Below are 56,444 nucleotides of genomic sequence, written 5' to 3'. Positions count from 1 at the left end.
GCCCCGGGGCCCATCATGTCGAGCGACAGCTTGCGCCCGTCGGCAGCGAGGATCGAGAATTCGAGCTGGCCTTCGAGGATGGCATAAAGCGATTCGCCCAATATGCCCTGTTCGAACAGGACTTCACCTTCGGTCAGCGTGATCTCTGCCGCCTGGGCCGAGAGCATTCGCTTCAGCTCATCCGAGGCGGCGGAAAGAAAACCGCTGTCGGGCAGGGAGTGGAGGGACATGGCCGGGGGCTCCTGAACCGGGGAGACGACCGACCGCAGGGGCCGGATTTCGGCGGCAGGCTAGCAAAACGCGCCACGGGAGCAAGCCCGCAGCGCCCTTGGTGCCTCAAAGATCGCGGTTGCCGGGGTCGATCAGGTATTTTTGCAACGTCATCACCTGCCACCACAGATAGAGAAACAGCAGGATCGGGAAGCCGAATGTTTCGATCTTGACCCAGAGGTCGGTGGACATGGTCCGCCAGACCGCTTCGTTCGCGACCGCCAGCGCGGCGAAACCGAAGCAGAGCCGGCGGGTCAGGATCATCCAGCCGGTTTCCTGCATCGGCATCATCTCGTGCAGCACATAGGCGAGATAAGAGCGGCCCTGCAAAAGCCCGACGCCGAGGATCGCGGCGAACAACCCATAGACGATGGTGGTCTTCATCTTGAAGAATCGTTCGTCGTTGAACCAGGCTGTCAGCGCGCCGAAGAAGATCACCACGAAGGCGGTGAAGATCTGCAGCCGGCTGAGCTGGCCGGTCAGCTTCCACAGAAAGCCGATCGAGATCAGAAGGACCGGCACGAAAAGGACGGTGGCGATGATGAAGCCGGAGTATTCGGTGCCGCCGATGAGAAAGCTGTGCTCTTTCAGCTTCATGTAAAGCAGAAAGAAGATCACCGTCGGCCCCAGTTCGAGCCCCTGGCGCAGGATCGGGTTCACGTGCTTTTTCTGGTCGCTCATCTGTCTCGCTGCCTTTCGCATCTCAGCCGCCCATTTCCACTATCACCGCGCCGAGTGCGATCAAAGCCATCAGCGCGATACGGCGGGGGCCGACGGTTTCCTTCAGCACCAACCAGCCGATCAACGCGGCGAAGACGGTCGATGTTTCGCGCAGTACAGCCGCTTCGCCCACTTTGTCGAGCCGCGTGGCCATCATGATCGAACCGAAGCTGAAGAAGGCCACGATCCCGCCGGTAACCCCGCGCAGCGCCAGCGGCGCCAGACTGGGGCGGTCGATCATGGTTCTATAGCGCAGGGCGGCGATGATCGGCATCACGATGCCGTCAAAGGTGAAGAACCAGGCCAGAAAGGTAAAGGGATCGGCGGTGGAGCGGATGCCATAGGCATCATAGGTGGTATAGAGCGCGACAAAGAGCCCGGTCGCCACCGCCAGCCCCAGCGCCGGCACCAATGTGTCTCGCGCGGTTTGCAGGAAGATCAGGTTATAGACCGCCAGGCCGAAAATCCCCGCCAGCAGCACCGCCACGCCAAGCCATTGGACCGGGTTGAAATGCTCGCCGAAGAAGAGACCGGCACCGATCACCGCGAACAGCGGCCCGGTGCCGCGCACCACCGGATAGACCACCGTATAGGCGCCCTTGGTATAGGCCAGCGCCTGCAGCAACTTGTAAGCGACATGGATCGCCCAGGCGGTGGCGAAGATCGGCCACATATGCGGCTCGGGCCAGGGCACCACGAACAGCGCGAAGGGCGCGGCCATGAGGAAATAGGCGATGTCGATGGCCCCCCGGCTGAGCCAGGGATCGTGACGCCCTTTCTGCAGCGCGCCGAAGACGGCATGAAGGAAGGCCGCCAGAATGGCGAGGAAGAGAGCGGCGGTATGGCCGGCTTCGGTGCCTTCGAGAGAGAGAAGATAGTCGCTCAAGTCTTTGGCTCCCAGGTGACCGTCAGCCGCAGATCGCGGAGCCAGTCAGCCAGGCCGTCCTTGGGTGTGCTTGTCAGGCCTTCGGTCAGCCGGCCTAGGGGCATGCCCTCACCGACAGTCGTCAGATGCGCGGCGAACCGGCCTTGCGGATGCGGCAGGCTTTGGACCAGCGCGCTCAGCGCTGTCTTGCTGGGCGCGTCCAATGCCGGTTGGGACAATGCTCCGATGAAGGCCGTTGCCCGTGTCTTGAGGGTCTCGACCTGCGCCTCGGGGGCCTGTCCCGGGATCAGCATCATCTGGCCCATCGGCACCAGCGCCAGCGTTTCGAACAGCCCGTAGCTATAAATTTCCAGTCGCGCCTCCGACAGGGTTGCGCTGTCTCTGCTGGTCTGCAGCGCAGCGAGACTGCCGAGATCGAGCCCGGCGATCTGCGCGCTCAGGGTGATCCGGTTGCCGTTACGGAAGTCGAGCGCTAGTTGATCGAGCACCAGCGGCTCCCCGGGGCTCCAATGATAGCGCAGGTCGCCTGAGACCGATTGCAACGCCCGTGCCTGTTCCCGATAGAGATAGTTCAGTACCGGTTGATCCGGGATTGTCGCCATAGCGCGCGCGCCTTCGAAGCTCAGGTCCAGGGCTTCCGGTGGCTGCCCCTCGACGGTCCGCTCCAGCCCGGTCCCGCTCCAGGACAGCCGCTCTATCTCCATCCGTTGATAGGTTCCGATCTGGAAGGAGATATCGCTCAGGCGGCAACGGCCCTGCGTGTCCAGCTCCGGTCCGGTGTAATGCAACTCGTCAACGGGCAGTGCCGCAGCAAGCGCTCGCCAGTTCTCGGTGCAATCGGGCAGGTTCACCTGGGCCAAGGCGCCTCTGGCCAGCAGCGCCAGGGATAGGGCGATGAAAAGGGATTTCACGCCGACATCTCCGATGCCGTTCGATCCCTGCCTTCGAGGAGGAGACCCGCATGCCGGGGCGTCGCCATTAGGTTACCGCCTCTGCCGGGGTGGGCAAGTGGTGCGCCCATCCTCATTCAAGCCCGGTCAGGGCGGCGGCGAACTCCTCAGGGTCGAAGGGGGCAAGATCGTCGATCTGTTCCCCCACCCCGATGGCATGGATCGGCAGGCCGAATTTGTCCGCCAACGCCACCAGAACGCCGCCCTTGGCAGTGCCGTCGAGCTTGGTCATCACCAGGCCCGAGACATCCGAGATCTTCTTGAAGATCTCCACCTGGCTCAGCGCGTTCTGGCCGGTGGTAGCGTCGAGTACCAGAAGGGTGTTGTGCGGCGCGGTTTCGTCCTTTTTGCGGATGACGCGGACGATCTTGGCCAGCTCCTCCATCAGATCGGCGCGGTTTTGCAACCGCCCGGCGGTGTCGATCATCAAAAGATCGGCGCCGTCTTCCTGTGCCCGCGTCATGGCATCGAAGGCGAGCGAGGCCGGATCCGAGCCCTCGGGCGCGGTCAGAACCGGCACCCCGGCGCGATCACCCCAGACCTGGAGCTGTTCGACGGCCGCCGCGCGGAAGGTATCGCCGGCGGCGATCACCACCTTCTTGCCGGCGGCCTTGAACTGGCTGGCAAGCTTGCCGATGGTGGTGGTCTTGCCAGAGCCGTTGACACCCACCACCAGCACCACCTGCGGCCGCTTGGCGTAGATCGGCAGCGGCCGGGCGACGGGCTCCATGATGCGGGTGATCTCGGCGGCCAGAAGCGTCTTGATCTCTTCGGTCGAGACCTTCTTGCCGTAGCGGCCTTCTGCCAGATTGGCGGTGATCCTGAGCGCGGTGTCGACACCCATGTCCGAGGCGATCAACAGCTCTTCGAGCTGTTCCAGCATGTCGTCGTCGAGCACCCGGCGGGTGACTGTGCCGCGCTTCGGCGTGCCGCGGCCCAGCAGCCGGCCGAGAAAACCCGGCGTACCGGCGTCTTCTCCGGGCACGACCGAGGGAATTTCCGCCGGCAGTTCGGCCGGAGGGATTTCGGGCGGGGCCGCCGGGCTGTCGTCGGGTTCGGCTTCGGGGGCGGGCTCTTCCAGCGGTGCCGGTGCCGGCGGGGTCTCCTCCGCCGGGGCGAGCGGTTCTTCCGCTGGGGCGGGGTCGGGTTGCGGCTCCGGTTCGGGGGCCGGGGCGGGCGCAGGCTGCTCTTCGGGCTGGTCTGCGACCAGCTCCTCCTCGCCGCCATCCTCGATGATGGCGTCCAGCCCCTGTTCGAGCTTGGAGGAGGATTTGAACAGCCGGTCCTTGAGTTTCGAGAAAAACGCCATCGTGGTCTCCGCGCAGTGTTCCCTTCACCTAATGCGGATTGGCCGGGGTTGCAAAGGGGGGCGGGCGCCGCTGGAGAGGAACATGGCCAGAAACCCGGCCAGAAACCCGGCATGGGCGCGCCCGTGGGGCGGGGAGATCGGGGCAGGGCTGTTCGGGGCGCAGCAGGAACGCCCATGTGACCAGGGGCAGATCGGAGATCAGGAAGGCCAGGGGCGCGCGGTGGGCGCATCTTTGGGCTGTCCGGTGAGAGGCTTTGCCAGGCGGAGTATGAGGGCGCCGATATCCAGGCTCCCGATCAGGGGGAGCAGCGGCGGCTGGACGGGATCGGATGGAGGGACTGGGAAGGGGCGCGGCATGGCTCTGGAGAGCCGCGGCGAAAGCCGGGGCGCCGGCGCGGGGGCTCTCTCGGGCTGACAAGGTCCCCCGGGTGCCGGAGGTCGGATGCAGGTGCCTGCGGCGGTTCGGTGGCGGGGCGTGGTCAAGCCGCAGGACGGATCGGGGGCAGCTCTGCGGTAATCGAAGGTTTGGCCCGCGACGGCGGGCACCTGCAATACCGCCCATTTGACAGTCTCGCGCCGGCGTCGGAGATTGGCGCCCGAGGCTGGATCGGAGAGCCCTTGCATGTTGCGTTTCTATATCGCCACCCTGAGCCCCGTCGGGCTGATCGCCCTGGCTTGTGTTTCGGGCGGTCCCTGGCCGGCGCTGGCGCTTGTCTACATGACGGTCTTCGTGGCGCTGGCCGATCGGTTCGGACCCGAGGCATTGCCGGAAATCGACGGCGCTGAGCGTGCGGCGAATGCCCTGTCGGTGTTGCTGGGGCTGGCGAATTTCGCGCTGTTGCCGCTGGGCGTCTGGGCGATCGCGATGGCGCCCTGGCTGGACGGATGGGGGCGCGGCATGACCGGTCTGGCGCTGGGGATGTTCCTGGGGCAGGTGTCGCATCCCAATGCGCACGAACTGATCCACCGCGGCAACCGTTGGCTGCGCCGGCTGGGGGTGGCTGTCTATACCTCGATACTCTTCGGTCATCACGCCTCGGCCCATCCCAAGGTGCACCATGTCCATGTGGCCACGTCGCGCGATCCCAATTCCGCGCGCCCAGGGGAAGGGTTCTATCGGTTCTGGCCGCGCGCCTGGCTGGGCTCCTTCGTGACCGGGTTCCGGGCCGAGACCGCTGCGCGCCGGCGGGCTGGACGCGGAGGGCTGCATCCCTATGCGGTCTATGTCGGTGGTGCGGTGCTGGGGCTGGCCCTGGCCTGGGGGCTGGCGGGGGTGTGGGGGCTCTGGGTCTATGGGGCGCTTTGTGCCTATGCGCAGATGCAACTGTTGCTGGCCGATTATGTGCAGCACTACGGGTTGAGGCGGCGGATCGGGCCCGAGGGCAAGGCGGAACCGGCAGGGCCGGGGCATTCCTGGAATGCGGCAGAATGGTATTCCTCGGCGCTGATGCTGAACGCGCCGCGCCATTCCGACCACCACCAGAACCCCGGGCGGGCCTATCCGGGGCTGCGGCTCGATCCCGCGATCATGCCGGTGCTGCCCTATTCCATGCCGGTGATGGCGGCGATCGCGCTGGTGCCGCCGCTGTGGCGGCGGGTGATGGCGCCTCGTGTCCGGGCCTGGGCCGACCGCAAGCCGGCGTCGGGACAGCGTTGATCGGGCGTTGGCAAGCCGGTCCGCGATCTGCCAAAGTCGCCCCATGCGGTTGTCCTGTCTGATTCCCCTTTTTCTGGTCGCGGCGCCGGTGGTCGCGCAGGAAGGTCTCTCGGCCGAGGCCTTCGACGCCTATACCCGTGGCAAGACGTTGTTCTATGGCCAGGGGGGGCAGGCCTATGGGGTCGAACGCTATCTGGAGGGGCGCAGGGTGATCTGGTCCTTCCTCGACGGCGAGTGCCGGCATGGCCGTTGGTATGAAGAGGCGGGACAGATCTGTTTCGTCTATGAGGATCACAGCGATCCGCAATGCTGGACCTTTTCGCAGGGAGCGACCGGGCTGATCGCGCGGTTTGAGAGCGACCCGCAGGCGACCGAGCTGTATGAGGCCGAGGATATCGGGCAGGAGATGATCTGCCTCGGCCCCAAGGTCGGGGTTTGAGGGGGCGCTGCCCCCGACGGCCTGCGGCCTGCCCCCGGGATATTTTCAGCCAGAAAAAGACGCGACGCTGCGGTCTTTCAGAACAGAGAGCCCTGTTCGGGTGGGCGCTTGGGCCGGGCGGCCTTGCGCGGGGCACTTGGCGGTGTCTCGGGGGCGCCGGCCTGGGGCGTTGCCAGGATGCGGCCGTCGCGGAACTCGATCTCGAGCGCGGCGGCCTGGCCGGCGTCCCTGGCGCTGGTCACCACCTGATCGCCGGCGCGCACCACCGCATAGCCGCGGTCGAGCGTGGCCTTGTAGGACAGGGTTTCGCGCAGCCGGTCGGTGGCCTCCAATTGGCGGCGCAGCCGGTCGAGCCGCTGGAGCTGGGCGGCATCGAGCCGTTGTGACAGTCTTGCGATCCGTTCCTGCCCCTGGGCGATGTCGCGCCGGATCGGGGTGAGACTGAGACGCAGCGTGGCCAGCCGGTCGCGTCGGCGCATCACCAGCGCGCGCAGTGCCGAGGGGCGCAGGCCTCCGCTGATCTCGGACAGGGCGACACGGCGGCGTTGCACCCCATGGGTCAGCGCCAGGGGCAGCCGGTCCGCGAGCCAGTCGAATCGCTGGCGCGGGGCGTCGAGCAGCGCGTCGCCGCGTGGCAGCGCGCGGGACAGATCGCCCAGCCGCTGGCGGCGCAGGGCCAGCCCGGCAGTCGTGGCGCGGGAGAGCCGTGCGCCCATGCCGTCGGCCCAGGCCATCAGCTCAAGCCGCACCGGCACCGCGAGCTCGGCGGCTGCCGTCGGGGTTGGCGCCCGCATGTCGGCGACATAGTCGATCAGCGTGGTGTCGGTCTCGTGCCCCACGGCCGAGATCAGCGGGATGTCCGAGGCGGCTGCGGCGCGAGCGACGATTTCCTCGTTGAAGCCCCAGAGATCCTCGACCGAGCCGCCGCCGCGGGCGACGATGATCAGATCGGGGCGTGGCAGGGCGCCGCCGGGGGTGAGGCGGTTGAATCCGGCGATGGCGCGGGCGACCTCGGGGGCGCAATTGGCGCCCTGGACCGCCACCGGCCAGATCAGCACCTTGCGCGGGAAGCGGTCGCGGAGCCGGTGCAGGATGTCGCGGATCACCGCGCCCGAGGGCGAGGTCACGACACCGACGATGCGCGGCAGATAGGGCAGGGGTTTCTTGCGCTCGGGCGCGAACAGCCCCTCGGCGGCGAGCTGTTTCTTGCGTTTTTCCAAGAGTGCCATCAGCGCACCCTGGCCCGCGATCGCAACGTCATCGACATTGAGATTGTATTTCGACTGGCCTCCGAAGGCGGTGAGACGGCCGGTGACGACGACCTCCATGCCTTCTTCGGGGATCACCGAGAGCGCTGCCGCCTGTCCCTTCCAGGTGGTGCAGGCCAGCACGTTTCGATCGTCCTTGATGTCGAAATAGAGATGCCCCGAGCGGGCGCGGAACACGCGGCCGACCTCGCCTTTCACCCGGACCCGACCGAAGGCGCCTTCGAGCGTGCGCTTGATCTCCCCCGAGATCTCGGAAACGCTGAATTCCGGCAGGTTCTGGCCGGGCTGCGGATCGTCGATAAGGTCGGACATTGAGATCACCTTGTTCCTTGTTCTGGCGCGCCGCCCAGAATAGAACGCGCCGCAGGCAAGGCCAAGCAGATCGGAGAAAGCGCCATGAACATCCTTATCCTCGGCGGCGGCGGGCGTGAACATGCGCTGGCCTGGGCTGTGCTGCAGAACCCAAAATGCGATCGGCTGATCGTGGCGCCGGGCAATGCGGGGATCGCCAGGATCGCCGATTGCGCCAGCCTGGATGTCGAAAACGGTGCCGATGTGGTGGAATTCGTCGAGGGCAATGCCATCGACTTCGTGATCGTGGGGCCCGAGGCGCCGTTGGCCGCAGGCGTGGCCGACCGTTTGCGTGATGCCGGTGTCGCGGTTTTCGGCCCCAGCCAGGCAGCGGCGCGGCTCGAGGCTTCGAAGGGCTTCACCAAGGAAATCTGCGATGCCGCGGGCGCTCCGACCGCAGGCTATGCCCGCTTTGCCGAGGCCGAGCCGGCCAAGGCCTATATCCGTGCCCAAGGCGCCCCCATCGTGGTCAAGGCCGACGGTCTGGCTGCCGGCAAGGGGGTGATCGTGGCGATGGATGTCGACACCGCGCTGGCCGCGATCGACGACATGTTCGGCGGCGAATTCGGCGCCGCCGGCGCCGAGGTGGTGATCGAGGAGTTCATGGAGGGCGAAGAGGCATCGTTCTTCGTGCTCTGTGACGGGGAAACCGTGCTGCCGATCGGCACCGCGCAGGATCACAAGCGTGTGGGCGAGGGCGATACCGGCCCTAATACCGGTGGGATGGGCGCCTATTCTCCCGCCCCGGTGATGACCGAAGAGGTGACGCAGAAGGCGCTGGAGCAGATCGTGCGCCCGACCATGGCCGAGATGGTCAAGCGTGGTACACCCTATCAGGGGGTGCTTTATGTCGGGTTGATGATCAAGGATGGTCAGCCGCGGCTGGTGGAATACAATGTCCGTTTCGGCGATCCGGAATGTCAGGTGCTGATGATGCGGCTGGGCGCCCAGGCGATGGATCTGATGCATGCGGCCGCCGAGGGGCGGCTGAGTGATATGCGAGTCAACTGGGCCGAGGATCACGCGATGACGGTGGTTCTGGCGGCGAAGGGCTATCCCGGTGCCTATCAGAAGGGGACAGAGATTCGCGGGCTCGACGGGTTGCCGGAAACCAGCGAGGAAATCTGTTTCCATGCTGGGACGGTGGAGAAGGACGGCAGGATCCTCGCCAATGGCGGCCGGGTGCTGAATGTCACGGCACGCGGTGCGACGCTGCAGCAGGCGCGGGACCGAGCCTATGCCATGGCCGGGGCGATCGACTGGCCCGAAGGTTTCTATCGCCGGGATATCGGCTGGCGGGCGCTGGGAGAGAGTTGAGCGCATCGGGGGCGCTGCCCCCCGGCCTGCGGCCGTCCCCCGGGATATTTGGAACCAGGTCGAAGGGGCCCCGGTTCTGAGCATGCGGGGCGGGGCGCCGGTGGCGTGGTGATTGCACGCGCGGCGCCGCCCGGCTAGCGTGAGGGGGCAAGAGGGAGCGCAGATGACCGCGTTGACCGAAGAGGTTCTGGACAGGCTCTTTGCTGGTCGTGAGCTGGCCGAGCTGGCCTTTACTCACGCACCGGTCGGCCTTGTGGTGACCGAGAACCGGGTGATCCGTGACTGCAATCTCGCCTTTGCGGCGATGTTCGGTCATGGTCGTGACGATCTGCGCGACAGTACCTTCGCCATCCTCTATCCCAGCGAGGAGGAATTCGTGAATATCCGCAATCGTGGGGTGCGCGATCTGCAGGAATGCGGCCGCTATTGGGACGAGCGGGTGATGATGCGCAAGGGCGGAGAGCTGTTCTGGTGCCGGGTGCGCGGATATACCTTCACGCCGGAGGCGCCGCTTGGCCGCGCGGTCTGGAGTTTTGCGGATCTCTCGGACACTCGGCCCTATCAGCCGCTGACCCGGCGCGAGCGCGAGGTCTTTGCGCTGCTGGGCGAGGGTAAGACCAGCAAGGAGATCGCCCGCACGCTGGAGCTGAGCTATCGCACGGTCGAGGTGCATCGGGCCCGGTTGTTGAAGAAATTCGGGGTCAGCAATACCGCCGGCCTGTTCCAGTCGCTGGGCGATATCGGCGGCGATCATGTGGTGGGGGGCTGAGATGGATGCCTATCGTCTGCTGCCGGGCGATCCCCGGTTGGCCGAGGCGCTGCGGCTGATCCGCGACAGTTTTGCCTTCATGGACGGGCGGGTCGACCCGCCAAGTTCGATGCATCGGCTGACGCTGGAGGAGATGGAGCGGCAGGCAGCCAGTGCGGAAATCTGGGCGCTGGGCGATCCGGTTACGGCCTGCGTGGTGCTGACGCCGAAACCCGATTGCCTCTATCTCGGCAAGCTGGCGGTGAACGGGCGGCTGCGTCGGGCCGGCCTTGCGCGCCGTCTGGTCGATCTGGCGCTGGCCCGGGCCCGGGTGCTGGGCCTGCCGCAGGTGGAATTGCAGGTCAGGGTGGAGTTGATCGAGAACCAGGCGGCTTTCGCGCGCATGGGCTTTACTGAGACCGGCCGCACCGCGCATGCAGGCTATGACCGGCCGACCTCGATCACGATGCGGCGCCCGGTCTAGCGGCGTTCCGGCTTCGTTTGGAAACGGGGGGCCGCGCCGATCTGCGCGGCCGGGGGGATCAGATCTGCTTTTCGGGCATCTGCACGATCAGCCCGTCCAGCGCCTCTGTCACCTTGAGCTGGCAGGTCAGACGAGAGCGCGCCGGATCGGGGGCATAGGCGAAATCCAGCATGTCCTCTTCCATGTCGTCTTTCGGCGGCAGCTTGTCGATCCAGGCGGGATCCACATAGACATGACAGGTCGAACAGGCGCAAGCACCGCCGCAATCGGCCTCGATCCCGGGGATATTGTTGTCGCGGGCGCCTTCCATGACGGTCAGCCCAAGGGGCACGTCGACCACATGTTCGGTTCCGTTATGCTCGATATAGGTGATCTTGGGCATGGAGGGTGGCTCCTTCTGGCTTTCCGATACAGTCATTAGACAAGGCGGGGCGGGGTTTCCAGCCCCATCGACGCCAGAAGGCTTGACGGAACAAGGCTCGGGGGTGACCTGCCGGCAGACGGGGGCGCGGACGGCTTTGCTGTGCTGGGGTTCTGCGCTAGAGTGGCGACAAGGTCCTCTGAGGCGAGAGTATGAGATCATTATCCCTGTTTCTGAGTGTGCTTGCACTCAGCGTCGTTGCGGCCTGTGCGCCGGAGGCCAACAGCCCGGACGTGAGCCGGCGCAGCGACGAGGCGCCTGTGGGCGCCGTCCCGGGCAGTTGCTGGGGCAAATACGTCAGCCCGGCGGTGATCGAGACGGTGACCGAACAGATCGTTGCGCGCCCTGCCAAGATCGACAAGGACGGCACTGTCCTGCGTCCGGCAGTCTATAAGACGGCGACCACCCAGAAGATCGTGCGTGAACGGGCGGAGATGTGGTTCGAGCGCCCCTGCGACGAGGTGATGACAGAAGATTTTGTCTCCAGCCTGCAACGCGCCTTGGCGGCGCGGCACCTGTATCGCGGCCCGGTGACGGGGCGGATGGATACGCGCACCGAGGCGGCGATCCGCCGTTATCAAAAGCCGCAGGGGCTTGATACCGGCATTCTGTCGCTGGTCTCGGCGCGCAAGCTGGGGCTGGTGGCGATCGACCTGAAGAAGGGGTGAGGCCGCGATCTGCCCCGGCCTGGGGTCAGCGGTTGAACAATACCGATTGCGCCTTGGTATCCCCGGCGATCTCACCGCGCTTTTCTGCCTCCAGCGCCCGGCCGCGCTGGACGCCTGGGCGGTCGCCGACGGTCTCGAGCCAGCGCGCCAGATGCGGCTTGTCCTCCAGGGTTTGCTCCTGACGTTCCCACAGATGCGCCCAGGGCCAGATCGCCATGTCTGCGATCGAGAAGAAGTCTCCGGCCACATAGACATTTCGCGCCAGTTGCCGGTCGAGCACGCCATAGAGCCGGGCGACCTCGGCGCGATAACGGTCCTTGGCATAGGGGAGGTCCTGCGGCGGTTGCATCGCCGGGGCGTAATGCAGGAAGTGATGCGCCTGGCCGGCCATGGGGCCGAGGCCGCCGATCTGCCACATCAGCCATTGGTCGACCGCGATGCGTTCGCGTTCGGTGGTGCCATAGAAGCCTGCAGTCTTGCGGGCGAGATATTGCAGGATGGCGCCGGATTCGAAGATTGACACGGGCGCATTATCCGGCCCCTCGGGGTCGATGATCGCCGGCATCCGGTTGTTCGGCGATATCTTCAGGAATTCGGGGGCGAATTGATCCCCGGCGGTGATATCGACCAGATGAAGATCGTAGGGCAGGCCCATCTCCTCTAGCGCGATGGAGATTTTCCAGCCATTCGGCGTGGGCCAGTAGTAAAGCGCGATCGGGTTCGTCATCTCATCCTCCCCTGTGAAGGGGATCATGAGGCTTTCTGCACGAAGGGCAAGGGCAGCGACAGACTGGGCGGCGCGATCAGCCGGGACCAGCGTCTTGTCGGTCGCGCCGGCAGGCCGCGGCTGAGCAGGCTGAGCGGCAGGGTCTCGGGGCGGCGCAGCAGCTCCTTGTAGAATTGCAGCACACCCGGGCGCATGTAGCTGGACCAATGGCAGATGCGATGTTCCGGGGCGCCGATGGCGGCACCGAGACGGTCGAGATGGGCCAACGTGCCCGGGCAGTCGAGCTGCAGGGTCACGGCATTGGGGGCGGCGATCCCATGGCCGAGGGCGCGGTCGCCCTGCCGGGGCGGGGCGATCAGCCGTTCGAAGAGGAAATCGAAAGGATCGTTTTCGCGGCTGCTGATGTTGAGAAATTCGGCCGCGCGGCCGGCCTCGGTCCGCAGCGCCGCCTCGGTCCGAGACCGATAGCAGGCCCCGGTGAGAGAGATCACCCGGCCGATGGCGCCGGCGGGCAGATGGTGCAGGGCCTCGAGCGCGACCTCGGTGCCGAGAGAATGGGCGACCACATGGACCGGACGGTCGGGGCGGGTTTCGCGCAGGGTGGTGACCACCTGCGCCAGGGCGCGACCGGCTTGGCCGGCGCGACGTTGCGCAGCGCGTAGCCCGCCGCGCGCCTGCCAGCCGAAGGCAACCGCCAGCCCTTCGTCCTTTAGCCCGGTGCCGAATCCCAGTTGCCGCGGCCAGGAGGGTGAGCGCCAGGGCAGTTCCTCGGGGTGCAGCGACAGGATATGCCGGTGCGGGCAGTGCATCGGGTGGCCGGGAAGATATTTGAACCCGTGGATCATCACGATGGCGGGGCCGTCGCCGGTGTCCGCCCGTCTGAGTGCCGGCTCCGTCGCTGCGGAGCTGCCGTGCAGCAGCGGAGTTTCCCCGATCGCGTTGATCCTGACAATCGCCATGGCCCTGAGCCTCGTGCCCGTTTCGCTATCTGGCCTATGACTCGGCGCCGTGACATCGGGGTGACGGATCGGTTACAGCTTCGTGAAGGGCCTGGCGCTTGACGCAGGGGGGGCTTGGGCGTATGAGCCGAAACACATCATCGAACCGTGGCGATTTGTTACCGGATTGCGGGCCACGTTAAACACTCCGCTAAAAGGTCAGGATGAAAGACCCCTTTCGCTTGGCCGCGATCGGGGTTTTTTTGTGCCTCCGGGAACACGGGGGCCGGGAGATAGGGACATGAGCAAGACTTTGAAAGCACGTACCACCGCAGTGCATGGCGGGACGCGCCGCAGCCAGTATGGTGAAATGAGCGAGGCGATCTTTCTGACCCAGGGCTTTGTCTATGAGACGGCCGAGGCGGCGGAAGCGCGGTTCATCGAGGCGGGAGAGGATGAGTTCATCTATGCCCGTTACGGCAACCCCACGGTGCGCATGTTCGAGGATCGCATCGCCCAGATCGAGGGGGCGGAAGACGCTTTCGCCTGTGCCTCGGGTATGGCGGCGGTGTCGGGCGCGCTGACGGCGCTGCTGAAGGCGGGCGATCATGTGGTCTCGGCCCGGGCGCTGTTCGGTTCCTGCATCTATGTGCTCGAGGAAGTGCTGGGCCGCTACGGCGTCGAGGTCACCTTTGTCGACGGCACCGATCTGGATCAGTGGCGGGCCGCCATCCGCCCAGAGACCAAGCTGGTGTTCTTTGAAACCGTGTCGAACCCGACGCTTGAGGTCACCGATCTGAAGGCGGTGGCCGATCTGGCCCATGCCGCCGGCGCGCTGGTGGTGGTCGACAATGTCTTTGCCACTCCGGTCTTCTCCGAGGCGGTGGCGCAGGGCGCCGATCTGGTGGTCTATTCGGCGACCAAGCATATCGACGGGCAGGGCCGTACCCTGGGCGGGGTGATCCTGGGCTCGAAAGAGCTGATCCGGGGCAAGATCGAAGCCTATATGAAACATACCGGTGCGGCGATGAGCCCGTTCACCGCCTGGGTGCTGCTGAAGGGGCTGGAGACGCTGGACCTGCGGGTGCGCGCCCAGGCCGCCAACGCCGCGGCAGTGGCCGAGGCGATCGAGGGTCATGCTGCCCTGGCTCGCGTTCTGTATCCGGGGTTGAAAAGCCATCCGCAGCACGATCTGGCGCTGGCGCAGATGGGCGGATCCGGCGGTACCATGGTGGCGATCGACCTCAAGGGGGGGAAAGAGGCGGCCTTCCGCTTTCTGAATGCACTGCAGGTGGCGCTGATCTCGAACAACCTGGGCGATGCCAAGACCATTGTCACCCATCCCGCCACCACCACCCACCAGCGGCTGAGCGACGAGCAGAAGGCCACGCTGGGGATCACCCCGGGGCTGATCCGCATCTCTCTCGGCATCGAGGATGGCGAGGATCTGGTTGCCGATATCCTGCAGGCGCTCGACGCGGCGCTTTGATCCCGCTCGGGGCGCGGTGACATCCGGCTATACCTTCGGGGCGCAGGGCGTTAGGGTTTGATTTCCGCGCCCGCGCCCCTAGGTTTAGGGGACGGGTTGTGATGATCGACTGCGAAGGAAACGGCTATGAACGTACATATGTCCAAGCTCGACCATGCCCCTGATCGCGACGAGGCTACTGCCGCGCTGGAGCTTTTGCGGGCCTGGGCAACAACCGCGACGCCGACCGAGGTGGCCGAGCTTGATCCGGCCATCGCGCGCTTGTTGCCGGACCATGCGCTGACGAATTATCCTGATCTGTCGAGGGTTTATCCGGAAGACTTCACCGTCGATGACAGTTATAAGGCGACGCTGCCCGATCTGCAGAACGGACCGTCCAGCCTGATCCGGGGCGCCAGGCAGCAAATCCAGCATGTGGGGATTTCCAACTTCCGCCTGCCGATCCGCTTTCATACCCGCGACAATGGCGATCTGATGCTGGAGACCAGCGTGACCGGCACCGTCAGCCTTGAGGCGGACAAGAAGGGCATCAACATGTCCCGGATCATGCGCTCCTTCTACAGTCATGCGGAACGGACCTTCAGCTTCGAGGTGATCGAGGCAGCGCTTGACGATTACAAATCCGATCTGGACAGTTTCGACGCCCGTATCCAGATGCGGTTTTCCTTTCCGATGCGGGTGGAAAGCCTGCGCTCGGGATTGGCGGGGTATCAGTATTACGACATCGCGCTGGAACTGGTCGAACGGGCAGGGGTGCGCAAGAAGATCATGCACCTCGATTACGTCTATTCCTCGACCTGTCCCTGTTCGCTGGAACTGAGCGAACATGCTCGCTCGCAGCGGGGGCAATTGGCAACGCCGCATTCGCAACGCTCGGTCGCGCGGGTGTCGGTGGAGCTGGATTGCGATGCCGATTGCCTGTGGTTCGAGGATCTGATCGAGGCCTGCCGCCGGGCAGTGCCGACCGAGACACAAGTGATGGTCAAACGCGAGGACGAGCAGGCCTTTGCCGAGCTGAATGCCGCCAATCCGATTTTCGTTGAAGATGCGGTGCGGCTGTTCTGTGCCGAATTGCAGGCAGATCCCCGGATCGGGGATTTCCGTGTGATAGCAAGCCATCAGGAAAGCCTGCACAGCCACGATGCTGTCAGCCTGCTGGTCGAGGGGGAGACTTTCGCCGCAGAAAGCCTCGACCCCAAGCTGTTTTCGACCCTGATTCACGCCGGCTAAGGCGGGGTGCGGTGTGCTGCTGCACCACCGTCGATCAATTTTGCCGCACTGCAGCATTTTTTGCTGTGCCTCTTGGGAGAATCCGCTATGGTCGGCCTGACCACGCCCATGCCGCCGGTAGGGGTGCCGACCCGGAGGTCATCGTGATGTTGTCCGCCTTTGATTGTGCCAATGAGATGTCTCGCCTTTGGTGGCGGGTTGCAGTGCTTGCCGAAGATGCGCAATGCGTCGTCGGGTTGCGCCTGCTGGGACTGTCCGGCATCTGGTCGGTGCCGCCGGAGGAATCCCACGACATGATCCTGGAAAAGGCGCCTGCATTCACCGCAGGCCTGTTGGCCGGCGTGTTGACTGCCTGCGAGGGGCATGGCCCCGACCGGGTGATGTTGGCGGTGGTCGGGCCGATCTCAGCGCGCGCGCGGGAGAACCGCGAACGGCTGGTGCGGCGGGGACCGATGGTGCTGGGCATCGCGGTCTTCACTCCAAAGGACGATCTGCAATCCCATAACGGAGCGACAGCACAATGACTTCGAAACCCATTCCGCTTCAGGTTCACGCGGCCGCCTGCCGGATGGCGGGCTATGCGATCAGTACCCAGTTGAAACTGATGCAAAGCATGACCCGTTCGGCCCTGCAAATTCCCGAGATTCAGGCCCGGATGTTCGAATCCGTCGCTGCCATGACTCCGGACATGCCCGAGCTTCCGGTCAGTGCCTTCGGCTTCGTTGCCAGGTTCCCCGTCGCAACACGCGAGGCCGAACCGGTGATGGAGGTTCCGGCAAAACTGGCGCCGCGCGCGGCTGCCAAGCCCGCGCCCAAGGTAACGCCCAAGGTTGAGGCAGCGGAGGTGGTGGCGACCGCTGCCGAGGCCCCGGCGCCGGCGGTAACCGCACCAGCCCCCGCAGCAGCCAAGCCCGCGCCCGCGAAAACTGCATCGGCAAACCCCGCCCCGGCCAAGGCAGCTGAAGCGGTTGCGGCCAAACCGGCCACTGAGGCAGCCAGTGAACCGGCCAGTGAACCGCCAGCGGTCAAGCCCGCCGACGTGGCGGCGTCGGCCAAGCCGGTGCCGCGCCGGGCCCCGGCGGCAAAGCCTGCCGCGCGGACCACGCGAGCCCGGGCCGCGGCATCGAAACCGGCAGCACCGAAGGCTGCGGCAACCAAGCCTGCTGAGGCCAAGCCGGCAGCACCGGCCCGGCGTCCGCGCGCCCGCACGCCGGCGAAACCTCCGGTGATGCCCGGCGAGACCGACGAGTAATTCGGCTGGGGGGCGCCTCCCGCTTTGCCGTGGGACGGGCGGCACTTGACACTTCTGTCCACTGCCGCCAACGCTGCGCCTCATGTTTGACCTGCGCCCCGTTGGATATGTCATAGGCCTGTTGGTGACCATTCTGGGCGCCACGATGAGCCTTCCGATGATCGCCGATTTCGCCGAAGGGCGTGGCGAATGGCACGTGTTTTTTCAAAGCGCGCTGTTGACCGTTCTGGCCGGTGGCGCGCTTGCGCTGAGTTGCATGAACGGCGTCGGCGAGGGGCTGACGATCCAACAGACCTTTCTGCTGGCAACCGGCGTCTGGGTGGCGCTGCCGCTCTTCGGGGCGATCCCCTTCATGCTGGGAGAGACCGAGCTGCGCTTTGTCGATGCGTTTTTCGAGGCGATGTCCGGAATGACGACTACCGGCTCGACGGTGATCACCGGGCTCGAAAGTCTGCCCAAGGGGATTTTGCTGTGGCGGGCGATCCTGCAATGGCTGGGCGGCATCGGGATCATCGTGGTGGCGATGGTCTTCCTGCCGGAACTGAAGGTCGGCGGCATGCAGATCTTCCAGTCCGAAGCCTTTGACACCATGGGCAAGATCCTGCCGCGAGCCACCGCAATCGCCGGCCAGATTTCGACCATCTACATCGGGCTGACGGTGGTCTGCATGCTGGCCTATCTGGGGCTGGGCATGTCCTTCTTCGATGCGCTTTCACATGCGCTGACGACCTGTTCCACCGGTGGTTTCGCCAATTACGACAGCTCTTTCGCGCAGTTTTCCGGGCCAGCGGAATATGTCGCCTCACTGTTCATGATTCTCGCTGCGCTGCCCTTCGTGCGCTACGTTCAACTGCTGAACGGCGATGCCAAGCCGCTGTTCCGCGATAGTCAGGTCTGGACCTTCCTTGCTACCATCGGCGTGTTGGTGCTGATCACCACCTTGGTGCTGACCTCGATCTTCCCGCACCATTGGGAACAGGCCTTTCGCGAGGCGCTTTTCAATATCACCTCGATCATCTCGGGCACCGGATACGCCAGCGTCGATTACATGACCTGGGGCAGTTTCCTGGTGATGCTGTTCTTCTTCATCGGGCTGATCGGGGGCTGCGCCGGCTCGACCGCCTGTTCGGTCAAGATCTTCCGGTATCAGATCCTGTTTTCCTCCATCGCGGTGCAGATCCGCCGCATTCGCCAGCCGCACGGAATGTTCGCCCCGCGCTTTCAGGGCCGGCTGGTGAGCGCGGATGTGCTGAATTCGGTGATTTCCTTCTTCATGTTCTTCGTGGTCTCGCTGGGGGTGTTCGCCTGGGGGCTGGCGATGACGGGGCTCGACATGACCACTTCGATCTCGGGGGCGGCGACGGCGCTGGCCAATATCGGGCCGGGCCTTGGCGACAAGATCGGGCCGGCGGGAAATTTCGCCGGGCTGAACGATCCGGCCAAGTGGATTTTGTCTATTGCCATGCTGGTGGGCCGGCTTGAGCTGATGGTGGTCTATACCGTTCTGACGCTGCGGTTCTGGCGGGCCTGAGCCTGGGGCTGTGTCCCCGGGTGCCCTGTCTGAAACCGGGGGGCCGAGCCCCCATGATACCGTGCGCCTCAGCGTTCGGGCGGGGGGGCTTCCAATGAAAAAGCCCCGGCGCAGGGCCGGGGCTTGGGGTTTCACTGTCCAAAGTGAGGGGGCGGTTTACAGCCCCAGTTTTGTCAGAACGATATCGTTCACCGCCTTCGGGTTGGCCTTGCCGCCGGTGGCCTTCATCACCTGGCCGACGAACCAGCCGGCCAGCTTCGGGTTGGCTTTCGCCTTTTCCACCTGCGCCGGGTTGGCGGCGATCACTTCATCCACCGCGGCCTCGATGGCGCCGGTGTCGGTGACCTGCTTCATGCCGCGTGCCTCGACGATCTCGGCCGGATCACCACCTTCGGTATAGACGATCTCGAACAGATCCTTGGCGATCTTGCCCGAGATGTCGCCCTTGGTGATCAGGTCGACGATGCCGCCCAATTGCGCCGGGCTGACCGGGCTGGTGGCCAGATCGTGATCGTCCTTCTTCAACCGACCGAACAGCTCGTTGATGACCCAGTTTGCGGCGATCTTGCCATCACGGCCCTCGGCCACGGCTTCGAAATAGGCGGCGGTCTCGACCTCGGCGGTCAGCACCGAGGCGTCGTAATCGGTCAGGCCGAAATCGGCCATGTAACGGGCCTTGCGCGCATCGGGCAGTTCGGGAAGCGTCGCCTTGATGTCGTCGACCCAGGCTTGTTCGATTTCCAGCGGCAGCAGATCGGGATCGGGGAAGTAGCGGTAATCATGCGCCTCTTCCTTCGACCGCATCGAGCGGGTCTCGTTCTTGTCCGGATCGTAGAGCCGGGTTTCCTGATCGACCTCGCCACCCTCTTCGAGGATCTTGATCTGGCGCCGGGCCTCGTATTCGATCGCCGCCTGGATGAACCGCATGGAGTTCATGTTCTTGATCTCGCAGCGGGTGCCGAGGTGGCTGAAATCCTGGGTCTCCTGATACCGTTCATAATCGCCGGGCCGGCAGATCGAAACGTTGACGTCGGCGCGCAGGTTGCCGTTCTGCATGTTGCCGTCGCAGGTGCCGAGATAGCGCAGGATCTGACGCAGCTTGCCGACATAGGCCGCAGCTTCCTCCGGCCCGCGGATATCGGGGCGGCTGACGATTTCCATCAGCGCCACGCCGGTACGGTTGAGGTCGACGAAGGACATGTTCGGATCCATGTCGTGGATCGACTTGCCAGCGTCCTGTTCCAGGTGAATGCGTTCGATCCGGACCTTGCGCGCCACGCCGGGCGACATCTCGACGATGACTTCGCCTTCGCCGACGATGGGGTGATAGAGCTGGCTGATCTGATAGCCCTGCGGCAGGTCGGGATAGAAATAATTCTTGCGGTCAAACGCGCTCATCAGGTTGATGTCGGCCTTCAGGCCCAGCCCGGTGCGCACCGCCTGTTCGACACAGAATTCATTGATCACCGGCAGCATGCCGGGCATCGCCGCGTCGACGAAGGAAACGTTCGAGTTCGGCTCTGCCCCGAATTCGGTGGACGCGCCGGAGAAGAGTTTCGACCTGGAGCTGACCTGGGCGTGGATTTCCATCCCGATCACCAGTTCCCAATCGTATTTCGCCCCGGCGATCACCTTGGGCTTGGGGGCTTCGAATGTCAGATCCAGCATGGGCCTCGTCTCCGCAGAATACCGGTCTGCGTTCTAGGGCAGAGCGCGGGGCGGAGCAAGGGGCAGAGGCCCCCGATCAGGCGCTGCGGGCGACCACCGGGCCCTCGGGGGTGAAGGTGATGCGTAACCCGTGGTCAAGATCGTCGCGAAATTGGTCGGCGATGGCACGCAGCCCGTCGGCGCGGCCGCGCGCGGCAAAGCGACGGGTCGAGCTGACGTGGGCGTTGTTGTCAAAGCCTTCGGCGGCATGGGCCCAGATCAGCGGATGCAATTCGGTCAGGTGGTCGCGGATCAGCCAGGAGGCGCAGCCGGCAATCCGGTCACGGGTAGCGGCGGCGCCCGGCTGGCGCCGCAAGGTGATCGCGCAATAGGCGGCCAGCATGTTGATCATTGCCTGATCAGGGTGCCGCGCGACGATATCCTTCAGCCCATCGATAAAGAATTCGACATCCACCTGGGCCAGGGCCTGGGGGTCCTGCACCACGGCGTCGAAACAGACCCAGGCATAGCCGCCGGCGCCCCATGTGGGGTGTGTCCGGGCGGCGGTACGGCGGGCCTCAAGCTCCAGCTCGGCATAGGAGCCGGCGCGGCTGGGCAGCAGATGCAGCCCCAGGGCGCGGAAGGGCCGGGCGTTGCCGGGGGCGAGGTCGATCAGCGCGGCATAGGCATCGGCGATATCTCCGGTTCGGCCGTGGCGGGCGGCCAGCAGGGCGCAGCGCGCCGCGGCCAGCGCCGGGCTGGTCCGGGACTCTTCGGTGAACGGGTCCAGCAGATGCGCCGCGCGATCGAAATGGGCGGCGCAGCGGTGCCGGCTGAGCTTTGGCAATGCCTGCGGGTCACCGGCGCCGCGCCAGGCCCAGCCGAGGTCGATATGCGCCTGCGCCAGCACCAGGTTGATATAGGGATCGTGGCGATGGTCCTGCCGCATCGCTTCCAGCGCCATGATGCCGTCCAGTAGGGCGCGATCTGTCTTGCAACGTCCACGACCATCGGCCAGCGCCTCTTCTGCGGCCAGCACCACATCCGAGCGCGCGCCATAGGACAGGTGATCCGTCAGCGGCGTGCCGCCGGGGGTCAGCGCCCGGCTGGTGTCGGCGGCGGCAAGCGCGCGGGAAAGGTCGGCCCAGCGGTCCTGACGGGCCAGGAACAGACCCTGGGCCCGGGCCTCGCGCGCGGCCTCGTCCTCGGGGGAGACGTCGCAGACCGGGACGTCAAGCAGCGCCTCGGGAACGGGCGCGGCCGGTGACGGGGGCGATGGGTGGAGGCGGGCCATGGTCTGGCTGAGCAGCTTGGACGGTAGCGCGCCAAGGACGCGGCGGGGGGTACTGAACATCTTCGATCCGGGCAGCAAGTCTTCGGAATAGATGTGAACCTGATGTCTCATTGGGGCGCAAATGGGGCAAGGCTGAGGTCTTTCCGGCCAGCATTTGCGGTATTTGGACGGCATTGTTGACGGGGTGGGGCCGACATCGCTGAAAACCCGGGGGCCCGGGTGGATTGTTTACGCTTGTGCCGGGGCGACGGCGGATAACCGCCGGTTAAAAAACGGTAAAGTGGTGCCGCTCCACCCGCAGATCGCGCGCGATGAGCCCTTGCTCAAGCCCACGGTGGTGGGGCAGCGACTCATGCGGGAGTTGGAGGTAGCGGCCCGATCGGAGCATCAGCCGCACCCGGACCGAGAAATCCCAGCGGGTGTCCATGCGGATATGGTCGATCTCGGACAGGGGAACCTCGCGCCGATGTCTGCCGCTCCACCAGCGGAAGGTGGTGGCGTCGATCTCCAGCCCGGCATCGGGGTTTCGGATCAGATCCGAAAGCGCCGGCAGGGTGGGCAGTGCCAGCAGGGCCAGCAGCCACCAGAGCGCATCGAGAAACAGATAGGCGGCGATCAGCACCAGATAGATCGCCGCCAGCAGGATGATCAGCCGGGCTGAGCGCGCCTGTTGCTGAAAGCGGAAGCGGGCTTCAGAGCCTGTTGCCTCAGCGCCCGCCGGAGACATCGAGCGTCGTTCCGGTGACATAGGACGCGCGGTCTGACAGCAGATAGAGGATCGCCTCGGCCACCTCTTCGGCCGATCCGGTGCGGCCCATGGGGACCCCTCCTATCAGCCGTTCGGGCCGTTCGGGATCGCCGGCCTTGGCGTGAATGCCGGTGTCGATCAGCCCCGGGCGAACCGCGTTGACGCGGATGTCGTCGCGCGCCACCTCTTCGGCCAGCCCCTTGGTGAAGATGTCGATGGCGGCCTTGGAGGCAGCGTAATCGACGAAGGTGTTGGCCGACCCCAGCCGCGCTGCGGCGGAGGAGACATTGACGATCACGCCGCCGTCGCCCTGAGCCTGCATCCTCAGCACCGCCTGTTTCGCCACCAGGAAGGGGGCGATCACGTTGATGTCGAAGGTACGGCGCAGCCGGGCATGGTCCATCTCCACCACCTGGGCGATGGGTTCGTTGATGCCGGCATTGTTCACCAAGGCGTCAAGCTGGCCGAAGTCGCGGTCCAGCCGGGCGAACATCGTCTCGATCGCCTCGGGGTCCGACAGATCGGCCTGCAGGATCAGCGCCCGCGCCCCGGTGGCGCGGACGTTGGCGGCCACCGCCTCGACCCCCTCGCGGTCGGCGCGGTAGTTCAGCGCCAGATCATAACCGCGCTCTGCCGCCAGCCGGGCAGTGGCGGCACCGATACCGGCGCTGGCGCCGGTGATCAGCAGGGTCGGGCGCGACATGGCTCAGGCCCCGCGGATGCGGCTGATCATCTCCGAGGTATCGCGGGAGAGATCGGGGGTGGTGGCGATCCGGTCCAGCTCCACCGCGATCTTGGCCTGACGCGCGGGGTCATAGCGTTTCCAGGTCTGGAAGGCGGTGCACATCCGCGCCGTGGTCTGCGGGTTCAGCGGGTCGAGCCGGATCAGCCAGTCGGCTAGCAGCTGATAGCCGGCGCCAGTCGCATCGTGGAAGCCCGCGTGATTGGCCGAAAGCGCACCGAAGACGGCGCGGAAGCGGTTGGGGTTCCTCCAGTTGAAATCGGGATGTTCGGTCAGTGCCTGCGCCACCGATACCGCGCGCTCCGGCGCGGCCTCTGCGATCTGCAGCATGAACCACTTGTCGATCACCAGCCGATCATCCTTCCATTTGTCATAGAAGGCGGCAAGCTCGGCCCCGCCTTGACCGGCCTGCAGCAGGCAGGAGAGCGCGGTGAGCGTCAGGGTCATGTTGTCGGCCGCCGCGTAGAGCGCCGATGCACGGGCACCGCCGTCGCGCCGGGTGATCAGCCGCAGCAGGGCACCGGCCAGCGCCCGTTTGCCGGATTGTTCGGCGTCGGGCTGATAGGGATCGGTGACCTGATTGGCCTCGTAAAGTTCCTCCAGCAGTGGCCCCAGCGCTTGGGCTTGGGCGTCGCGCAGATGCTCCACCGCCTGCCAGATCGCCATCGGATCGGGGGTGACGCCGCGATCGGCCAGCAGCCCCGCCAGCTCCGCCTGACCGGGCAGGCCGAGCATCAGGGCGCGATAGGCCGGATCGAGCGTCTCGTCGCGCATCAGCGCGCGCAGACCGTCGAGGTAATCGGCATCCGGATCGGTGGTGCCGGTCGCCATCTTCAGCAGCGTGTCCTGTGCCAGGGCGCGGCCGGCCTCCCACCGGTTGAAGGGATCGGTGTCATGCGCCAGCAGGAAGGCGCGTTCGCTATTGGTGCTTTCCCGTTCGAGGATCACCGGGGCGGAGAAGCCGCGCAGGATCGAGGGGACGGGGCGCGCCGGCAGCCCGTCGAAGCTGAAACTCTGCTTGGCTTCGGTCATCTCCAGCACGGTGGTTTCCAAGAGCTCGTCGCCATTGGGGCCGATCAACCCGACGGCGATCGGCAGCACCTGCGGCAGCTTCTCGGGCTGGCCGGGGGTGGGCAGGGTGGTTTGTTCGAAGCTGAGCGTATAGGTGCCATCGGCCCAATCTTCGGTCACCTTGACGCGCGGGGTGCCCGATTGCGAATACCAGCGCTTGAACTGGGTCAGGTCGCGCCCGGTGACGTCTTCGAAGACCTTCAGCCAATCCTCGATGGTGCAGGCCTGGCCGTCATGGCGCGCGAAATACAGATCCAGCGCCTCGGCATAGGCGGCATCTCCCACCAGGCGCTTGAGCATGCCGATCACCTCGGCGCCCTTCTCATAGACGGTGGCGGTGTAGAAGTTGTTGATCTCCTGAAAGCTTTCCGGGCGCACCGGGTGCGACAGCGGGCCGTTGTCCTCAGGGAACTGGCGGGTCCGCAGGTCGATCACGTCATGGATGCGCTTGACCGGGGCAGAGCGCATGTCGGCGGTGAACTGGCTGTCGCGGAAGACTGTCAGCCCCTCTTTCAGGCAGAGCTGGAACCAGTCGCGGCAGGTGATCCTGTCACCGGTCCAGTTGTGGAAATACTCATGCGCGATGATCGCCTCGATCCGTTCGAAATTCATGTCGGTCGAGGTGTCGGGAGAGGCCAGCACGCAGGAGGAGTTGAAGATGTTCAGCCCCTTGTTCTCCATCGCGCCCATGTTGAAATCGTCCACCGCCACGATGTTGAAGACCTTGAGGTCATATTCGCGGCCATAGCTGTCCTCGTCCCATTTCATCGACTTCTTCAGCGCCTCCATGCCGAAGGCGGTCTTATGTTCGTCGCCGGGCCGGACCCAGAGCTTCAGCGCCACCTCCTGGCCGGAGATGGTGGGAAAGCTGTCTTCGGTCGCCACCAGATCGCCCGCGACCAATGCGAAGAGATACGAGGGCTTGGGCCAGGGATCGTGCCATTCGGCCCAACCTTCGCCCTGTCCGGTGGGGTTGCCGTTCGACAGCAGCACCGGCAGATCGCCGTTGATCCGCACGGTAAAGACCGACATCACGTCAGGTCGGTCGGGGTAATAGGTGATCTTGCGGAACCCCTCGGCCTCGCATTGGGTGCAATACATGCCATTCGACATATAAAGCCCTTCGAGCGCTGTGTTGCCTGCCGGGTCGATCTCGACCTCGGCCTCCCAGATAAAGGGCGCATCGGGGGCGGCGGCGGTCAGCCCCTCCGGGGTGATCTCGGGGGTGATATCCTTGCCGTCGATGGTGGCCCGGATCAGCTTCAGCTTTTCGCCAAAAAGGAAGAATGTCCGATCCTCGGCCTCGGGATTGGGGCTGAACGCGATGCGAGAGGTCACCCGGGTGGCATTCGGAGCCAGATCGAAAGTCAGGTGCACCGAGTCGACCACATAGCCGAAGGGTTTGTAATCCTTGAGATAAACGGTTTCCGGGGCGGCGTCGCGCATGGCATTCCCTCTTGCTTGCTTGTGGCAGACGTTAGGCCGTGGCCCGGTCTGCCGCAAGTCACCCGATGGTCGTGAAAAGCCCGCCCGGGTTTTCCCGGTTCGGTTTGAAACTGCTTTTCGGGAAACCGGTCAAATCGCCTGACCAGATTTGTTGCCGATAGGAAACTTCTGCCCTAGACAGTGAACAACCCCCCGTTTCAGTAGGAGACACGACGAATGGTGGAGAGAGTGGAGCGCAGCGGGCTGCAGGTGGCGGAGCAACTGGCCGCTTTCATCGAGGCGCAGGCGCTGCCCGAGACTGGGGTGGAGCCCGTCGCCTTCTGGGACGGTCTGGCGCGGATGGTGACGGAGCTCGGCCCGAAGAACCGGGAATTTCTGGCGATTCGCGAGGGGATCCAGGGCAAGATCGACGCCTGGCACATGGCCCGGCGCGGCCAGCCGCATGATGCCGCGGCCTATGAGGCCTTTCTGCACGAGATCGGCTATCTGCTGCCCGAAGGAGAGGATTTTGCCATCGACACCAAAGGTGTCGATCCCGAGATCGCCACGATCCCCGGGCCGCAATTGGTGGTGCCGATCACCAATGCGCGCTTTGCACTGAACGCGGCGAATGCGCGCTGGGGCTCGCTCTATGATGCGCTCTATGGCACTGACGCGTTGGGCGATCTGCCGGCGGGCGGCGGTTACGACAGTGCACGCGGCGCGCGGGTGATCGCATGGGCCAAGGCGCATCTGGATAAGGCACTGCCGCTGAAGGGCGGAAGCTGGGCGGATGTGACCGGTCTCGACCAGGATCAGGCCGGGGTGCTCCTGTCGACCGATGCGGAAGAGCTGCGGCTTGCCAAACCTGCACAATATTCCGGGCGGTCGGCGGATCGGACTGAATATCTGTTCTCCTGCAACGGGTTGCACATCCGGGTCGTGATCGACCCCGAGACGCCGGTGGGCCGTGACGATCCGGCGGGGATCAGCGACGTGATCCTGGAGGCAGCGGTTTCCACCATCATGGATTGCGAGGACAGTGTCGCTGCGGTGGATGCCGAGGACAAGGTGCTGGCCTATTCCAACTGGCTGGGCCTGATGAGGGGGGATCTGAAGGAAAGCGTCACCAAGGGCGGCAAGACCTTTGACCGGGTGCTGGCGCAGGACGTGGAATTCGTGGCGCCCAACGGCATGCCCATCGTGCTCAAGGGCCGGTCGCTGATGCTGGTGCGCAACGTTGGCCATCTGATGACCAACCCGGCCATTCTGGACGCCGAGGGCGGCGAGATCCCGGAAGGGTTTCTGGACGCGCTTTGCACCGTGATGATCGCCATGCACGATCTGCAAAAGCCTTCGGGCAATTCGGTGCATGGGTCGGTCTATATCGTGAAACCGAAGATGCACGGTCCGGCGGAAGTTGCCTTCGCGGTCGAGATATTCGATATGGTCGAGGATATTCTCGGCCTGCCGCGCAATACGGTGAAGCTGGGCATCATGGACGAGGAACGCCGCACCAGCGTCAACCTCAAGGCCTGCATCCGGGCGGCGAAATCGCGGGTGGCTTTCATCAACACCGGTTTCCTGGACCGCACGGGGGACGAAATCCATACCTCGATGGAGGCCGGCCCGATGCTGCCCAAGGGCGAGATGAAATCAACCCCCTGGATCGCCTCTTACGAGGATCGCAATGTCGATATCGGCCTGGCTTGCGGGTTGCAGGGCAAGGCGCAGATCGGCAAGGGCATGTGGGCGATGCCCGACAAGATGGCCGACATGCTGGCGGCCAAGATCGGCCACCCGCAGGCGGGTGCCAATTGCGCCTGGGTGCCGTCGCCCACGGCCGCCACGCTGCACGCGACGCATTATCACCAGGTCGATGTCTTCGCCCGCCAGGATGAGATCGCCCGGGGTGGCCCGCGCGGCACGCTTGCCGATTTGTTGACCATCCCGGTGATGGAGGGCCGCAACCTGAGTGATGAAGAGATCACCCGCGAGATCGAGAACAACGCGCAGGGTATCCTGGGCTATGTGGTGCGCTGGGTCGATCAGGGGGTGGGCTGCTCCAAGGTGCCCGATATCCATGATGTCGGGTTGATGGAGGATCGCGCCACCTGTCGGATCTCCAGCCAGGCGCTGGCCAATTGGCTCTATCACGGGGTGATCGACGAGGATCAGGTGATGGCGGCGATGCGCAAGATGGCCGCCGTGGTTGACCGGCAGAATGCAGGCGATCCGGCCTATACGCCGATGGCGCCGGGCTGCGATGGCATCGCCTTCCAGGCCGCCTGCGATCTGGTCTTCAAGGGGCGGGTGCAGCCTTCGGGCTATACCGAGCCGGTGCTGCACCGCCGACGGCTGGAACTGAAGAAGGCGCGCGGCTGACAGGTCGCCCCCCTCGCGGCCCGCGCGTCACAGCGCCGGGCGGGCCGCGCTGCTGCCGTACCAGCCGCCCACCGCGCGTTCGAAGGCCATGGCGGCCTGGAACACGGTGGCGTCGCGATAGGTGGGGCCGACGATCTGCATCCCCGTCGGCACACCGCTTGCACCAAAGCCGGTGGGCACCTGCAACACCGGGCAGCGGCTGAGCATGTTGAAGGGCGTGGTCAGAACCCAGCCCAGTTCCGGGCGCACCGGGGTGCCGTCGATCTCAAGCCCGCTCTGGTCGTAATCGGCCGGCACCGCGGGTACGGCGGTGGTGGGGCAGATCAGCACGTTGTAATCTTCCAGCAGGGGCCCGAGCCGGGCATAGGCGGCATTGGCGATCTCCAGCGCCTCGACGAATTGCGCCACGGTGCTGTCGTGCGATTGGGTCGCGAAATCGCGGCAATAGGCGGTCATCTGATCGCCATGTTCGGCCAACAGCCCGGCGAGCGATCCACCCAGAACATGCGACAGGTGCGCCCAGCAGGCGCGCTGAACCTCATCGCCCCAGCCGATGTCGATCTCATCGACCGTGGCGCCCAGATCGCGGAATACCTGGGCGGCAGCGCGGGTGTTGGCCTGAACCTCCTCTGTCACCGTATAGCTGCCCAGATCCATCGACAGCGCGATGCGCCAGCCCTTGAGGTCGGGATACTCCGCTGGCAGCACCAGCTTGGGATAAAGCGTGGCGATATCGCGGGGGGTGGGGCCGCACATCACGTTCTGCAGCAGGATCGTGTCCGACACGCTGCGCGCCAGCGGGCCGGTATGGCAGTAGAAATCCAGATTGAAGGGGGCGTCGTCGGGATTGCGCCCATAGGGCGGCTTGTAGCCCACCAGCCCGCAGCAGGACGACGGGATGCGGATCGACCCGCCGATATCCGACCCGGTGGCGAGTGTGGTCATCCCCGCCGCCAGGGCCGCGGCCGATCCGCCGGATGATCCGCCGGGGGTATAGGCGGGGTTCCAGGGGTTGCGGGTGACGCCCCAGAGCCGACTCCAGGTCACCGCGCCGCAGGAGAATTCCGGTGTGGCGGTGCGGGCGTGGATGATGCCCCCTTCGGCCAGAATGCGTTCGTTGTTGACCGATGTCTCCTCGGGCACGAAGTCCTGGGTGATGAGGGAGCCATAGGTGGTTCGCTTTCCGGCGATGTGGCTTTCATCCTTGGCCGCCACCGTCAGCCCGTCGAGCGCGCCCTTCGGGGCGCCTCTGGACCAGCGGTCGGCTGCGGCGTGAGCGGCCCTGCGCGCCTCGTCGAAATAGCAATCGGTAAAGGCATTGACCGGATCGCGCATTGCCTCGGCCCGGGCGATCTGGGCGTCGAGCAGTTCCAGCGGTGACAGGCTCTTGTCGGCGAAACGCCTCAAGGCCTCGGTTGCGGTCATGTAGATCAGATCATCGCTCATCGTCAGGGCCTTGCGCGGAGGAGGGCGGGCGGTGAGGTGGATGGGATGAACAGGCGCCAGGTGCGGTGGTCATGGTGCTCCCTCCCCGCATGCGGGGGAGGGAGGGGGTGAGGCCTGTCAGATCGGGCTTACCCCTGGTTGTCACTTCTGCAGGTCGGTCCAGATCCGGGTGTAGAGCTTTTGCACCTCGGGCGGGCAGGTCGGCAGGAAGCGGCCGGCCGATTTCAGCTCTTCGGGGATGACGATCTCACGCGCGGTCTTCATGTCTTCCGGCATGAACTCCTCCGATCCCTTGATGCCATTGGCATAGCGGGCGAATTTCGAGATCAGCGCGGCATTTTCCGGCTCCATGATGAAGTTCATGAACTTCTTGCCGGCTTCGGGGTTCTTGGCGTCCTTCAGCAGCGCGACCGAGTCCATCCAGACCACATAGCCCTCTTTCGGATAGCCATAGTGGACCGCCGGGTTCTCAAGCCGCATGCGGAAGGTCGAGCCGTTCCAGTTCACCCCGGCCCAGAGATCTTCCTTGGCGAATTTCTCGATATTGCCGTAATCCATGCTGAGCCAGCTTTTCTTGGCTTCCATCAACCCGGCGTGGACCTTCTTGAGGATCTCCTTGTCGCTGGTGCAGGGCTGGCCGCCGTAATACATTATCGCCAAGCCCATCACGTCGCCCATTTCGGGCACCACGTTGATCTTGCCCTTCAGTTCCTCCGGCGGGTCGAGGAAGATGGCCGAGGTGTCGATATCGCCGTCGTAGTATTTGGTGTTCACCGCCACGCCGGTGGTGCCCCATTGCCATGGCACGGTGTAATGGCGGCCCGGATCCCAATCGACGTTGACCCACATCGGATCCATGTTCTTGAAGTTCTCCATCTGATCTGGGCGGGATTCGGCCAGCAGGCCCTCCTTGATCCAGATCGGCACATAGCCGGCCGAAGGCACCACAAGATCATAACCATGGCCGCCGGCCTTGACCTTGGCGAGCGCGGTGTCATTGCTGTCGAAATCAGTAACGATGACCTTGATGCCGGTCTCTTTCTCGAATTTCTCCAGCAGTTCGGGGTTGGTGTAATTGCCCCAGTTATAGAGGTTCAGCTCTTCCGCCGAAGCGGCGGCAGCTGCCATCGCCAGGACAGAGGCTGCGGCAAACAGACGTTTCATGGGTTCAGGTCTCCTTGTTGGGTTCAGTCGGTAGAGCCGGATTCTTGGATGTCCGGTAAGGTATTAAGGCATTTTATCAGCGCCGTTCGCGGCTGATCCAGAAGAACAGCGATACCAGGATCGCCCCGGCGGCGAGGATCACGGTCGAGATCGCATTGACCTCGGGGGTCACCACCCGGCGAAGCTGGCCCAGCATATAGGTCGGGATGGTGTCCTGGCCGGCGGATTTGACGAATTCGGTGATCACCACGTCATCCATCGAGATCACGAAGGCCAGCATCATGCCGGCGATGATGCCCGGCCAGATCTGCGGCAGGGTGACCCGCAGGAAGACCTTCATCGGCGGTGCGTAGAGATCGCGGGCCGCCGTTTCCAGCGTGTTGTCCATGGTCTCCAATCGGGCACGGATCGGCAGATAGGCGAAGGGGATGCAAAAGGCGGTATGGGCGGCGATCAGATAGATCATGCTGGTATAGCCGGTGGCGACCTTGATCCAGGCGAAGACGATCAGCAGCGCCACTGCGGTGACGATCTCGGGCACCATCAGCGGTTGGTTGATCAGCGCATAGATCATCGTCTTGCCGGGAAAGCGGCGGGTCCGTGTGGTGGCCAGCGCTGCCATGGTCGCGGCGACCGTGGCGATGCCGGCGGCGGTCAGCGCCAGGTAAAGCGAGCGGATCGCGGCGTCGATCACCTCACCGTTCTGCGCGGCCTGCACATACCAGCGCAGCGAGAACCCTTCCCAGACCGCCAGCGACGTGCCGGAGTTGAAGGAATAGGCTACTAGGATCAGGATCGGCGCATAGAGCGTGGCGACGGTGAACAGCGCCACGATCGAAAACCCGGGCAGGCTGCGTACGGAATATCCGCGTGCGGGGTGGCGGGGAGGGACGGTGTCAGACATCGGTTTTCTCCTCGCGCGAGGTGAGGCGCACGTAATAGACCAGTGCCACCATCACGATCGCCATAAGGGTGAAGGACAGGGCGGCGCCCAGCGGCCAATTGCGCCCGGCGCCGAACTGCAGCTCGATCAGGTTGCCGAACATCAGGTTCTTGCCGCCCCCCAGCACCCGCGGCGTGACATAGGCGCCGAGACAGGGGATGAAGACCAGGATCGACCCGGCGATGATGCCGGGTTTGATCATCGGCAGGATAATCCGGCGAAAGGCGGTCCAGCGGCTGGCGTAAAGGTCATGCGCTGCCTCGACCAACCGGAAGTCCAGCTTTTCGACGGCGGCATAGACCGGCAGCACCATCAGCGGCAGATAAACATAGGTCATGCCGAAGCCGATGGCGAAATCGGTGAACATCATCTGGATCGGCTCGTCGATGATATGCAGGAAGATCAGTACGTTGTTGATCACGCCTTCGGCGCGGATCAGCTCCTGAATGGCGATGGTGCGCACCAGAAGGTTGGTCCAGAACGGCACCGTGACCAGGAACAGCCACAGTTCGCGCTGGCCCTTTGGGCGGGTGGCGACGAACCAGGCGGTGGGCAGGCCGAAGATCAGTGTCAGCAGGGTGGTGATCAGCGACAGTTTGACCGACCGCCAGAAGATCGACAGATGGGCATCGGCCCAGATCAGCGTATCGTCGAAGATATCGCGCTGCATCAGCACGTTGGTCCAGCCCTCGGTGGAGAATTTCCAGATGACGTTGCCGTAGTCGCCCGGGGTGAGGAAGGAATAGAGCACCATCACCAGCAGCGGTGCGGTGGCAAAAAGGGTGATGATCACTATCGCCGGCAGCGACAGCAGCCAGCGGCTGCGGGAATCGGCTTGCTCCAGTTCGTGTTCCAGAGCACCGGGGGCGAGTGGGGTGTCGGGCGCCTGTGCCATGGGATCAGTCCTTCAGCACGGTGACGGCACCGGGGGCGATGCTCAGGGCGGCTTCGGCCCCCTGGACCATGCTGCCGCCGTCCTCGGCGGGCGTGTTGGACATCTTGGCCTTGAAGGTTTCGCCCGTGGCCAACCGCAGATGCACCGTGGTCGCCTCGCCGGAATAGACCACGTTCGAAATCGTCGCGGGCAATTCGCCCTCGGTGGCGGCGCCCATGCGCACGCGGCCATGTTCGGGGCGCACCAGAATGCTGACCTCTCCGTCGGCGACCCCCTTGGGCGGGGTGGCGGCAAAAGCCGGGCCGCCGGCCTTCAGCCGGACCGCGCCGCCCGACAGCGCGGCATCGAGGAAGTTCGATTCGCCGATGAAATTTGCGACAAAGCGTTCGGCGGGACGTTCGTAAATCTCCCGCGGGGTGCCGACCTGGAGGATTTTCCCCGCGCTCATCACCGCGATGCGGTCGGACATGGTCAGCGCTTCTTCCTGATCGTGGGTCACGAAGATGAAGGTGATCCCGGTTTCGTGCTGCAGGCGCTTCAGTTCGATCTGCATGTCGCGGCGCAACTTGAGGTCGAGCGCGCTGAGCGGTTCGTCCAGCAGCAAAACCTCGGGCTGCGGCGCCAGGGCACGGGCCAGGGCCACGCGCTGCTGCTGGCCGCCGGAGATTTCCGAAGTCCGCCGCGCCTTCAGATGCTCCATCTGCACCAGTTTCAGCATGTCATAGACGGTTGTCTGGATTTCGCCCTTGGACTTGCCCAGCATTTCCAGCCCGAAGGCGATGTTATTGGCCACGCTCATATGCGGGAACAGGGCATAGTTCTGGAACACCGTGTTCACCGGTCGCTGGTTCGGCGGCAGTCGGGAAATGTCGCGCCCGCCGAGGTAAAGCGCCCCCATGGTCGGCGGTTCGAACCCGGCGATCACCCGCAGAAGCGTAGTCTTGCCGCAGCCCGAGGGGCCGAGCAGCGTGAAGAATTCGTTCCGGCGGATCGAGACGGAAACCTCGTCGAGCGCGCGAACCTCGTCCTCATTGCCTTGGAAAATCTTTGAGATGCGATCCACCCTGACAGCGACGTTGGTATCGTCGCTGTCAGGGTCGGGCATCGGCTGGGATTGATGCTGCATAGTTTTTTCCCTGTCAGCCGTTGGTATGCGATCACTTTGCGCGTCGCTGGTTTTGATCAAACGCTACAGGGTGAGAGGCGTTTGACAAGCCTCTTGTTGCGGCTTCCGGTTTTGGCCAGGTGATTTTTCCGATGCTGGCCAAATTTTGATCATATGATTTTTTTGCAATCGTATGGTCGCAGAAGCCGATATGAAAATTGGGATTTTATCTGGTTTCGACGTAGGCTGCTTGACAACGATCTGCTCTGAACATTTGATCAATTTATGCCTGCAATGGGCGAAAAAATACAGACTTCGCACGGGTGTCCGATGCGGGGCGGGTGCAACAGGGAAGGGCAATCGATGCCAACTGCCAGCCTAATCATTGATAACGCCAGGGTGCTGACGATGGACCCTGATCATCCGCGGGCCGAGGCGATCGCGGTCGATGGCAATCGAATCCTCGCCGTCGGGAGCGGTGCGGAGATCGCGGCCCTCGCCGGTCCCGAGACCCGGCGAATTGATGCCGCTGGGGCCACCGTCCTGCCCGGCCTGACCGAGGCGCACCTGCATATCTTTTCCGGGGCCGCTGGCCTCAGCCAGCTTCAACTGGCGCAGGTTCACGGGCTGGAGGCGCTGCGCGAGGCGCTGGCCGGATATGCGGCCGAGAATCCGGAGGCGTCGCTGCTGATCTGCAAGGGGGCCGATTACAACCTGTTCGGCCCGGGTATCTCGACCACCCGGCAGTTGCTGGATCAGGCGATGGCGGATCGGCCGGTGATCCTGATCGCCGGCGATCACCACACCGCCTGGGCCAATACCGCCGCGCTTGAGTTAGCGGGCATCCTGCAGGGTGCCGAAACCGCTGTCGGAACCGAGGTGGTGATGGGCGAGGATGGCACCGCCACCGGCGAGCTGCGCGAATTCGACGCCTATATGCTGGTCATGCGTCATCGCAACAGCGGCGGGCGTGAGAATCTGGGCATGACCGGCAGTGAACCTGGTGTCGAGGTCACGCCCGAGCAATGGGAGGAAGACCTTGAGACCATGCGTCGGGGGTTGGCCTATTGCGCCTCCTTCGGCTTCACCTCGCTGCACAACATGGACGGCAATCTCTATCAGCTCAAGCTTCTGCGCGAACTGGAAAACCGGGGCCAGCTGATCAGCCGGATCGAAGTGCCCTTTCACCTGACCCCGGGCATGACCGCCGAGGCGCTGGAAACCGCCAGTCAGATGGCGGTGGAGTTCAATTCTGACCGGCTGCGCTCGGGCCGGGTGAAGATGTTCATGGATGGGGTCATCGACAGCGGCACTGCCGTGATGGTCGAGGATTACGCCGATCAGCCCGGTTGGAAGGGCGAGCCGTTACATCAGGCGGAAGTGTTCAACGCCATCTGCATCGAGGCCGACAGACGCGGCCTGCAAATTTCGGTCCATGCCATTGGCGATGGGGCGGTGCGCAGGGTGCTCGATGTCTATGAGGCGGCGCAGAAGGCCAATGGCCCCCGCGATTCCCGCCACCGGATAGAACATATCGAGGTGATTCACCCGGATGATATCCCGCGGGTGAAAGAGCTTGGGGTGATCTATTCCATGCAGCCGTCGCATCCGCCGGGGGCGATGGATTTCCCGCTGATCCCGTGGACTGCCAAGGTGGGAGCGGCGCGCTGGCCCTATGCCTTTCCGGTGGCGGCGTTGCGCGATCTGGGGGTGCCGATCTGTTTCGCCTCGGATTGGCCGGTGGCCGATATCGACCCGATGCGCAGCGTGCATGCGGCAATGACCCGCAAGCCCTGGCGCGAAGACCATCCGGATAACAGCGTCACTCTGCAGCAGGCGCTTAAATATTATACTCATGGCGGCGCTTTTGCGGGGTTTGACGAAGGCCGGCTGGGCAGTCTGAAACCCGGGATGCTGGCCGACATCGTGGTGATGGACCGTGATCTCGAGGCCCTGGCGCCGGAAGAGGTGGACAGCGCCCATGCCGCCGTGACCATCTGCGACGGTACGGTGATCTGGCAGGCCTGAGGTCTGCCGCAACCGGAACCGGGAGGGGGTGAAAATCTCCCTCGCCGTGGCGCCCGCTTCGCTGTAATCAGGCGCGATGGATAAATCTGTTGATTTCGAGATCTTTCTGGTGGCCCTGCCGGGGCTGGAGCCTGCGCTTCTGGACGAGGTGCGGGGCCTGGGCTTTGCCGGCGCCGCGCTGACCCCGGGCGGGGTGACCTGCCGGGGCGATTGGGCCGAGGTCTGGCGCGCCAACCTCTGGTTGCGGGGCGCCACGCGGGTGGTGGTGCGGATCGGCGAATTCCGCGCCTTTCATCTGGCCCAGCTCGACAAGCGGGCGCGCAAGTTCCCCTGGGCCGATTTCCTGCGCGCCGATGTGCCGCTGCGGGTGGAGGCCACCTGCAAGGCGTCGAAGATCTATCACGCCGGCGCCGCCACCCAGCGGGTGGAAAAGGCGATCGCCGAGGAGCTGGGCGCGACGATCTCGGCAGAGGCCTCACTCAGGGTCATGCTCCGGATCGAAGACAACCTTTGCACCTTCAGCATCGACACGACCGGGGAGCCTTTGCACAAGCGGGGCCACAAGCAGGCGATGGGCAAAGCGCCGCTGCGCGAATCCATGGCGGCGCTGTTTTTGCGCCAATGCGGCTATACCGGGCGGGAGACGGTGGTGGATCCGATGTGCGGCTCCGGCACCTTCGTGATCGAGGCGGCGGAGATCGCTGCGGGTATGGCCCCTGGACGGTCGCGCCGCTTTGCCTTCGAAGAGCTGGCGGGTTTCGATGCCGAGGTCTGGGCGCGGATGCGGGCGAGCGCGGCAGAGCCGCAACGCATTCCGGCGCAACGCTTCTATGGCTCTGACCGCGATGCCGGTGCCGTGCGGATGGCAAGCGAGAACGCGGACCGCGCCGGGGTGGCGGAATGGTGCAGCTTCACCCAGATGTCCTTCGCCGATTTGACCCCGCCTGACGGTGCGCCGGGGCTTGTGATGGTCAACCCGCCCTATGGCGCCCGGATCGGCAACAAGAAACTGCTCTATGGGCTTTATGGTGCGCTGGGCGGTGTGCTGCGCGACCGGTTCGCAGGCTGGCGCGTCGGTCTGGTCACCAGCGAGGCCGGGCTTGCCAAGGCTTGTAACCTGCCATTCGACCCGCCGGGGGCATTCGTGGCCCACGGTGGATTGAAGGTGCGGCTTTATCGCTGCCAGGTGGCCTGAGGCGCCAGCTCTTTGGTTTGGGGGAGTTCCTTGCGCGGAACAAGCCCGTAGGGCGCCGCGCAAGCCCGCGGTCAGGCGCTTGGTCGACGTAGGCACGTCGATCACATGGAGTCCTGAGATGGCCGCCATGACATGAGGAGAAATCTGTTGCAGCGCCAGACCACCACGGTCTGGCGCTTGCGCTGCTTGCGCTTCGGGTGGACCGTGGAATGGCGCTGCACGCCATTCCTTCGGCAAGAATCAAGAATATTGCGGCACAGAAGAAGCCTGGGGCGCAGCTCTGGTCGTTATGCCGCCACCCGGCGGCGGGAGGCGACGGCGTCTGCCAGATCCTCCAGCACCGCGACGGTGTCGGCCCAGCCGAGGCAGCCGTCGGTGATGCTTTGGCCATAGGTCAGCGGCTCTCCTGGCACCATCTTTTGGGCGCCGGCGACCAGGTTGCTTTCGATCATCATGCCGCGCACCCGGGTGTCGCCCGCGCGGAGCTGTCCGGCCACGTCATGCACCACGGCGGGCTGGCGCGCCGGATCCTTGCCGCTGTTGGCATGGCTGGCGTCGATCACGATGCGCGGATCGACCCCGGCCCTGGCCGCGGCCTCGGCCACCGCCGCCACCGAGGCGGCGTCATAATTGGTGCCATTGCCGCCGCGCAGGATCACATGGCAATCGGCGTTGCCGGTGGTATGCGCCACTGCCGCCCGCCCGTCGCTGGTCACGGCCGGGAAGTGATGCGGTTGGCTGGCCGACTGGATCGCATCCAGCGCCACCTTGACGCCGCCGTCGGTGCCGTTCTTGAACCCCACCGGGCAGGACAGGCCCGAGGCCAGTTGCCGGTGAATCTGGCTCTCCGTGGTGCGCGCGCCGATGGCACCCCAGGTGATCAGATCCGAGAAATATTGCGGCGTGATCGGATCCAGGAACTCTGTCCCCGCCGGCAGACCCATGCGGTTGATGTCCAGCAGCAGATGACGCGCGATGCGCAGCCCTTCGTCGATCTTGCAGGAGCCATCCAGGTAGGGATCGTTGATCAGCCCCTTCCAGCCCACCGTGGTGCGCGGCTTTTCGAAATAGACGCGCATCACGATCTCCAGCCGATCCGAAAGCCGGGCGCGCTGTTCGGCGAGGCGCGCGGCATAGTCGCGGGCGGCCTCTGGGTCATGGATCGAACAGGGGCCGACCATGACCAAGAGCCGGTCGTCGTGGTTTTCGAAGATCGCGCGGATCGCATCGCGCCCCTCCAGCACCGTGTGGGTGATGGCAGCGTCGCGGGGCAGGGTGCGGATCACCTCTGCCGGGGTGGGCAGGGGAGAGATATCGACAATGCGAAGGTCCTGGGTTTCGGTAAGCATCGGTCTTTGGGGTCCTCTGGGTTTTCTGAGGGCCTGACCGGGGTTCCAAACTGAAAAGCCGCCGGTCAGACCAGCGGCTTGAAGGTTCGGTGTTTCGCGTTTCCTCGCTTACACAGCAACCATCGTCCGCTGGGATGAGCGGAACCAATAAAAATAGGTTGCGAAGGTGTAAGTCTGGGTCATGGCGAGATCGGTAGCCGATCCGCGCCGCCCTGTCACGCATTAATTGCGCTCCGGTCGGCCCGGGTGGGGAGGGTTGACTTCGAGTGAGAATCAATCAAATGATTGAGTTATGGCGAATGACAGCAAACCCCCAGCCTATGTCCGCAAGGACGAACGCCGCGAGATGATCGCCGAGGCGGCTCGCCGGCTGATCGCCGAAAAGGGGCTGGCGGCGTTGCGCACCCGCGATGTGGCGGAGCGGGTGGGGATCAATATCTCGACCCTGCATTTCCATGTGCGCTCCAAGGCGGCGCTGCTGACGCTGGTCGCCGAAACCAGCCGCGACGCCTTTCTGGCCCTGCTGCCGCCCGATCCGTCGCCCGACCGCGACGCGCTGGCCCAGCTTCGGGCGGAGGTGCAGGCCTTTCACGACAGCCTGCGAGACCGTCCCGAATTGGCCCGTTGTTTCGGGCAGTTGGCGCAACTGGCCGAGACCGACGCAGGGATCGCCGCGACGCTTGAGGATTTCACCCGTGGCTGGGCTGGCCGCTATGCCGCGATCATTGGCTTCGGACGTGATCAGGGGCTGTTTCGCGCCGATGTCGATCCCTATCCGGCGGCGCTGATGGCGACTGGTGCGTTGACCGCCTTCGCGCCGCGCGGGCCGGGGGGGCTCGCCCAGTTCTGGCCGGTCTATCAGGAAATCGAACGCGGGCTTCAGGTGCGGCACGTCGAGGAGACAGATGATGCAAGTTGAGATCGCAAAGGCCGGAAGCGCCGGCAATCGTGGGCTTTTGCTGCTGCTGGCGGCGGTGAATTTTCTGGTCCTGCTGGATGTGACTATCATCAATGTGGCGTTGCCCTCGATCGGGCGGGAGTTCACTGCCGGGGCGCCGCGCTGCAATGGCTGGTCTCGGGCTATACGCTGACCTATGCGCTGGGGCTGCTGCCGGCCGGCTGGGCGACCGGTTCGGTCCGCGTGGCATCCTGCTGGCCGGGCTTGGCGTTTTCGCGCTTGGCTCGCTCCTGTGCGGGATGGCGCCGTCGATGGCCTGGCTGCAGACCGGCCGGGTGGCGCAGGGGATCGGGGCCGCGATGGTCTCGCCGCAGGCGATGGCGATCGCGCATCGGATGTTCAAGGGGCCGGATCGCGCCGGCGCCTTCGCGATCTTCGGGCTGGTGGCCGGACTGGCCTCGGTGCTGGGGCCGCTGGTTGGCGGCTGGCTGGTCAGCGCCGATCTGTTCGGCCTGGCCTGGCGGCCGATCTTTCTGATCAACCCGCCGCTGGCGGTGCTGCTGGTCTTCGCGCTGCGCCATCGGATCGCCGGGATCAGCGGCGATGCACGGGTGCATTTCGACCCCGCCGCCGTGGCGCTTTCCGCGCTGGGTCTGCTCTGCGTGCTGATCCCGCTGATCGAGGGGCGGCGCTTCGGTTGGCCGGTCTGGACCTGGGCGATGCTGCTGGCCGCACTGCCGGTCTTCGGTGCGCTGATCTGGTGGGAGCGTCGTCGCGGCCGGGCGGGGCGGACCCAGCTTCTGCCGTTGGCGCTGCTCGGGCAGGGCGACTTCCGCTGGTACGTGCCGGCGGTGGGGCTGTTCTTTGCCGGGCTGCCGGGGTTCTTCTTGATCCTGGCGCTGTTTCTGCAGACGGGTTTCGGTTTTTCACCACTGCAGTCGGGGGTGACGGCCTTTCCGCTGTCGCTGGGGATCATGGTGGCCTCTATCCTCAGCACGGCGCTGACGCGGGTGTCGCCGCAGCTTCGGGGGATGCTTGGTGGAGCCTTGGTGCTTTTGGGCATGGGGCTGGTGCGCGGCCTGCTCCGCGGCTTCGATGGGTTTGCCGATCAGCCCTGGCTGATGGGCGGGCTGCTGCTGGCCGGGGTCGGATTCGGTCTGGCGGTCGGGCCGCTGTTCCATCTGGCGCTGGAGCGGGTAGCCGAGGTTGAGGCCGGCATTGCCTCCGCCCTGTTGCAGACCTTTCAGCAGATCGGTGGCGCCTTTGGCGTGGCGGTGATGGGCAGCCTCCTCTTTTCCAGGCTCGACGCCGGGCAGGACTGGACCACGGCGTTTGCCGCCGGCACCCTGGGGACGATCCTGTGCTTCGCCGGGTTTCTGGCGCTTTTCATCTATCGCTGGCTCCGGAGTGGGGCCGCGGACCCCCAGATCGGATAGGAGGGGACAATGAAATTCTCGAAGCTTTCGGAACGGCAGATCCTCAAGGCGCAGGCCGAGGGGCAGTTCGACAACCTCAAAGGTGCGGGCAAGCCGCTGCCGCCGGTGGGCGGGGGCGATTATGCGGAAGAGGCCGGCTTTCGCATCATGGCCGAGGCTGGTGCCCTGCCGAAGGAGATAGAGCTGCGCAAGGCAGTGCAGGCCCAGGCCGAGGTGCTGAAGGCCACCACCGACCCGGAGAGGCGCAAGGAAGGGATGCGCAAGTTCGCCGAGCTGACGCAGGCCCTGGCCATTCAGGAAGAGGCGCGGCGCAAGTATTACGGCGGCTAGATCGCTCAGGCCTGTGGATGCGCGGCGCCCCAGATGCGGGCGGTGTCGCGGCGAAGCTGTCGCGCCTCGGTCGCGCTCAGCCGGGCGCGGGCGGCGTCGGGATCGCCGTCCGCGCGGGCCAGCGCCGCCCGCCAGGCCCTGAGTGCCGAACGGGGCGACCAGGGCAGGGCGGCGGAGGCAAGCCATTGGCGCAGCTCTACCGGCAGCCGGTCATAAGCGGTCATCGGATCGCCCGCGCGGGGCCGGCGTTTCAGGCTGCTTTGCCCGTTGGCTCTCATCAGCCTGCCTCTTCTGTATCGAGAACCCGCAGAAATCGGGCCGGGCCGTTGGCCTCGATGGGGGGAGAGCAGTGGACCAGTCCGCAGGGGGCGGCAGCGCTCTTGGCGATGGCCATTGCTGGTTCCGCCGTCAGCATCAGGCGGCCTGTGGGGTGCGGCGCCAGGCGGGGAAGGGGTCGGGCATATCGCGCCAGAGTTCCGGAACGAAGCGGTCCTCGGCCACTAGCGCCGCATCGAGAGCGGCTGTGATCTTCGCCCTGTCCATGCCCGATCCGATAAAGACCAGTTCCTGCCGGCGGTCGCCGAAAGGCTCCTGCCAGTGCCGGTCCAGATAGGCGCGGGCCTGCGGATGGGTCGGGCGGCGTTCTTCCGGCACGGTGGCCCACCACATGCCCATCGGGCGCACCGAACTGAGTGCGCCGGCAAGCGAGAATTCGGCCAACCAGTCGGGGCGGGTGGCGATCCAGAAATGCCCCTTGGCGCGGATCACGCCCGGCAGGTCACCGTTCAGTACATCATGGATCTTCTGCGGATCGAATGGCCGGCGGGCGCGATAGACGAAGGAGGAGACGCCATATTCCTCGGTCTCGGGCACGTGGTCGGTGAAGCCGTAAAGCTCTTTCGCCCAGAGAGGGTGGTCATGTGCGGTTTCGAAATCGAAGAGGCCGGTGTCGAAAATGGCATCCGGATCAACCTTGCCGAAGTCGGTCTCGATGATCCGGGCGTCGGGGTTGAGCGCGGTGACGATCTTGCGGGCGGCCTCCAGCCGATCTGAGCCAGCGTCAGAGACCTTGTTCAGCACCACGATGTCGGAAAATTCGATCTGATCGACCAGCAGGTCGACCAGGGTGCGCTCGTCCTCATCGCCAAGGGATTCGCCACGATCGCGGATGAAATCGTGGCTGGCGTAATCCTTCAGCAGGTTCACCGTGTCCACCACCGTCACCATGGTGTCGAGCCGGGCCAGATCGGCCAGGCTTTTCCCGTATTCGTCGCGGAATTCGAAGGTGGCGGCGACGGGCAGCGGCTCGGCGATGCCGGTGGATTCGATCAGCAGGTAATCGAAGCGGTTTTCCTCGGCCAGTCGGCGCACCTCGGTCAGCAGATCGTCACGCAGGGTGCAGCAGATGCAGCCGTTGGTCATCTCGACCAGCTTTTCCTCGGCATGGCTCAGCTCGGCGCCACCGTCGCGAACCAGATCGGCGTCGATGTTCACCTCGGACATGTCGTTGACGATGACGGCGACGCGGCGGCCCTCGCGATTGTTCAGTACATCGTTCAGCAGCGTCGTCTTGCCGGCGCCGAGAAAGCCGGACAGCACGGTGACGGGCAGGCGGGGATCGGAGGAAGAAGCGACCATGACGGATCCTTTTGAAATGTTATAACGTAACAAATAACGGAGGCACTGACCGCAGGCAAGCCCCGGGTCGATGTTGGTCGGGAAGAGGGGCGGCGGCAGTCACCGCCCCAAGGGCTGATCGCGGCGCGGGATCAGCCCGGTGTCGAAACAGCATGGCCGCAGGCCGGGCAATTTCGGGCCGCGGCCAGGGGCAGCGGTGCGCCGCACCCGCGGCAGGGCCGAACCCGGCGTCCGTCAGGGTGCAGGGCGCTGCGGCAGGATGGGCAGCGGGCCCGTGCCGCCCGCGGCAACGGCGTGTGGCAGATGGGGCAGCGGAGGCGGGACGCGCTGGCCGTCCGAAGGAGGCTCATGGCTCGGTCGCTGGATCGGCGACAAGGACTTCCAGCACTTCAAGCTGGCGTTTTTCTCCGCTGCGGGTGGTCCATTTCGCCCGCGCCCCTGCTGGCATGCCCAGCAGTGCGACCCCGATCGGGGTCATGACCGAGACGCGACCAAGTGCGATATCGGCCTGTTCGGGCAAAACCAGCGTGACGGTCTTTTCGCTGCCGTCCGTGGTGTCGCGATAGCGCAGGGGGCGGCCCAACTGGATCACGTCTGCGGGCATCCGCTGGGGCGGAACGATACGCGCGCGGGTGAGGGTGGATAGCAGCAGGTCTGACAACGCCGGGTTGCGTCGGGCAAAGCCGGTCGCCAGTGCTTCGAGCGCGTCGAGCTGATCCTCGGCGATGGCCAGCCGCGCGCGGCGGGTGACCGGTGGCGTGGCAGCGTGTTTCTGGGGGGCCGGGTTGACGGTCGGCATGATGGTATCCTTTCGAGGGAAGGTAAGTGAGGTGTTGTCGTGAGGCGCGGCGCCGCGGGGCGGTGCGATCGGGTAAAGCGTTAAGACCTAGGTGACGTGGGGTGGGGTGGTCTCAAGCCGCCGAGGGCGGCGAAAGCGGCGGCTGTCAAACCACATGGAAAACTCCCAAGCGGTATGGCTGTCCGCGCCGATGCTGTGCCGGATGATGGAAGAAGGCCCCGAACGGAGGGAGCAGCGCGCGCGCTTAGACCGCCCGGGGAAGCCTGCGGTTCAGGAGCGAACCGGCAAACAGGATGAACCTGTCCTTATGCGCGTATCTCGACATGCTCCAGAAGCTAGGAACGCGGGGCGCGAAAGTCAATCTGGGCCGATGCAGAGGACGGATGGTTGCGCCAAAGACACGGTATCATGCCATCGGCGCCACCAGATTGACGCGGTTTTGCCGGAAGGTCTATTCAGGATTGAATGATTACTTCTTAAGTATCTTTTAGGTTTTGTTTGAATATGCCGTCGGTACCGGAACAGGGCACAGTGTGGTGCTGGTGTTCCCCGGGGCGCACACAGATTTGGTAGATCAAGATTTCAATGCCAGAAGGCACTGCGAGGTCTCATGAAAGATATGTCCGAGCATAGGGGCCCGGTTGGTCCCAACGATCTGAGCGTTGAGGTTATGGGACGGCTGCACTGGGCGGCCCGGCGCTCCTGGCTGGCGCCGCAGGATGTCGATATGATGCAGCGGCATCTGGAGCATTGCGAAACCCAGCGCAGCGGCGTGACTGCTCTGATCGGAGAGATCCTTCGCCAGAAACTGTCTCAGGCCGGCCGGTTGGGAGCCGAGGCTTCTTCCGAGGGAATCGCCACCGGCAATACGGTGCTGGGGTATCGGCTTTGCGGCGATCAGCCGCCCATCATTGCCCGGCTGAGCTATCGCGTGCGGTTGCGCGAAGAACCGGGCGTGGTGCCGCTTCGGTCGTTGTTGGGGGCAACGTTGATCGGTATGGCGGTGGGCGAGACCGCGCCGCTTCTGCTGTCGGATGGCAGCCTGACCGAAGTGACGCTGAGCGATCTGCACGGGTCGGCGCGGGAATGCAGAGTGGTGCGTTTGCCGGTTGCGGCTGCGGGGCGGGGCGGTATTCTGCCAGCCTGATGCCCGGGCAAGGCCGACCCTGAAGGCAGCTGGTCTGCTCGGTCGGCTGGCCCTTGTGGGAGGGCGTCTTTCTCAAACAAGATATTGACAGCCTGCGCCGATGGGCGTCTATATGATGTTGTCTTGGTGCCCGCGATTCAACGCGGGTGAAGAGGGAAGCCGGCGCAAATCCGGCACTGCCCCCGCAACTGTGAATGGTAAGTTTGGTCGCATATCCACTGGCGTTTCGGCGCCGGGAAGGGCGGTCGGACGTAAGAACCATGAGTCAGGAGACCTGCCAGGACGCGACAAGACCAAGCCGGGCGGTGGGTCCGGGACGTGTTGCGGGATGTCCTTCGGGGGCATCCCTTGGCGTCTCTTCCCCTGCTGACCGGCGCTGAACGACCAGAACCGAAGGATCGGATAAGGGGACACTGCCATGACCATCACCGTCTATTCAAAACCCGCCTGCGTGCAATGCACCGCCACCACCCGCGCGCTGTCCGCCAAGGGGATCGAATTCGATCTGGTCGATCTGACCGAAGATGCCGAGGCCCTGGCCCGGGTGACCGAGCTGGGCTATCGCCAGGCGCCGGTGGTGATGGCGGGTGACGATCATTGGGCCGGCTTCCGCCCCGACAAGATCGCCGCGCTGGCCTGAGGCCAGCAATGGCCGGGCTGGTCTATTATTCCTCACGCTCGGGCAATACGCAGCGTTTTGTCGACCGGTTGGGTCTGACGGCGGCGCGTATTCCGATCGACCCCGAGGGGGACATGCCCAGCCCCCGCGCACCTTTTGTCCTTGTCACACCCACCTATGCGGACGGACAGGGGCGGGGGGCGGTCCACAGACAGGTGATCCGGTTCCTCAATGATCCGGACACCCGGTGTCATCTGCGCGGGGTCATTGCCTCGGGTAATCGTAATTTCGGCACGACGTATGCCTTGGCCGGTGATGTGGTGGCGCAGAAATGCGGCGTGCCCGTGCTCTATCGTTTTGAACTCGCGGGGACCGACACGGATGTCGCCCGCGTCAAAGAGGGATTGGACAGGTTTTGGAAAACGCAGTGCTTGACCGCGACGTGAGCGATGCCGCCCCCGCCAAGGCGGTTCCTGCCGAATGGCAGGGTCTGGATTACCATGCGCTGAACGCGATGCTGAACCTCTATGACGATCAGGGGAACATCCGGTTCGACGCTGATCGAATGGCGGCGCGGCAGTATTTTCTACAGCATGTGAACCAGAATACCGTCTTCTTTCATTCGCTGGAGGAAAAGCTGCGCTATCTGGTCGAAGAGGGCTATTACGAGGCCCATGTGCTGGACCAGTATTCGACCGAGTTCCGCCGCCAGATCTGGGACGCGGTCTATGCCGCCAAGTTCCGCTTTCCGACTTTCCTGGGCGCCTTCAAATATTACACCAGCTACACGCTGAAGACCTTTGACGGAAAACGATATCTCGAACGGTTCGAGGATCGCGTCGTCATGGTCGCCCTGACGCTGGCCCAGGGGGATGAGGCGCAGGCGATGTCCCTGATGCAAGAGATCATCGCCGGCCGGTTCCAGCCGGCGACGCCGACCTTCCTGAATGCCGGCAAGGCACAGCGGGGGGAGCTGATCTCGTGCTTCCTGCTGCGGCTCGAAGACAACATGGAATCGATCGGTCGCGGCATCAACTCGGCGCTGCAACTGTCGAAACGCGGCGGTGGCGTGGCGCTCTTGCTGACCAACATCCGCGAACACGGTGCGCCGATCAAGGGCATCGAAAACCAGTCCTCCGGTGTGATCCCGGTGATGAAACTGTTGGAAGACAGCTTCAGCTATGCCAACCAGTTGGGCGCCCGTCAGGGGGCCGGGGCGGTCTATCTGAATGCCCACCATCCGGATATCCTGCGCTTTCTCGATACCAAGCGCGAGAACGCGGATGAAAAGATCCGCATCAAGACGCTGAGCCTTGGTGTGGTCATTCCCGACATCACCTTCGAACTGGCGAAGAAGAACGAGGATATGTACCTCTTCTCGCCGCATGATGTGGAAAAGGTCTATGGCCGCGCCTTCTCGGAAATCTCGGTGACCGAGAAGTATCATGAGATGGTCGACAACCCGCGCATCCGCAAGAAGAAGATCAACGCGCGGGCCTTCTTCCAGACCATCGCCGAGATCCAGTTCGAAAGCGGTTATCCCTATATCATGTTCGAGGACACGGTGAACCGCGCCAACCCGGTCGCCGGCCGCATCAATATGTCGAACCTCTGCTCCGAGATCCTGCAGGTCAACGAGGCCTCCGAGTTCGACGAGGATCTGAGCTACAAGCACCTGGGCACAGATATCTCCTGCAACCTCGGTTCGCTCAATATCGCCAAGGCGATGGACGGCGGCGATCTGGGTGCCACCGTCGAGGCGGCGATCCGGGCGCTGAACGCGGTCTCCGAGATGTCGGCGATCGACGCGGTGCCCTCGATCCGGCGCGGCAATGACGAGAGCCATGCCATCGGTCTGGGCCAGATGAACCTGCACGGCTTCCTGGCGCGCGAGCGGATCCATTACGGATCGGTCGAAGGTGTGGATTTCACCAACATCTATTTCTGCACCGTGCTGTATCACTGTCTGCGCGCCTCGAACGCGCTGGCGCGCGAGCGCGGGCGCAGCTTTGCCGGGTTCGAACGCTCGGCCTATGCCGACGGTTCCTTCTTCGACAAATACGTCGATCGCGACTGGCTGCCCGAGACCGAGACGGTCAAGGCGTTGTTCGAGAAATTCGATGTGCATGTGCCCAGCCGCGAGGATTGGGCGGCGTTGCGCGACGCGGTGATCGAGGGCGGGCTTTACAACCGCAACCTGCAGGCGGTGCCGCCGACCGGGTCGATCAGCTATATCAACAACTCGACCTCCTCGATTCACCCGATCACCGCCAAGATCGAGATCCGCAAAGAGGGCAAGATCGGTCGCGTCTATTACCCTGCGGCCTATATGAGCAACGACAACCTCGAATACTACAAGGACGCCTATGAGATTGGCGCCGAGAAGATCATCGACACCTATGCGGCGGCGACCCAGCACGTCGATCAGGGGCTGTCGCTGACGCTGTTCTTCAAGGACACGGCGACGACGCGCGACATCAATCGCGCCCAGATCTACGCTTGGAAGAAGGGGATCAAGACGATCTACTACATCCGCCTGCGCCAGATGGCCCTGGAAGGGACCGAGGTGCAGGGCTGCGTGTCCTGTTCATTGTGATCCGGAAAGGGGGCCCGCTCTTGCTGTCGCTTGCCGGGCCGTGTCGCCCGGCGTTCACGCCGGGCAGCGCCCGACCCACCCCCCACGGGGCGGGCGCTTCGCACCCACCCCTTCGGGCCGTGCGCCGCCCTCTGTTCTGAAGATCGTTCCTTGAGGAATGCTGCCATGAAAGACCTCCCCGCCGTCCGTCCCGTCCCCCGCGCCATCAACTGGAATCGCGTGCAGGACGACAAGGATCTGGAAATCTGGAACCGCCTGACCGTCAACTTCTGGCTGCCGGAAAAGGTGCCGCTGTCGAACGACATTCAGTCCTGGTCGCAACTGACCGAAGAGGAACAGCGGCTGACCATCCGCGTCTTCACCGGGCTGACGCTGCTCGACACCATCCAGAACACCGTCGGCGCGCCGGCGCTGATGCCCGATGCAATCACCCCGCATGAAGAGGCGGTGCTGACCAATATCGCCTTTATGGAGGCGGTGCATGCGCGCTCCTATTCCTCGATCTTCTCGACGCTCTGTTCCACGGTCGAGGTTGACGAGGCCTTCCGCTGGTCGGAGGAGAACCCGCATCTGCAGCAGAAATCCCGACTGATCCTGCAGGAATATGATGCCGCCTCGCATCCGTTGAAGAAGAAGATCGCCAGCGTCTTCCTGGAAAGCTTCCTGTTCTATTCCGGCTTCTACTTGCCGATGCATTGGTCGAGCCGCGCGCGGCTGACCAATACCGCCGACCTGATCCGCCTGATCATCCGCGACGAGGCGGTGCATGGTTATTACATCGGCTACAAGTTCCAGCGCGGGCTGGAGCGGTTGTCCGAGGCCGAGCGGGCCGAGCTGAAGGATTTCGCCTTCGCGCTGATCTTCGATCTCTACGATATCGAAACGCGCTATACCGAAAGCCTCTATGATCCGCTGGGGCTGACCGAGGACGTGAAGAACTTCCTCCACTACAACGCCAACAAGGCGCTGCAGAACCTCGGGTTTGAAAGCCTTTTCCCGGATGAGCTGTGCAAGGTGAACCCGGCGATCATGGCGGCGCTCAGCCCCAATGCGGATGAAAATCACGATTTCTTCTCGGGTTCCGGGTCGTCCTATGTGATCGGCAAGGCGGTCGCGACCGAGGATGAGGATTGGGATTTCTGATGGCGGCGGGACACACTCGGGACACGCTGTCTCTGGTCCGTGAATGGCACGAGAAATTCGCGGTGCCGGTGGTGGATGATCCCGGCATCCCTGAAGACCGGGCGCAGATGCGGCTGGCCATTCTCGAAGAAGAGGTGGCCGAGCTGCGCGCGGCGGTCGAGGCCGGCGACCTGGTCGAAGTGCTCGATGCGCTGTGCGACATCCAATATGTGCTGGACGGCACCTTTCTGGAATTCGGCATGCACGGGCTGAAGGCCCCCGGCATGGCCGAGGTGCACGCCTCCAACATGTCGAAACTGGGCGCCGATGGCCGCCCGGTGCTGCGCGAGGACGGCAAGGTGCTGAAAGGCCCGGCCTTCTTCCGCCCCGATCTGGCCGCCGTGCTGGCGGGCGAGAAGTAAGCCGGCTGCCAAAAGGTTCGTCCGGCGTTTGCGCCGGGCGGGATGTGTGGCTGATGGAGGGAAGTGGCCTTCTTGAACCTCCACCCGGTCGATCGGATGCGAACAGCAGGCCAGCACAGAGCCTGCTGCGGTATCCTCCTCGGTGATGCTGCCGCTGATATATATGCACCTGGCCCGGGATCCTCCTGGTCGTGCAGGTGCCCTAGGCGGCGAAGGGGCAGCCGGGGGGATGCTCAGCCCCAGTGTGGATATGGTGGCTGAGATACCCCGGGAATGAAACCGATGCAGGTGTCCCGGTTTTCGATTGCCCCTTGCGGCGGGCGAAAAGCCGCTGCTTGATGCGCCGGATATGACCTTTTGTCCGGAATATCTTATGTCTGCTGAGCAGACCCCGAGCAGAGCAGATCGCAATGATGAACAGACGAACCTTCCTTTATGGCGCCACCGCGCTTTCGGGCGCGATGATATTGCCCATTTCCGGAGGCGCTGCCCCAGACAGCCGGCCGTTCAGCTATGAGGCGCTTGTCGACCGCGCGCGGGAGATGTCCCAGAGGTCTTACGTGCCACCGCTCAGGCCGGCGCCCGAGGTGGTCGATCAGATCGACTATGCCCGCCATGGCGAACTGGTCTTTCGGACCGACAGGGCGATGTTCTCGGGCCAGCCGGGGACCGGTGCCGAAAAGGGATATCCGCTGGAATTCTTTCCCCTGGGCAAATACGCCACCAAGCGGGTGCGGATGTTCGTGGTGGACAACGGTCGGGCGAGCGAAGTTCTTTATACCCCGGACCTCTTTGACATGCCGGCCGACAACCCGGCGCGGCAATTGCCGTCGAACGCGGGCTTTGCGGGCTTCCGGCTGCAGGAATGGTATGCCGAAGCCGATTGGAACCGGCAGGACTGGGTCGCCTTTCAGGGCGCGTCTTATTTCCGCGCCATCGGGGCGGATGGGCAATATGGGTTGTCGGCACGGGGGATCCTGATCGACGCCGCCGTCGCCGGCCTGCCCGAGGAGTTCCCGGATTTCCGCGAATTCTACATCGAACAGCAGCCGGGGGCGGCGCCCGACACTCCGGTCACCATCTGTGCTCTGCTCGATGGGCTCAGCGTGACGGGGGCCTATCGGTTCCGCATCACCCGCGGGCTCGACCGTAGCAAGGGCGTGATCATGGAGATCGAGGCCCGGGTTTTCCTGCGCAAGTCGGTGTCACGGCTGGGGCTGATCCCGCTGACCTCGATGTTCTGGTATGGAGAATACGGCAAGGGCCGGATGCAGGACTGGCGGCCCGAGGTGCATGATTCCGACGGGTTGGCGATGTGGGCCGGGTCGGGCGAACGGATCTGGCGGCCGCTGAACAATCCCGATCAGACCAGCGTGTCGGCCTTCGGTGACGAAAACCCGCATGGTTTCGGCCTGTTGCAGCGCGACCGGAATTTCGACCACTATCTCGACGGGGTCTTCTATGATCGCCGTCCCAGCCTCTGGGTCGAACCGATCAAGCCGCTGGGTCGGGGATCGGTGCAACTGCTGGAAATCCCCACCGACGACGAGATCCACGACAATATCGGCGCCTTCTGGGTGCCGGAGGCGCCGGTGGAGAAGGGTAACAGCTATGATCTGCATTATCGGCTTTACTGGCAGAGTGATGAGCCTTTCCCGGCCACCAATATCGCCCAGACGGTTGCCACCCGGATCGGGCGGGGTGGTCAGCCGGGGCATCCGCGGCCGGCGGACGTCTATCACTTCGCGGTGGAATTCGATCGCCCTTCGGTGCTGACGAAACTGCCTTATGGCGTCTTTCCCGAGGTGGTTGTTTCGGCCTCGCGCGGCGAGATCAGCCGGCTCTTTGCCGAACCGGTGCCGAACGGCAACGTCTGGCGCGGCAATTTCGATCTGAAGCTGGCGCCGGGCGAGCTGGCCGATCTGCGCATGTATCTGGCGCTGGATGGGGAGCCGCTGACCGAGACCTGGCTGTATCAGTTCCAATCTTGAAGCCCTCCGAGACTGCCAAGGCAGAAAAGCCCCGAAGCGTAGGCTTCGGGGCTTTTTCGTTTCTTTCCCTGCGGTGAAGGGGCATGTCGCTGGCTGGTGGCCTCTGTCTGGGGGCTTGCGGACCCTGTCTCTGGCGATCTGCTGGGGGGCTTGCGGGCTTCAGGCTTTCGGGCCCCGTCTCTGGCGCTCTGCTGGAGGGCTTGCGGGCGATGGCTGGCGACTTGTCTCTGGCGCTATGGCTGGAGGCGGCTGGCGATCTGACTTTTGGCGCGCGACACGCACCTGATCCCTGAGGGAAACAATTCGGCATCCGGAAGGGCTGGCTCGTGGGCTGGCAAAGCTGGCGATCACATCCTGAAATCATGCCGTTGGCATGCGTCTGGATGTATCTGACTGGCTGGGGATGCGGTTGGCTGGCTGGCGATTGGGCTGGCGAGCTTTCTTGACCCGATACTTAGGCTGAGTCGTGTCGTGTTTCAAGAAAAACTTTTAAAAATCAAATAGTTGAGTGATTTTATCAGGTGTTCTGACCTGATCTTTTGACTCAGGAATTGGGGGCAGTCAGATTTCTCTCGGGGATAACCATGAACACGCCTCATGATCTGCTTGATCAATATGAGGTGGTCTTGATGATGCTGGAGCATTAGGTAGGCCGTTCAGGCCCAGAGCTATAATCGGGATAGAAAGCGCATGTCCTCCTCCTCCGTCCGCAAGAAAATCGTCAATTCCCCTGTGTTCGCTCAACTGCGGGAGGCCGCAGATGAACGGATCCTGGTTCTCGATGGCGCCATGGGAACGCAAATCCAGAAGCTTGGGCTCTCCGAGGGGGACTTCCAGGGCTGTGGTGGTGGCGCCTGTTCCTGCCATCTGCCTCATGCCAGCGACAAGCCGCAACAGGGCAACAACGATCTGCTCAGCCTGACCCGTCCCGAGGTGATCGAGGAAATCCATTTTCAATATGCCATGGCCGGCGCCGATATCGTCGAGACCAATACCTTTTCCTCTACCACCATCGCCCAGGCCGATTATGCGATGGAAGGGGCGGTCTATGACCTGAACTTCCACGGCGCCAAGCTGGCCCGCCAGGCGATGGATCGGGCCGAGGCGGTGGATGGGCGCAAGCGTTTTGTCGCCGGCGCCCTGGGGCCGACCAACCGCACCGCTTCGATCAGCCCGGATGTGAACAACCCCGGCTATCGCGCGGTCACCTTCGATCAGCTTCGCATCGCTTACGGCGAACAGGCCCGCGCCCTGATCGACGGCGGCGCCGATATCCTGCTGATCGAGACCATCTTCGACACGCTGAACGCCAAGGCCGCGATCTTTGCCTGCGAGGAGGTCTTTGCCGAACGCGGGCTGCGTCTGCCGGTGATGATCTCGGGCACGATCACCGATCTGTCGGGCCGCACCCTGTCGGGCCAGACGCCCACCGCCTTCTGGTATTCGGTGCGCCATGCCCAGCCGCTGACCGTTGGGCTGAACTGCGCGCTTGGCGCCGAAGCGATGCGGCCGCATCTGGCCGAGCTGTCGGGCATCGCCGATACGATGATCTGCGCCTATCCCAACGCTGGCCTGCCCAACGAGATGGGCCAATATGACGAGACGCCGGAGCACATGGCGGCCCAGGTCGCAGGCTTTGCCCGCGACGGGCTGGTCAATATCGTCGGCGGCTGCTGCGGATCGACCTATGACCACATCCGCGCCATCGCCCAGGCGGTGCAGGGGCTGGCGCCCCGCAAGCTGCCTGAGCCGGCCAAGCAGATGCGGCTGTCGGGGCTGGAGCCCTTCACGCTGACCAAGGATATCCCCTTCGTCAACGTGGGCGAACGCACCAACGTCACCGGGTCCGCCCGCTTCCGCAAGCTGATCACCAATGCCGATTACGCCGCAGCACTCGACGTGGCGCGCGATCAGGTCGAAAACGGCGCCCAGGTGATCGACATCAACATGGACGAGGGGCTGATCGACAGCAAACAGGCGATGGTCGAATTCCTCAACCTGATCGCCGCCGAACCCGATATCGCCCGGGTGCCGATCATGATCGACAGCTCGAAATGGGAGGTGATCGAGGCCGGGCTGAAATGCGTGCAGGGCAAGTCCATCGTCAACTCCATCTCGATGAAGGAGGGGGAGGAGGCGTTTCTGGATCACGCCCGGCTTTGCCGCGCCTATGGCGCCGCCGTGGTGGTCATGGCCTTCGACGAGGCCGGCCAGGCCGACACCGAGGACCGCAAGGTCGAAATCTGCCAGCGCGCCTATAAGCTCTTGACCGAAGAGGTGGGCTTTCCGCCGGAAGATATCATCTTCGACCCCAACGTCTTCGCCGTCGCCACCGGGATCGAGGAACACGACAACTACGGTGTCGATTTCATCGAGGCGACAAAGCGGATCACCGAGACCTGTCCTTTCGTCCATATCTCGGGCGGGGTGTCGAACCTCAGCTTCTCTTTCCGCGGCAACGAACCGGTGCGCGAGGCGATGCACGCCGTCTTCCTCTACCACGCGATCCAGAACGGCATGGACATGGGCATCGTCAACGCCGGGCAACTGGCGGTCTATGATCAGATCGACCCCGAGCTGCGCGAGGCCTGCGAGGACGTGGTGCTGAACCGGGTGCCGTCCCAGGGCGGCTCTGCCACCGAGAACCTGCTTGAGATCGCCGAGAAATACCGCGGCCAGGGCGGCGGCAAGACCCGCGAAAAGGACATGTCCTGGCGCGAGCTGCCGGTCGAGAAGCGGCTGGAACACGCGCTGGTCAACGGCATCACCGAATTCATCGACGCGGACACTGAAGAGGCGCGGCAGGCCGCCGCCCGCCCGCTGCATGTGATCGAAGGCCCGCTGATGGCGGGGATGAACGTGGTCGGCGATCTCTTCGGCTCGGGCAAGATGTTCCTGCCGCAGGTGGTGAAATCGGCCCGCGTTATGAAACAGGCGGTCGCCGTGCTGCTGCCCTATATGGAAGAGGAAAAGCGCCTGACCGGCGGCGACGGCCGCGAAAGTGCCGGCAAGGTGCTGATGGCGACGGTGAAGGGCGATGTGCACGACATCGGCAAGAACATCGTCGGCGTCGTGCTGGCCTGCAACAATTACGAGATCATCGACCTGGGCGTCATGGTTCCGGCGGAAAAGATCCTCGCCACCGCCAAGGCCGAGGGCGTCGATGTCATCGGCCTGTCAGGCCTGATCACCCCCTCGCTCGACGAGATGGTGCATGTCGCCTCCGAGATGGAGCGCGAGGGCTTCGACATCCCGCTGCTGATCGGGGGCGCCACCACTTCCCGCGTGCATACGGCGGTGAAGATCCACCCGCGCTATCATCAGGGGCAGGCGGTCTATGTCACCGATGCCTCCCGTGCGGTGGGTGTGGTCTCCTCGCTGCTGTCGCCGGTGCAAAAGCCCGACTATGTGGCGAATATCCAGGCCGAATATGCCGATGTCTCGGAAAAACATGCGCGCGCCGAGCTTGCCAAGAAGCGGATCACATTGGAACAGGCCCGTGCCAACGCTTTGACGGTCGATTTCTCCGACTACCATGTCCAGGTGCCCAGTTTCCTCGGCACCAAGGTATTCGACGGCTGGGATCTCGAGGAGCTGGCGCGCTATATCGACTGGACGCCGTTCTTCCAGACCTGGGAGATGAAGGGCGTCTATCCGAAGATCCTCGATGACGACAAACAGGGCGAGGCGGCACGCGCGCTCTTCGCCGACGCCCAGGCGATGCTGAAGCGGATCATCGACGAGAAATGGTTCCATCCCCGCGCCGTCGTCGGCTTCTGGCCGGCCAATGCGGTGGGCGATGATATCCACCTCTTCACCGATGACATCCGCTCCGAAGACCTCGCCACATTCTTCACCCTGCGCCAGCAGACGGCGAAGCGGGTCGGCCGCCCGAATGTGGCGCTTGCCGATTTCGTGGCCCCCAAGGGATCGGTGCCCGATTATGTCGGCGGCTTCGTGGTCACCGCCGGGGTGGAGGAGATCGCCATCGCCGAGGCCTTCGAGCGCAAGAACGACGATTACTCCTCGATCCTGGTCAAGGCGCTGGCCGACCGCTTTGCCGAGGCCTTCGCCGAGCGCATGCACGAGATGGTCCGCAAGGAGCTCTGGGGCTATGCGGCTGAGGAAAGCTATGCGCCGCAGGAGCTGATCGGCGAGCCCTATGCCGGTATCCGCCCGGCGCCGGGCTATCCGGCCCAGCCCGATCACACCGAAAAGGCGACGCTCTTCGATCTGCTGAACGCGACCGAGGCAACCGGGGTGGAGCTGACCGAAAGCTATGCGATGTGGCCGGGGTCTTCGGTCTCGGGGCTCTATATCGGTCATCCGGACAGCTATTATTTCGGCGTCGCCAAGGTCGAGCGCGATCAGGTCGAGGATTACGCGGCCCGCAAGGGCATGGAGGTGGCCGAGGTCGAACGCTGGCTGGGCCCGATCCTGAATTATACCCCGGGCAAGGCGATCGCCGCCGAATAGTTAGGCGCCCGGGCGCTTTCGGTCGGTCAGGTGCTGCGCCCCCGGCAAGGCAGGGGGCTCTGCCCCCATCGCCTGCGGCGATTCCCCCGGGATATTTTTGCCAGATCGAAGGCGCCGGCGGCGCGGGCTGGTTGACGGCCTCCCATTCTGCAAAGACACCCGATCCGGCTGGCGCGGGACCGGGTGCCTTCGACCTGGACGGTCATCGGCGTCCCCGCCTGTACCGTGGGATCAGCTTGCCGAGGTACGGTAAATAAATCCTTTACTAACTTCGATCTGGTCCAAATATCCTCGGGGGTGAATTGGGCCGCAGGGCCAAGAGGGGGCAGAGGCCCCCTTTTTCGGAGTAGTTGTAGAGCCATATTTGATAGTTTTGGACAGTGAGAGCGATAGATTTCCTGCGTTTCAGCATGAGGGGATAGAGCTGTTGTATTTTCTGGAGGGTCGGGTGAGCTATCGTCACGGAGAGATGCTGTATCTGCTGGAGCCGGGGGATGCGCTTTTGTTCGATGCGGATGCGCCGCATGGGCCTGAGGAGATTTTGGAGCTTCCGGCGCGGTATCTGTCGATCATCACCTATCCGCAGGCGCGATGAGGAGGGAGGCTGGTTGCGGGGGGGGGGCGGTTTTGCGCGAGGTTTGCGTGAAAAACAGGCATCTTTCCTGTTGGTGAGGATTTTTTCCAGGTAGGCGCAAAACTTTCTTGATGGGAAAATAGGTTTCCCTTTAGTGATGTCTCGACGGCGCTGCGACGCCGAAGACGACCACTAAGGAGGAACCTATGTGTGGCATTGTAGGCCTGTTCCTGAAGCAGGAGGCGCTGCGCCCGCGGCTGGGCGATCTGCTCACCGATATGCTGATCACCATGACCGACCGGGG

At 64.3% G+C, this 56,444-nt stretch carries 49 protein-coding genes, 2 pseudogenes and 2 riboswitches (1 of these 53 running past the window's edge); of the genes and pseudogenes, 28 read left to right on the top strand and 23 right to left on the bottom strand.

Going from position 1 to position 56,444, the window contains the following annotated elements; translation table 11 throughout:
* From G455_RS0110585 to ftsY, 5 genes are all read right to left on the bottom strand, one after another.
* On the bottom strand, nt 1-230 hold the start of the coding sequence (locus tag G455_RS0110585; RefSeq protein WP_028093680.1) for a Crp/Fnr family transcriptional regulator. 445 nt of this gene lie to the left of the window's left edge; the window shows 230 of its 675 coding nt (coding positions 1-230); the start codon lies at nt 228-230; its stop codon lies beyond the left edge, outside the window.
* A 106-nt stretch (nt 231-336) separates the two neighbouring features.
* Nucleotides 337-951, bottom strand: a complete 615-nt coding sequence (locus G455_RS0110580; RefSeq protein ID WP_028093679.1) for an inner membrane-spanning protein YciB — start codon at nt 949-951, stop codon at nt 337-339.
* 22 nt (nt 952-973) lie between these two features.
* Nucleotides 974-1,876, bottom strand: a complete 903-nt coding sequence (locus G455_RS0110575) for an EamA family transporter (RefSeq protein ID WP_028093678.1) — start codon at nt 1,874-1,876, stop codon at nt 974-976.
* Complete coding sequence (locus G455_RS0110570) at nt 1,873-2,787, bottom strand: hypothetical protein (protein ID WP_028093677.1); 915 nt, start codon at nt 2,785-2,787, stop codon at nt 1,873-1,875. Before G455_RS0110570 ends, G455_RS0110575 begins: the two co-directional genes overlap by 4 nt.
* A 112-nt stretch (nt 2,788-2,899) precedes the next feature.
* A complete protein-coding gene (gene ftsY / locus G455_RS0110565) occupies nt 2,900-4,135 on the bottom strand; it encodes a signal recognition particle-docking protein FtsY (protein WP_028093676.1) in 1,236 nt (411 codons plus the stop codon).
* Nucleotides 4,136-4,757: 622 nt separating this feature from the next.
* Between ftsY and G455_RS0110555 the strand changes: the two genes are divergently transcribed.
* Nucleotides 4,758-5,792 (top strand): alkane 1-monooxygenase, encoded by a 1,035-nt coding sequence (locus G455_RS0110555; RefSeq protein WP_028093674.1) that lies wholly within the window; start codon nt 4,758-4,760, stop codon nt 5,790-5,792.
* A gap of 43 nt (nt 5,793-5,835) precedes the next feature.
* Nucleotides 5,836-6,231, top strand: coding sequence for a hypothetical protein (locus G455_RS0110550; RefSeq protein ID WP_028093673.1), 396 nt, complete (start codon nt 5,836-5,838; stop codon nt 6,229-6,231).
* Between the two features lie 77 nt (nt 6,232-6,308).
* Here the strand turns inward: G455_RS0110550 and xseA are convergent, their stop codons facing one another.
* Nucleotides 6,309-7,811, bottom strand: a complete 1,503-nt coding sequence (gene xseA, locus G455_RS0110545; protein WP_028093672.1) for an exodeoxyribonuclease VII large subunit — start codon at nt 7,809-7,811, stop codon at nt 6,309-6,311.
* Between the two features lie 84 nt (nt 7,812-7,895).
* Here xseA and purD point away from each other — a divergent pair, with 84 nt between their 5' ends.
* From purD to G455_RS0110530, 3 genes are all read left to right on the top strand, one after another.
* Complete coding sequence (gene purD / locus G455_RS0110540; protein WP_028093671.1) at nt 7,896-9,167, top strand: phosphoribosylamine--glycine ligase; 1,272 nt, start codon at nt 7,896-7,898, stop codon at nt 9,165-9,167.
* Nucleotides 9,168-9,330: 163 nt separating this feature from the next.
* On the top strand, nt 9,331-9,936 hold the full coding sequence (locus G455_RS0110535; RefSeq protein ID WP_028093670.1) for a LuxR C-terminal-related transcriptional regulator: 606 nt from the start codon (nt 9,331-9,333) through the stop codon (nt 9,934-9,936).
* 1 nt (nt 9,937) lies between these two features.
* Complete coding sequence (locus G455_RS0110530) at nt 9,938-10,399, top strand: GNAT family N-acetyltransferase (protein ID WP_028093669.1); 462 nt, start codon at nt 9,938-9,940, stop codon at nt 10,397-10,399.
* A 58-nt stretch (nt 10,400-10,457) separates the two neighbouring features.
* On the opposite strand, the gene G455_RS0110525 is transcribed toward G455_RS0110530, so the two are convergent.
* Nucleotides 10,458-10,781, bottom strand: a complete 324-nt coding sequence (locus G455_RS0110525; protein ID WP_028093668.1) for a 2Fe-2S iron-sulfur cluster-binding protein — start codon at nt 10,779-10,781, stop codon at nt 10,458-10,460.
* A 191-nt stretch (nt 10,782-10,972) separates the two neighbouring features.
* On the opposite strand from G455_RS0110525, the gene G455_RS0110520 reads away from it, so the two are divergent.
* A complete protein-coding gene (locus G455_RS0110520; protein ID WP_028093667.1) occupies nt 10,973-11,488 on the top strand; it encodes a peptidoglycan-binding domain-containing protein in 516 nt (171 codons plus the stop codon).
* 25 nt (nt 11,489-11,513) lie between these two features.
* Here G455_RS0110520 and G455_RS0110515 read toward each other — a convergent pair whose 3' ends face one another.
* Both G455_RS0110515 and G455_RS0110510 read right to left on the bottom strand, forming a co-directional pair.
* Nucleotides 11,514-12,215, bottom strand: coding sequence for a glutathione S-transferase N-terminal domain-containing protein (locus G455_RS0110515; protein ID WP_028093666.1), 702 nt, complete (start codon nt 12,213-12,215; stop codon nt 11,514-11,516).
* Between the two features lie 23 nt (nt 12,216-12,238).
* Nucleotides 12,239-13,174, bottom strand: a complete 936-nt coding sequence (locus G455_RS0110510) for an alpha/beta hydrolase (RefSeq protein WP_028093665.1) — start codon at nt 13,172-13,174, stop codon at nt 12,239-12,241.
* A gap of 137 nt (nt 13,175-13,311) precedes the next feature.
* Nucleotides 13,312-13,388: riboswitch (SAM riboswitch) on the top strand.
* Between the two features lie 66 nt (nt 13,389-13,454).
* Between G455_RS0110510 and metZ the strand changes: the two genes are divergently transcribed.
* The 5 genes from metZ (at nt 13,455) to G455_RS0110485 (ending at nt 18,655) form a co-directional block, all read left to right on the top strand.
* Nucleotides 13,455-14,642, top strand: coding sequence for an O-succinylhomoserine sulfhydrylase (gene metZ / locus G455_RS0110505; RefSeq protein ID WP_028093664.1), 1,188 nt, complete (start codon nt 13,455-13,457; stop codon nt 14,640-14,642).
* A gap of 126 nt (nt 14,643-14,768) precedes the next feature.
* On the top strand, nt 14,769-15,872 hold the full coding sequence (gene folE2 / locus G455_RS0110500; RefSeq protein ID WP_028093663.1) for a GTP cyclohydrolase FolE2: 1,104 nt from the start codon (nt 14,769-14,771) through the stop codon (nt 15,870-15,872).
* A 146-nt stretch (nt 15,873-16,018) separates the two neighbouring features.
* The gene (locus G455_RS23820) at nt 16,019-16,396 is read left to right on the top strand and encodes a hypothetical protein (protein WP_051312375.1); all 378 of its coding nucleotides are present in this window, start codon (nt 16,019-16,021) and stop codon (nt 16,394-16,396) included.
* Complete coding sequence (locus tag G455_RS23815) at nt 16,393-17,124, top strand: hypothetical protein (RefSeq protein WP_051312373.1); 732 nt, start codon at nt 16,393-16,395, stop codon at nt 17,122-17,124. Before G455_RS23820 ends, G455_RS23815 begins: the two co-directional genes overlap by 4 nt.
* A gap of 82 nt (nt 17,125-17,206) precedes the next feature.
* Nucleotides 17,207-18,655, top strand: coding sequence for a TrkH family potassium uptake protein (locus G455_RS0110485; RefSeq protein WP_028093662.1), 1,449 nt, complete (start codon nt 17,207-17,209; stop codon nt 18,653-18,655).
* A gap of 156 nt (nt 18,656-18,811) precedes the next feature.
* Here G455_RS0110485 and gatB read toward each other — a convergent pair whose 3' ends face one another.
* The 5 genes from gatB to pepN all read right to left on the bottom strand — a co-directional run bounded on the left by gatB (nt 18,812) and on the right by pepN (nt 25,603).
* Nucleotides 18,812-20,323 carry an Asp-tRNA(Asn)/Glu-tRNA(Gln) amidotransferase subunit GatB gene (gene gatB / locus G455_RS0110480; protein WP_028093661.1) on the bottom strand — a complete coding sequence of 504 codons (1,512 nt, stop codon included), beginning with the start codon at nt 20,321-20,323 and terminating at the stop codon, nt 18,812-18,814.
* Between the two features lie 76 nt (nt 20,324-20,399).
* Nucleotides 20,400-21,656 (bottom strand): hypothetical protein, encoded by a 1,257-nt coding sequence (locus G455_RS0110475; protein WP_028093660.1) that lies wholly within the window; start codon nt 21,654-21,656, stop codon nt 20,400-20,402.
* A 205-nt stretch (nt 21,657-21,861) separates the two neighbouring features.
* Entirely contained in the window at nt 21,862-22,323 is a 462-nt protein-coding gene (locus tag G455_RS23810; RefSeq protein ID WP_035366589.1) for a hypothetical protein, read from the bottom strand.
* Complete coding sequence (locus tag G455_RS0110465) at nt 22,304-23,047, bottom strand: glucose 1-dehydrogenase (RefSeq protein WP_028093659.1); 744 nt, start codon at nt 23,045-23,047, stop codon at nt 22,304-22,306. Before G455_RS0110465 ends, G455_RS23810 begins: the two co-directional genes overlap by 20 nt.
* A gap of 3 nt (nt 23,048-23,050) precedes the next feature.
* Nucleotides 23,051-25,603, bottom strand: coding sequence for an aminopeptidase N (gene pepN / locus G455_RS0110460; protein ID WP_028093658.1), 2,553 nt, complete (start codon nt 25,601-25,603; stop codon nt 23,051-23,053).
* Between the two features lie 216 nt (nt 25,604-25,819).
* On the opposite strand from pepN, the gene G455_RS0110455 reads away from it, so the two are divergent.
* On the top strand, nt 25,820-27,967 hold the full coding sequence (locus G455_RS0110455; RefSeq protein WP_028093657.1) for a malate synthase G: 2,148 nt from the start codon (nt 25,820-25,822) through the stop codon (nt 27,965-27,967).
* A gap of 27 nt (nt 27,968-27,994) precedes the next feature.
* On the opposite strand, the gene G455_RS0110450 is transcribed toward G455_RS0110455, so the two are convergent.
* The 5 genes from G455_RS0110450 to G455_RS0110430 form a co-directional block, all read right to left on the bottom strand.
* A complete protein-coding gene (locus G455_RS0110450; RefSeq protein WP_028093656.1) occupies nt 27,995-29,413 on the bottom strand; it encodes an amidase in 1,419 nt (472 codons plus the stop codon).
* A gap of 141 nt (nt 29,414-29,554) precedes the next feature.
* Entirely contained in the window at nt 29,555-30,577 is a 1,023-nt protein-coding gene (locus tag G455_RS0110445) for an ABC transporter substrate-binding protein (RefSeq protein WP_028093655.1), read from the bottom strand.
* Nucleotides 30,578-30,653: 76 nt separating this feature from the next.
* Complete coding sequence (locus G455_RS0110440; RefSeq protein WP_028093654.1) at nt 30,654-31,481, bottom strand: ABC transporter permease; 828 nt, start codon at nt 31,479-31,481, stop codon at nt 30,654-30,656.
* Complete coding sequence (locus G455_RS0110435; RefSeq protein WP_051312371.1) at nt 31,474-32,415, bottom strand: ABC transporter permease; 942 nt, start codon at nt 32,413-32,415, stop codon at nt 31,474-31,476. Before G455_RS0110435 ends, G455_RS0110440 begins: the two co-directional genes overlap by 8 nt.
* A gap of 4 nt (nt 32,416-32,419) precedes the next feature.
* Nucleotides 32,420-33,520: an ABC transporter ATP-binding protein gene (locus tag G455_RS0110430; protein ID WP_028093652.1), complete on the bottom strand. Its 1,101-nt coding sequence runs from the start codon at nt 33,518-33,520 to the stop codon at nt 32,420-32,422.
* A gap of 363 nt (nt 33,521-33,883) precedes the next feature.
* Here G455_RS0110430 and G455_RS0110425 point away from each other — a divergent pair, with 363 nt between their 5' ends.
* Nucleotides 33,884-35,548: an amidohydrolase gene (locus tag G455_RS0110425; RefSeq protein WP_028093651.1), complete on the top strand. Its 1,665-nt coding sequence runs from the start codon at nt 33,884-33,886 to the stop codon at nt 35,546-35,548.
* A gap of 76 nt (nt 35,549-35,624) precedes the next feature.
* Nucleotides 35,625-36,743: a THUMP domain-containing class I SAM-dependent RNA methyltransferase gene (locus tag G455_RS0110420; RefSeq protein ID WP_028093650.1), complete on the top strand. Its 1,119-nt coding sequence runs from the start codon at nt 35,625-35,627 to the stop codon at nt 36,741-36,743.
* 287 nt (nt 36,744-37,030) lie between these two features.
* Here G455_RS0110420 and G455_RS0110415 read toward each other — a convergent pair whose 3' ends face one another.
* Nucleotides 37,031-38,092, bottom strand: coding sequence for a 3-deoxy-7-phosphoheptulonate synthase (locus G455_RS0110415; protein WP_028093649.1), 1,062 nt, complete (start codon nt 38,090-38,092; stop codon nt 37,031-37,033).
* Nucleotides 38,093-38,384: 292 nt separating this feature from the next.
* Between G455_RS0110415 and G455_RS0110410 the strand changes: the two genes are divergently transcribed.
* The 4 genes from G455_RS0110410 to G455_RS0110400 are packed head-to-tail and all read left to right on the top strand — an operon-like array spanning nt 38,385 to nt 40,756.
* Nucleotides 38,385-39,011 (top strand): TetR/AcrR family transcriptional regulator, encoded by a 627-nt coding sequence (locus G455_RS0110410; protein WP_028093648.1) that lies wholly within the window; start codon nt 38,385-38,387, stop codon nt 39,009-39,011.
* Nucleotides 39,001-39,183, top strand: coding sequence for a hypothetical protein (locus G455_RS26620; protein WP_051312369.1), 183 nt, complete (start codon nt 39,001-39,003; stop codon nt 39,181-39,183). The genes G455_RS0110410 and G455_RS26620 overlap by 11 nt, the downstream gene beginning before the upstream one ends.
* Nucleotides 39,158-40,426 (top strand): MFS transporter, encoded by a 1,269-nt coding sequence (locus G455_RS23805; RefSeq protein WP_051312367.1) that lies wholly within the window; start codon nt 39,158-39,160, stop codon nt 40,424-40,426. The genes G455_RS26620 and G455_RS23805 overlap by 26 nt, the downstream gene beginning before the upstream one ends.
* Before the next feature lie 9 nt (nt 40,427-40,435).
* Nucleotides 40,436-40,756, top strand: a complete 321-nt coding sequence (locus G455_RS0110400; RefSeq protein ID WP_028093647.1) for a DnaJ family domain-containing protein — start codon at nt 40,436-40,438, stop codon at nt 40,754-40,756.
* A gap of 5 nt (nt 40,757-40,761) precedes the next feature.
* On the opposite strand, the gene G455_RS0110395 is transcribed toward G455_RS0110400, so the two are convergent.
* The 3 genes from G455_RS0110395 to rnk all read right to left on the bottom strand — a co-directional run bounded on the left by G455_RS0110395 (nt 40,762) and on the right by rnk (nt 43,193).
* The gene (locus G455_RS0110395; RefSeq protein WP_028093646.1) at nt 40,762-41,034 is read right to left on the bottom strand and encodes a DUF6525 family protein; all 273 of its coding nucleotides are present in this window, start codon (nt 41,032-41,034) and stop codon (nt 40,762-40,764) included.
* A 136-nt stretch (nt 41,035-41,170) separates the two neighbouring features.
* A complete protein-coding gene (gene zigA, locus G455_RS0110385; protein ID WP_028093645.1) occupies nt 41,171-42,394 on the bottom strand; it encodes a zinc metallochaperone GTPase ZigA in 1,224 nt (407 codons plus the stop codon).
* 346 nt (nt 42,395-42,740) lie between these two features.
* Nucleotides 42,741-43,193, bottom strand: coding sequence for a nucleoside diphosphate kinase regulator (gene rnk, locus G455_RS0110380; protein WP_028093644.1), 453 nt, complete (start codon nt 43,191-43,193; stop codon nt 42,741-42,743).
* 610 nt (nt 43,194-43,803) lie between these two features.
* Between rnk and G455_RS26685 the strand changes: the two genes are divergently transcribed.
* The 10 genes and pseudogenes from G455_RS26685 to G455_RS26915 form a co-directional block, all read left to right on the top strand.
* Nucleotides 43,804-44,340, top strand: coding sequence for a hypothetical protein (locus G455_RS26685; protein ID WP_028093643.1), 537 nt, complete (start codon nt 43,804-43,806; stop codon nt 44,338-44,340).
* Nucleotides 44,341-44,447: 107 nt separating this feature from the next.
* Nucleotides 44,448-44,636, top strand: a riboswitch (cobalamin riboswitch).
* A gap of 122 nt (nt 44,637-44,758) precedes the next feature.
* Nucleotides 44,759-44,980 carry a glutaredoxin-like protein NrdH gene (gene nrdH / locus G455_RS0110370; protein WP_028093642.1) on the top strand — a complete coding sequence of 74 codons (222 nt, stop codon included), beginning with the start codon at nt 44,759-44,761 and terminating at the stop codon, nt 44,978-44,980.
* A gap of 8 nt (nt 44,981-44,988) precedes the next feature.
* Nucleotides 44,989-45,405 (top strand): class Ib ribonucleoside-diphosphate reductase assembly flavoprotein NrdI, encoded by a 417-nt coding sequence (gene nrdI, locus G455_RS0110365; protein WP_028093641.1) that lies wholly within the window; start codon nt 44,989-44,991, stop codon nt 45,403-45,405.
* 68 nt (nt 45,406-45,473) lie between these two features.
* Complete coding sequence (gene nrdE, locus G455_RS0110360) at nt 45,474-47,555, top strand: class 1b ribonucleoside-diphosphate reductase subunit alpha (protein WP_051312390.1); 2,082 nt, start codon at nt 45,474-45,476, stop codon at nt 47,553-47,555.
* A 165-nt stretch (nt 47,556-47,720) separates the two neighbouring features.
* Entirely contained in the window at nt 47,721-48,698 is a 978-nt protein-coding gene (gene nrdF / locus G455_RS0110355) for a class 1b ribonucleoside-diphosphate reductase subunit beta (protein WP_028093639.1), read from the top strand.
* Complete coding sequence (locus G455_RS0110350; RefSeq protein WP_205620467.1) at nt 48,686-49,099, top strand: pyrophosphohydrolase domain-containing protein; 414 nt, start codon at nt 48,686-48,688, stop codon at nt 49,097-49,099. Before nrdF ends, G455_RS0110350 begins: the two co-directional genes overlap by 13 nt.
* Before the next feature lie 410 nt (nt 49,100-49,509).
* On the top strand, nt 49,510-51,090 hold the full coding sequence (locus tag G455_RS0110345) for a glucan biosynthesis protein (protein ID WP_028093637.1): 1,581 nt from the start codon (nt 49,510-49,512) through the stop codon (nt 51,088-51,090).
* A 690-nt stretch (nt 51,091-51,780) separates the two neighbouring features.
* Nucleotides 51,781-55,566 (top strand): methionine synthase, encoded by a 3,786-nt coding sequence (metH, locus tag G455_RS0110340; protein WP_028093636.1) that lies wholly within the window; start codon nt 51,781-51,783, stop codon nt 55,564-55,566.
* Nucleotides 55,567-55,909: 343 nt separating this feature from the next.
* Nucleotides 55,910-56,161, top strand: a pseudogene (locus tag G455_RS23800) (cupin domain-containing protein); the annotation flags it as partial.
* Between the two features lie 185 nt (nt 56,162-56,346).
* Nucleotides 56,347-56,444, top strand: a pseudogene (locus tag G455_RS26915) (glutamine amidotransferase); the annotation flags it as partial.

Source organism: Pseudodonghicola xiamenensis DSM 18339 (assembly GCF_000429365.1).
Classification (GTDB): domain Bacteria; phylum Pseudomonadota; class Alphaproteobacteria; order Rhodobacterales; family Rhodobacteraceae; genus Pseudodonghicola; species Pseudodonghicola xiamenensis.
The sequence above is the reverse complement of the archived record's forward strand: the minus strand, read 5'-3'. Positions and strand labels throughout refer to the sequence as shown.

What these genes read in the sequence shown, in the direction of transcription:
- folE2 (WP_028093663.1), top strand. Translation starts at nt 14,769, where the DNA reads ATGAACGTACATATGTCCAAGCTCGACCATGCCCCTGATCGCGACGAG.
- G455_RS0110515 (WP_028093666.1), bottom strand. Translation starts at nt 12,215, where the DNA reads ATGACGAACCCGATCGCGCTTTACTACTGGCCCACGCCGAATGGCTGG.
- gatB (WP_028093661.1), bottom strand. Translation starts at nt 20,323, where the DNA reads ATGCTGGATCTGACATTCGAAGCCCCCAAGCCCAAGGTGATCGCCGGG.
- nrdI (WP_028093641.1), top strand. Translation starts at nt 44,989, where the DNA reads ATGGCCGGGCTGGTCTATTATTCCTCACGCTCGGGCAATACGCAGCGT.
- G455_RS23810 (WP_035366589.1), bottom strand. Translation starts at nt 22,323, where the DNA reads ATGTCTCCGGCGGGCGCTGAGGCAACAGGCTCTGAAGCCCGCTTCCGC.
- G455_RS0110410 (WP_028093648.1), top strand. Translation starts at nt 38,385, where the DNA reads ATGGCGAATGACAGCAAACCCCCAGCCTATGTCCGCAAGGACGAACGC.
- G455_RS0110535 (WP_028093670.1), top strand. Translation starts at nt 9,331, where the DNA reads ATGACCGCGTTGACCGAAGAGGTTCTGGACAGGCTCTTTGCTGGTCGT.
- metZ (WP_028093664.1), top strand. Translation starts at nt 13,455, where the DNA reads ATGAGCAAGACTTTGAAAGCACGTACCACCGCAGTGCATGGCGGGACG.
- G455_RS0110420 (WP_028093650.1), top strand. Translation starts at nt 35,625, where the DNA reads ATGGATAAATCTGTTGATTTCGAGATCTTTCTGGTGGCCCTGCCGGGG.
- G455_RS0110425 (WP_028093651.1), top strand. Translation starts at nt 33,884, where the DNA reads ATGCCAACTGCCAGCCTAATCATTGATAACGCCAGGGTGCTGACGATG.
- G455_RS26685 (WP_028093643.1), top strand. Translation starts at nt 43,804, where the DNA reads ATGAAAGATATGTCCGAGCATAGGGGCCCGGTTGGTCCCAACGATCTG.
- G455_RS0110475 (WP_028093660.1), bottom strand. Translation starts at nt 21,656, where the DNA reads ATGTTCAGTACCCCCCGCCGCGTCCTTGGCGCGCTACCGTCCAAGCTG.
- G455_RS23815 (WP_051312373.1), top strand. Translation starts at nt 16,393, where the DNA reads ATGACTTCGAAACCCATTCCGCTTCAGGTTCACGCGGCCGCCTGCCGG.
- G455_RS0110345 (WP_028093637.1), top strand. Translation starts at nt 49,510, where the DNA reads ATGATGAACAGACGAACCTTCCTTTATGGCGCCACCGCGCTTTCGGGC.
- metH (WP_028093636.1), top strand. Translation starts at nt 51,781, where the DNA reads ATGTCCTCCTCCTCCGTCCGCAAGAAAATCGTCAATTCCCCTGTGTTC.
- nrdE (WP_051312390.1), top strand. Translation starts at nt 45,474, where the DNA reads ATGCTGAACCTCTATGACGATCAGGGGAACATCCGGTTCGACGCTGAT.
- G455_RS0110520 (WP_028093667.1), top strand. Translation starts at nt 10,973, where the DNA reads ATGAGATCATTATCCCTGTTTCTGAGTGTGCTTGCACTCAGCGTCGTT.
- G455_RS0110465 (WP_028093659.1), bottom strand. Translation starts at nt 23,047, where the DNA reads ATGTCGCGCCCGACCCTGCTGATCACCGGCGCCAGCGCCGGTATCGGT.
- G455_RS0110415 (WP_028093649.1), bottom strand. Translation starts at nt 38,092, where the DNA reads ATGCTTACCGAAACCCAGGACCTTCGCATTGTCGATATCTCTCCCCTG.
- nrdH (WP_028093642.1), top strand. Translation starts at nt 44,759, where the DNA reads ATGACCATCACCGTCTATTCAAAACCCGCCTGCGTGCAATGCACCGCC.
- G455_RS0110450 (WP_028093656.1), bottom strand. Translation starts at nt 29,413, where the DNA reads ATGAGCGATGATCTGATCTACATGACCGCAACCGAGGCCTTGAGGCGT.
- G455_RS26620 (WP_051312369.1), top strand. Translation starts at nt 39,001, where the DNA reads ATGCAAGTTGAGATCGCAAAGGCCGGAAGCGCCGGCAATCGTGGGCTT.
- G455_RS0110550 (WP_028093673.1), top strand. Translation starts at nt 5,836, where the DNA reads ATGCGGTTGTCCTGTCTGATTCCCCTTTTTCTGGTCGCGGCGCCGGTG.
- G455_RS0110525 (WP_028093668.1), bottom strand. Translation starts at nt 10,781, where the DNA reads ATGCCCAAGATCACCTATATCGAGCATAACGGAACCGAACATGTGGTC.
- G455_RS0110580 (WP_028093679.1), bottom strand. Translation starts at nt 951, where the DNA reads ATGAGCGACCAGAAAAAGCACGTGAACCCGATCCTGCGCCAGGGGCTC.
- G455_RS0110555 (WP_028093674.1), top strand. Translation starts at nt 4,758, where the DNA reads ATGTTGCGTTTCTATATCGCCACCCTGAGCCCCGTCGGGCTGATCGCC.
- purD (WP_028093671.1), top strand. Translation starts at nt 7,896, where the DNA reads ATGAACATCCTTATCCTCGGCGGCGGCGGGCGTGAACATGCGCTGGCC.
- G455_RS23805 (WP_051312367.1), top strand. Translation starts at nt 39,158, where the DNA reads ATGGCTGGTCTCGGGCTATACGCTGACCTATGCGCTGGGGCTGCTGCC.
- zigA (WP_028093645.1), bottom strand. Translation starts at nt 42,394, where the DNA reads ATGGTCGCTTCTTCCTCCGATCCCCGCCTGCCCGTCACCGTGCTGTCC.
- G455_RS0110485 (WP_028093662.1), top strand. Translation starts at nt 17,207, where the DNA reads ATGTTTGACCTGCGCCCCGTTGGATATGTCATAGGCCTGTTGGTGACC.
- nrdF (WP_028093639.1), top strand. Translation starts at nt 47,721, where the DNA reads ATGAAAGACCTCCCCGCCGTCCGTCCCGTCCCCCGCGCCATCAACTGG.
- G455_RS0110530 (WP_028093669.1), top strand. Translation starts at nt 9,938, where the DNA reads ATGGATGCCTATCGTCTGCTGCCGGGCGATCCCCGGTTGGCCGAGGCG.
- G455_RS0110435 (WP_051312371.1), bottom strand. Translation starts at nt 32,415, where the DNA reads ATGGCACAGGCGCCCGACACCCCACTCGCCCCCGGTGCTCTGGAACAC.
- pepN (WP_028093658.1), bottom strand. Translation starts at nt 25,603, where the DNA reads ATGCGCGACGCCGCCCCGGAAACCGTTTATCTCAAGGATTACAAACCC.
- ftsY (WP_028093676.1), bottom strand. Translation starts at nt 4,135, where the DNA reads ATGGCGTTTTTCTCGAAACTCAAGGACCGGCTGTTCAAATCCTCCTCC.
- G455_RS23820 (WP_051312375.1), top strand. Translation starts at nt 16,019, where the DNA reads ATGTTGTCCGCCTTTGATTGTGCCAATGAGATGTCTCGCCTTTGGTGG.
- xseA (WP_028093672.1), bottom strand. Translation starts at nt 7,811, where the DNA reads ATGTCCGACCTTATCGACGATCCGCAGCCCGGCCAGAACCTGCCGGAA.
- G455_RS0110510 (WP_028093665.1), bottom strand. Translation starts at nt 13,174, where the DNA reads ATGGCGATTGTCAGGATCAACGCGATCGGGGAAACTCCGCTGCTGCAC.
- rnk (WP_028093644.1), bottom strand. Translation starts at nt 43,193, where the DNA reads ATGCCGACCGTCAACCCGGCCCCCCAGAAACACGCTGCCACGCCACCG.
- G455_RS0110440 (WP_028093654.1), bottom strand. Translation starts at nt 31,481, where the DNA reads ATGTCTGACACCGTCCCTCCCCGCCACCCCGCACGCGGATATTCCGTA.
- G455_RS0110395 (WP_028093646.1), bottom strand. Translation starts at nt 41,034, where the DNA reads ATGAGAGCCAACGGGCAAAGCAGCCTGAAACGCCGGCCCCGCGCGGGC.
- G455_RS0110455 (WP_028093657.1), top strand. Translation starts at nt 25,820, where the DNA reads ATGGTGGAGAGAGTGGAGCGCAGCGGGCTGCAGGTGGCGGAGCAACTG.
- G455_RS0110400 (WP_028093647.1), top strand. Translation starts at nt 40,436, where the DNA reads ATGAAATTCTCGAAGCTTTCGGAACGGCAGATCCTCAAGGCGCAGGCC.
- G455_RS0110430 (WP_028093652.1), bottom strand. Translation starts at nt 33,520, where the DNA reads ATGCCCGACCCTGACAGCGACGATACCAACGTCGCTGTCAGGGTGGAT.
- G455_RS0110445 (WP_028093655.1), bottom strand. Translation starts at nt 30,577, where the DNA reads ATGAAACGTCTGTTTGCCGCAGCCTCTGTCCTGGCGATGGCAGCTGCC.